The organism is Hydrogenophaga pseudoflava, assembly GCF_031020795.1.
GTDB lineage: Bacteria > Pseudomonadota > Gammaproteobacteria > Burkholderiales > Burkholderiaceae_C > Hydrogenophaga > Hydrogenophaga pseudoflava_A.
Genome location: NZ_JAVHJP010000002.1, coordinates 165,633 through 221,182, shown reverse-complemented (window position 1 = coordinate 221,182; position 55,550 = coordinate 165,633). Strand labels below are relative to the sequence as shown.

Below are 55,550 nucleotides of genomic sequence, written 5' to 3'. Positions count from 1 at the left end.
ACCTGCACGCCTACTTCGTCACCGGCGCCCGCGTCAGCTCTGGCGCCGACGCCAAGGTGCTGCCGATGAAGAAGGCCTGATCAAGGAGTCCCCATGGCCATCGGAACCCAGGACGACAGCGGCGAAATGATGGCGGAGATCAACATGATCCCGTTCATCGACGTCATGCTGGTGCTGCTCATCATCTTCATCATCACCGTGCCGGTCATCAAGCACGCGGTCAAGGTCGACCTGCCCCGCGCCAGCAACGAAAAGCTGGTCGACAAGCCCGAGAACGTGCGCCTGTCGGTCGATTCGTCGGGCGCCTACTACTGGAACGAGGCGCCCATCGCCGACACCGACCTGAGCACCCGCCTGTCGCAGATCGCGGCCATGGAGCCGCAGCCCGAGCTGCACATGCGCGGCGACAAGGACGTGCGCTATGAGCGCGTGGCGCTGGCCATGGCCAGCGCCCAGCGCGCAGGCGTGCGCAAGATCGGATTCATCACGGAGCCCGCACAGCCATGAACCGACCGACCACCGCCGCCCCCGCGACCACCAGCCCGGTCGCAGCCCCTGCACAGGCGCCGGCCGCGGGCGCTGCGCCCGTGCTCAGCAGCCAGTCGGTGCTGCAGGGCCGCTCGCAGGTGGCCATCGAACACAACGGCGCGGTCTACCGCCTGCAGACCACCCGCCAGGGCAAGCTCATCCTCACCAAGTGAGCAGCCCGGCCAGACCGCTTTTTTTCAATCGTGGGGCGACCCGGGGTATGAGCAATTCCCCGAGCGTCGTTTTTCGCCAGCCAGGGGGCCGAAGGCCCCGTTAGCCAGGCGTTTTTTCAGATCACAGACCGATCGCCGCGATGCCCGCCTTGGCGATCTGGGCGTCCTCGCTGGACTTCACACCGCTGACGCCCACCGCGCCGATGCACTGACCGTCCTTCATCACCGGCACACCGCCTTCGAGCAGTCCCTGCACCGCCGGAGCGCTCAGGAATGAAGTGCGCCCCTGGTTGATCACCTCCTCGTAGGCCTTGCTTTCCTTGCGACCGAGGGCGGCGGTGTGTGCCTTGGCCGGGGCGATGTGCGACGACAGGGCCGGCGCACCGTCCAGGCGCTGCAGCCAGAGCAGGTGGCCACCATCGTCGACGATGGCAATGGTGACGGCCCACTGGTTCTTGAGGGCTTCGGCTTCGGCGGCGGCGGCGATGGCCTTGACATCGGCGAGCTCGAGCACGGCTTTGGTTTTCATGGGAGCGGTCCTGCTGAAAGTGAATGAAAGGTGAACGATAACGCGTTCATTGCACAACCGGCGATCAAAACTGTTCTCACAGCGCAGTGGCTTGGCAGCACATTCCACATGCTGACCAGCACCGTCCTACAATCTGACGCACGCGGAACACCGCAAACCACCAGGAGAGACCATGACCGATTTCACCCAATATGAAGGCTCCGCTGGCGCCCTCAGCGCCGAGCGCAACAAGGTGCTGCGCAACACCTACTGGTTGCTGGCCCTGTGCTTGCTCCCGACCGTGCTGGGCGCCTGGATCGGCGTGAGCACCGGCATCACCCGCAACCTCGGCGGCATCGTCGGCATGGTGCTGTTCATCGGCGGCATGATGGCCTTCCAGTTCGCCATCTACCGTTTCCGCAACTCGGGTACGGGTGTGGCCATCCTGATGGCCTTCACCTTCTTCATGGGCCTGATGCTTTCCCGCCTGCTGGGCGTGGTGCTGGGCATGGGCAATGGCACCACGCTGGTGATGGCCGCCTTCGCCAGCACCGCCGGCGTCTTCTTCACCATGGCCACGCTGGCCACCGTGATCAAGCGTGACCTCAGCGGCCTGGGCCGCTGGCTGTTCGCCGGCATGATCGCCATCCTGATCGCTGCGGTGATCAACATCTTCATCGGCAGTTCGGCCATGATGCTGGCCCTGACCGCCCTGAGCACCCTGGTCTTTAGCCTGTACATGCTCTACGACGTGAAGAACATCGTCGACGGCGGCGAAACCAACTACATCGTGGCCGCCACCCAGCTGTTCATCGACATCTTCGCGGTGTTCCAGAACCTGCTGGCGCTGTTCGGCATCATGGGCGGCGACGACTGATCCGCCAGGCGGCACGGACGGCACCAGGGGACCTGCGGGTCCCCTTTTTCATGCGCTCGCGCGCTCAAGTTCCTCTCAGGCTGGCCGAAAACCCGGACAGACCCTGCTCAAGCACCATGCGATACATTGCCTTGCCCCTCTGCATCTGCTCCGCCCTGCTGGCCGGCTGCGACGCACTGGGCATCGAAAGTGCCTCCCAGCTGGCCGAGCGCAAGCAAGCCGAAGCCCACGCCATCGGCAGCGCCTGCCGGTATGCATTGCGCGGCATCGAGGACTGCTTCAAGACCAATCCCAAGGCTGGCAAGGCCGCGGTGTTCGCCGGATGGAAGGAAATGGACCAGTACATGCGCGACAACCAGATCGTCGGCATGCCCTCGGCCATCGAGTCGCCCACCGGCGAAGAGCTCGTCGAACACGAAGGCACCGCGCCTCAGGACGAACACGCTTCGGGTGACGCGAAGCCATCCACCGGGAAGAAGGCCACCGACCATGCCCCGGCCTCCAAGTCGTCCGGCGACGCAAGGACACACAAGTCCTGACGCCTCGGGCCCATCGAAGCCCTAGGAGCTCTAGGACAGATCGAACACCGCCATGCTCTCGACGTGCGCCGTGTGCGGAAACATGTTCACCACACCAGCCGCTGTGCAGCGGTAACCCGCCTGGTGCACCAGCAGGCCGGCATCGCGCGCCAGCGTGGCCGGATTGCAGCTCACATAGACGATGCGCCGCGGCGGTGTCCAGCCGCCGCGCAGTTCGGGCTGCTGATGCAGGTCGGCCAACGCCTTGGACAGCGCGAACGCGCCCTCGCGCGGCGGGTCGACCAGCCACTTGTCCGCCATCCCATCGGCCACCAGCATCTCGGGCGTCATCTCGAACAGGTTGCGCGCCACGAAGGTCGTGGGCGCGAGCGGTGAGGGGCGCCCCTGCTTATTGAACGCGAGGTTCTCGCGCGAGCGCGCCACCAGCGCCTCGCTACCCTCGATGCCCAGCACCTCACCGGCGCCCGTGGCAATCGGCAGGGTGAAGTTGCCCAGGCCGCAGAACCAGTCGATCACGCGCTCGCTCTTCTGCGCATCCAGCAGGCGCAGCGCGCGCGCCACCAGCACCCGGTTGATGTGCGGATTGACCTGCGTGAAGTCGGTCGGCTTGAAGGGCATCGTGATGCCGAACTCGGGCAGGCGGTAGCTCAGCTGCGCCCCCCCCTCCTCCAGCAGACGGACCGTGTCCGGCCCCTTGGGCTGCAGCCACCATTGCACACCGTGCTGCTGGCCGAAAGCGCGCAGCCGGGAGAGGTCGTCCTCGCTGAGCGGTTCGAGGTGTCGGAGCACCAGGGCGGTCACCTCGTCGCCACAGGCCAGTTCGATCTGCGGGCAGGTTTCGCGCGCGTCCATGCCGTAGATCAGCTCGCGCAGCGGCATGAGCAGGTTGCTCACATGGGGAGGCAGCACACGGCAGACCTGCATGTCGGCCACGTAGCGGCTCTTGCGCTCGTGGAAGCCGATCAGCACCACACCCTTCTTGTGCACGAAGCGCACCGACAGGCGCGCGCGGAAGCGGTAGCCCCAGGCCGGTCCCTCGATCGGGCGCAGCAGCATCTCGGCCTTGACCTTGGCCAGGTGCCAGAGGTTGTCCTCCAGCACACGCTGCTTGATCGCGACCTGCGAGCTGGCATGCAGGTGCTGCATCTTGCAGCCGCCGCAGGCGCCTTCGTGCAGTCCGAAGTGCGGGCAGCCGGGCGTGACGCGCTGGGGCGATTCGCGATGGATCTCGGTCAGCGTCGCAGCTTCCCAGTTGTTCTTCTTGCGGTAGACCTTGGCGCTGACGATCTCGAACGGCAGCGCGCCGTCGATGAAGACCACCTTTCCATCGGGTCGGTGGGCAATGCCCTGGGCCTCAATGTCCAGGGACTCAACGAACAGCTGACCCTCGGGCAGACCGGTAGAGGGTGACACGGGGGTGTGGAGATCTTGTTGTGTGGGGCTGTCTTGGCTCATGCCCCGATTGTCTCAGGCCCAGGCCGCCAGGTATTCCTGCCAGTGACTCTCGGTCGGCGCGAGATGGCCCAGCGTCTCTTTCACGAACGCGATTTCCTGCTCGTACTCGGCCTCGGTGAGGCCGCCGCGCATTTTCTGGAAGCGGCAGTACACCAGATAGGTGTTCATCACGTCGGTTTCGCAATAGCGGCGGATTTCTTCCAGACGGCCCTCCACGTACTGCGGATACACCTGCGAGCCGTCCATGCCCAGCTTGCCCGGGAAGCCGCACAGCTTGGCCAGCGCGTCCAGCGGCGCGTTGTTCTTCGGGCTGTACATCGCCAGCAGATCCATCAGGTCCAGATGGCGCATGTGGTAACGGCTGATGTAGTTGTTCCACTTGTACTCGCGGTCGTCCTCGCCCATGTCCCAGTACTTGCTGGCCTCGACGCCGTGGCGCAGCCCGCGGTAGTGCAGCACCGGCAGGTCAAAACCGCCGCCGTTCCAGCTCACCAGCTGCGGCTGGTGCTTCTCGATGCTGTTGAAGAAGGTCTGGATGACCCGGCCTTCGCTCTGGCCGTCGCGGTCGACAAAGGAGTGCACGCGCAGGCCCTCGGCATTGCGGAACACCACGCTGATCACCAGCACACGCTGCAGATGCAACGGAGCAAAATCGCTTTGTCCCTTTTCCTTGCGCTCGGCCAGCCAGGCCTCGTGGACCTCGGCGTCGGAGGCCCCGGCCGGCGAACCTCGCAGCGCGCGCAGCCCTTCGATATCCGGAATCGACTCGATGTCGAAAACGAGCACCGGCCAGGCCATACGCCGGCCCGTTCAGCGCTTGGGCAGATAGGCGACCGGATCGACGGGCTTGCCGTTGCGGCGCACCTCGAAGTGCAGCTTGACGCGATCAGTGTCGCTGCTGCCCATTTCGGCGATGCGTTGCCCCTGCTTGACCGTCTGGTCCTCGCGCACCAGCAGGGCCTGGTTGTGGGCGTAGGCCGTCAGGAAGGTGTTGTTGTGCTTGAGGATGATCAGGTTGCCGTAGCCACGCAGACCGGCGCCGGCATACACCACACGCCCATCGGCCGCAGCGAGCACCGGGTCGCCCGGGCGACCACCGATGGACACGCCCTTGTTCTTGCCCTCGTCGAAGGAAGCGACCACCGAGCCCTGGGCCGGCCATACAAACGCCACATCGTCGGCGCCAGCGGACACGGGTTCCGTGGCGGGCGCCGGTGTGGCGGCCGCTGGCGCCGTGGCGGCACCCGGTGCAGCCGTCGTGGCCGGGGGCCCATTCAGTGGACGAGCCACCACGCCAGGCGTGGCCACCGGGGCTGCCGTCACACCCGTCGCCGCTGCCGCGGGGCCGGAGACCGGCGGGGCCACCCGCAGCACCTGACCGACTTCGATCAGGTTCGGGTTGGTGAGGTTGTTCCAGGCCTGGACGTCGCGCGGCGCCTGACCTGCTTCCAGCGCAATGCGGTACAGCGTGTCGCCGGGGCGCACGGTGTAGTAACCCGGCTTGCCCGCGTTTTCCGCACCAGGCAAGGGCTTGCCTTCGGCCGGCCGTGCGGCCCCGGAACGGTCCTCCACCGGTGCGGGCTGGCTCAGTCGTCGCGTGGAGCATCCGGCCGTCAGCACCAGTCCCCCCATCAGGGTCCACAGTGCCACACCGCGCCATGAGATGCGCCGCATGCGCACTGGCTGTCTATCGAAATCCCGCTTGTTCATTCCTGTTTCCTGCCTGATGTCAGGCCCGTTTCCACCCGGGCACTGGATCTACAAAACGCTCGCCGGCCGCGTCCGGGCCGGGAGGTTTCACGAAACGCCTGATTTTAGGGGCACGAAGAGCACCGGCTCCAATACGGACCGTCTGAATCCATGGGCATGGCGCTCAATGACGATCAGGTGCTGCTGGCCCGAGTCGGTCACCACCGGGGCCACCAGACGCCCTCCCACCGCCAGCTGTTCGATCCAGGCCTGCGGCACATCGTTCCCGCCCGCGGCCGCCACGATGCCCGCATAGGGCGCGCCCTGCGGATAGCCGGGCATGCCGTCACCAAACAGAAGATGGACATTGGCCAGCCGGAAGGCCCTCAGGTTGTCGCGGGCCTTCTCGTGCAACGCCCTGAGGCGCTCAATGCTGTAGACCTCCTGCACCAGATGGCTCAGCACCGCTGCCTGATAGCCACAGCCGGTGCCTATGTCCAGCACCCGGCCGATGCGGCCCTCGCGACCCTGGCACAGCAACTCCAGCATGCGCGCCACCACGCTGGGCTTGGAGATGGTCTGCCCCAGACCGATCGGCAGACTGGTGTCTTCGTAGGCCTGATTGGCCAGCGCGCTGTCCACGAAACGGTGCCGCTCCACGGCCTGCATGGCCCCCAGCACCCCCGGGTGGGAAATGCCCTGGGCCTGCAGTTTGCGGACCATGGCCTGCCGCACCGCCACGGAATCCATGCCGACGCCGCGCGGGGCGGTGGTCGACGCCACCGGCGCCGCCGCGCTGCGCACCGCGCCCGCCGAGGTGGCGCCCGGCTTGCTGATCGGCGCAGCTGGCGCTGTGTCCAGCCGAACCGGAAATGCCGGCCGGGGCCGGTTGGCAGCGGGCGCTGTCGGAGCACTCCGGACCGGCAGCGAAGCGGGGCCAGACCGCTTCATGGCGCCCCGCTGCCCATGGCGGCGGCCGTCGGGGCCCAGTAAGCGAGGCGCTCGTGGTCGGTCAGGTCCACCTGCAGCGGCGTGATGCTGGCAAACCCCTGGGCGGTGGCGTGAAAGTCGGTACCCTCGGCGTCGTCCTTGGCCGGACCGGCGCTGCCGATCCAGTACATGGTTTCGCCGCGTGGATTGGTCTGCGCGATCACCTGTTCGGCGGCATGGCGGCGGCCCAGCCGGGCCACCTTGAAGCCTTTGATGTCTCCAGCCGGCCGGCACGGAATGTTGACGTTGAGCAACCAGGGCACGGGCTGCCGGGCGGCGTGGGCGTCCGGAAGGGTGGCCAACAGATGGCGCACCAGTTCCGCAGCCTTCTGCGCAGCGACGTCCAGATGCGCCCATCCGCGTTCGGTCTGCGAAAAGGCAATCGCAGGAATGCCGAACAGGTACCCCTCCATCGCGGCGCCAACGGTACCGGAGTAGATCGTGTCGTCCCCCATGTTGGCGCCGTTGTTGATGCCGGACACCACCAGGTCAGGCCGGTAGCCCAGCAGGCCTGTCAGCGCGATGTGCACACAGTCGGCGGGCGTACCGTTCACGTAGCGGAAGCCGTTCGGCGCACGGTGCACATACAGGGGCGAATGCAGCGTCAGGGCGTTGGACTTGGCGCTGTTGTTGTGCTCGGGCGCCACCACCTCCACGTCGGCCAGGCCCTTGAGCGCCTCGTACAGGGCCACGATGCCGGGCGCCTGGTAACCATCGTCATTGGAGATGAGAATTTTCATTGGCGGGATTTTAGGCGGCCGGCTCCAGGTCACACCCGGGACATGGGGCCGCACAAGTGACGCCCATCGCCGGCAGCCCTGCCTATCATGCGTCGACCCTGACAACACCGGAGACGACCAATGCAAGCCTGGCTATGCGAAAACCCCGTGGGCGTGGAAGCCCTCACCTGGAAAGAACTGCCCACACCCCAACCCGGAGCGGGCGAGGTGCTGATCGAAATCCAGGCGGCCAGCCTGAATTTCCCGGATCTGCTGATCGTGCAGAACAAGTACCAGATGAAGCCACCACTGCCTTTCGTACCCGGCTCGGAGTACGCGGGGGTGATTCGCGCGGTCGGTGACGGCGTGTCTCATCTGCAAGTGGGCCAGAACGTCGCCTGCCTGAGCGGCACGGGGGGCTTCGGGACCCACACGCTCGCGCCCGCCGCCTTGTGCATGCCGTTGCCACCCGGCTTTCCGCCGGTCGATGCCGCAGCCTTCATCATGATTTACGCCACCTCGCAGCACGCGCTGGTGGACCGTGCCCAGCTCCAGCCGGGCGAGACGGTGCTGGTGCTGGGTGCGGCCGGGGGCGTCGGCACGGCCGCGATCCAGTTGGCCAAGGCGGCCGGCGCGCGCGTGATCGCCGCCGCATCAAGCGAAGACAAATGCGCCCTGTGCAAGCAGCTGGGGGCCGACGAAACCATCAACTACAGCGTGCACACCCCGCAGACCACCCTGCGCGACGAAATCAAGCGACTGACCGGCGGCAAAGGCCCCGACGTCATCTATGACCCGGTCGGCGGCGATTTCGCCGAACCCGCGTTCCGCTCCATCGCCTGGCGCGGCCGCTATCTGGTGGTTGGTTTTGCCAGCGGCCCCATCCCGAGCCTGCCGCTGAACCTGTCGCTGCTCAAGGGCGCCAGCATCGTGGGTGTGTTCTGGGGCGACTTCGCCAAACGCGAGCCCAAGGCCAACGCCCAGATGATGCAGACCCTGGCCGCGATGTACCTCAAAGGCCAGATCAAACCGGTGATCGACCAGACACTGCCGATGAAGGACCTGCACAGAGCCTACGCCATCATGGGTTCGCGATCTGTCAAGGGCAAACTCGTGATGGTGAACTGACCAACCGACCCGCCAGGAGCCAGAAACGACAAAGCCCGGCGGTTGCCGGGCTTTGATCAGGATTTTTTGGGGTGGCTGATGGGACTCGAACCCACGACAACAGGAATCACAATCCTGGACTCTACCAACTGAGCTACAGCCACCGCAAGCCCGCCATTATAGCGTGAACCTTTATTGTTTGGGCTCGGATACGAGGATCTTGACCTTGAACCGTTGCTTGAGCAGTTCGTAATGCGCCTGGGCCTCGGCGGTATTCCACCACTGGGCGTATTGCTGGATTTCCTGGTTCTGGGCAGAGGGCGTGGCGCGCGGCAGCACTTTCTCCACCTTCACCACCGCATAGCCCTGCTCGCCCAGGTCCACACCGGCCCAGGCTGGCAACTGCTTGGGATCGGCGCTGAGCGCAGCCCTCAGCACCTGACCAGACACACCCTGCGGGTTGTCGCGAGAGACCACCACCGAGGCCGGCATGGCGCTGATGTCGCGCCCCGACTTGAGCGCCTCCAGCTTGCGGGCACCCTCTTCTTTCGCCAGCTGGGCCGAGCGCTGGGCGATCAGGCGGCCACGCACCGTCTCGCGCACCTCGGCCAGCGGCAGCGTGCGGGCCGGCGCGTGGTTCACCACCCGCGCCGCAGTCATCTGCCCGGAGGCTGTTTCGATCGCCTCGGTGTTCCGCTTGTTCTGCAGGGAGTCGGGCGCGAACAGCGCGGTCAGCAAACGCTCGTTGGCGAGCACGCCGGCGCCCTGCACCGGCTGCCGTGTCAAGCCCTTGGCGGTCTTGATCTGGAGCTTGAACTGGTCCGCGGCGGGCTTGAGGCTCTCCGCCTGCTCGTAAACCATGTTGCCGAAGCTGTCCGCGCTCTCGGCGAAACGTTTTTGCGCCTGCTGCTTCTTCAGGTCGGCCTCGATCTGCGGACGCATCTCTTCGAAGGTCTTCTGCTGTGGGGCCTTGATGTCGGTGAGCTGGATGATGTGGTAGCCGAACTCGGTTTCCACCAGGTCGGAGATCTCACCCTTCTTGAGCGAGAAGACCACGTCCTCGAACGGTTTGACCATCGCACCACGGCCGAAGAACTCCAGGTCACCACCCTTGGAAGCGGAACCTGTGTCCTCCGAGTTGGCCTTGGCCACCGCGGCAAAGGTCTCAGGCGCCTTGCGCACCTGCTCCAACAGGGCCTGCGCCTTGGCCTTGACCTTCTCTCGCTCTTCTGCGGGGGCGCCGGCCGCCGCATTCAGCAGGATGTGACTGGCGCGCCGCTCTTCGTCACCGGAGAGCTTGGCCACGTTCTCCTTGTAGTAGGCGCGCAGATCTTCCTCGTTGAGGGTCAGACCCTTGGCGATCTCGGCGGCATCCAGCACCAGGTACTCGACATCGATCTGTTCCGGCGCCTGGAACAGCGCCTGGTTGTCCTTGTAGAACTGCTCGATGTCGGCATCGGTGGGCGCCACTTTGGACGCGAAGTCCTTAGCCGCCAGCGCCAGCACCCGCACTTCGCGGCGCTCGAAGAATGCGTTGAGCGACACCTGGGCCACGGACGTAGGTGCGAACCCGGTGGACTGCACACTACCCAGCACCTGGCGCATGGACAGGTCGGAACGGATGCGGGCTTCGAAGCCCTCGGGCGTCAGGCCCTGGCGCGCCACCATTTGCGCGTAGCGCTCCACATCCAGCGAACCATCGGGTTTGCGCAGGGCTGCGATGCCGGGGTCTTCCTGCAGGGCGCGCGCCAGGCGCTGGTCGCTGGTGTAGAGGTGGTCCTTCTGAACGGCGGCGGCCAGCACGCGATCGCGCACCAGGCGCTCCAGCGTGGCATAGCGGGCGGCATCGCTGTCGAGCAGTTTGGCGTCGAGGTTGGGCATCTGCTCGCGCAGACGCTGCGCCTCGTTGCGGTGCGCCTCGTCCCATTCGCTCTTGCGGATGTCGTGCCCATCCACCGTCGCCACCACCTCGCCACGCTGATTGAAGCTGGTGAACCCCTGAACACCGAACAGCACGAAAGACGGAATGATCAGGATCAGCAGGAAGCCCATGAGGTACTTCTTGTGATTGCGGATGGAATCGAACATGCCTGGAATCCTGCTACTTCAAACAAACGCCGACACCTGAATGTCGACAACAAAAAAGGCGAACCCGAGTTCGCCTTCTTGATGGTGGTGGGTGCTGACGGGGTCGAACCGCCGACCTACGCCTTGTAAGGGCGCCGCTCTACCGACTGAGCTAAGCACCCCACCGGGTACCTCGGGTGCTCAGTTCAGAGCATCCTTGAGGGCCTTGCCCGGACGGAACTTCGGAACCTTGGCGGCCTTGATTTTAATCTCAGCGCCAGTGCGGGGATTGCGACCCTTGCGAGCAGGACGTTTGGTCACGGCGAAGGAACCGAACCCCACCAGGGAGACCGTGCCACCTTTTTTGAGGGTGGTGCGGATGGCGGTGATGGTGGAATCCAGTGCGCGGGTGGCCGCAGCCTTGGAGATGTCGGCGTGCTTGGCGATGTGCTCGACGAGTTCTGTTTTGTTCACAAATAGCCCCTCTATAAGAAATGAAAGTTCGTCTCATCAGGCGTGTGCGTGATGGTGAGGCACCGGACGCCACTGCCTGCGATTTCTGGTTGGGTCACGGATCGCATTGGTGCGGAAGAACCGCCGTACATGCGCCTCTTCATTAGACCCACGGGCCTGCTGCACTGTCAATACAGAGGCAATCGAAACCCCCAACGAACGCCAGAACCGCGAGATTCTATGCGGTTTCCAGGGCTGTCAGCGGCGCGCGCGTGACGAAGACCACGGGCTTGGACCCCGCTCAACGGGTCTGCACACGGGCAGCAATCGCCTTGCCAAGATCCGTGGTGCCGGCCTGTCCTCCGAGGTCGCGTGTGCGCGGGGCACCGCTGCCGGGCGCCAGGCACTCTTCGATGGAGCGCAGGATCGCATCGTGGGCATCGCGGTGCCCCAGGAAGTCCAGCATCATGGCGCCGCACCAGATCTGGCCGATCGGGTTGGCAATGCCCTGCCCCGCGATGTCGGGCGCCGACCCGTGCACCGGCTCGAACAGCGAGGGGTGCTGGCGCGTGGGGTTGAGGTTGGCGCTCGGTGCGATGCCGATGGTGCCGGTGCACGCGGGCCCGAGGTCGGAGAGGATGTCGCCGAACAGGTTGCTGCCCACCACCACATCGAAGAAATCCGGACGCTGCACGAAGTGCGCGGTCAGGATGTCGATGTGGAACTTGTCCACTTTCACATCCGGATACTCGCGCGCCATGGCTTCGACCCGCTCGTCCCAGTACGGCATGGTGATGGCGATGCCGTTGGACTTGGTCGCGCTGGTCAGGTGCTTCTTCGGTCGCGAGCGCGCCAGTTCAAACGCGTGGCGCAGCACGCGGTCCACACCATGACGCGACATCACGGTCTCCTGGACCACGATCTCGCGCTCGGTGCCGGCGTACATGCGGCCGCCGATGCTGCTGTACTCGCCCTCGGTGTTTTCACGCACGATCACCATGTCGATCTCACCCGGTTCGCGCGGGCTGCCGTCTCGCCGCACCACCGGCGCCCGCACCCCGGGCATCAGCCGCGCCGGGCGCACATTGACGTACTGGTCAAATTCGCGACGGAACATCAGCAGCGAGCCCCAGAGCGAGATGTGGTCCGGCACCTTCTCAGGCCAGCCGACGGCACCGAAATAGATGGCGTCGTGGCCGCCGATCTGGTCCTTCCAGTCGTCCGGCAGCATCTTGCCGTGGCGCTCGAAGTAGTCGCAGCTGGAAAAATCGAAGTGATCGAAATGTAGGCCGATGCCGAACTTCGTTGCGGCCGCCTCAAGGACGCGCAGGCCCTCGGGCATGACCTCGGTACCGATACCGTCTCCGGCGATGACAGCGATGCGATGAACAGGTGACATGGAGAACTCCAGTGGATGGACTATGGGTCAAAGCTTACGGTGTCTCCGGACAATAATTCGTCCATTCATTATTTCCATGAAGGAAAGAATTGGACCGTCCCGACCTGGAGCTGGTGCTCGCTGTCCGCCGCCACGGCAGCCTGGTCACCGCCGCCCGCGCACTCAAGCTGGCACCGTCGGTGGTGACCAAACGACTGGCTGCGCTGGAGACCCGGCTGGGCACCCGGCTGTTCCAGCGCACCACCCGTCGAGTGAGCCCGACCGCCGACGGCGACACCTTGTGTGAGCGAGCGCAGGAGCTGCTGCGCGCCTTTGAGTCGGCCGAGGCGGAGTTGCGCGAGCGCCAGGCCGAGCCATCGGGGCCGGTCCGGCTCGCGGCGACCTTCGGCTTTGGTCGCATCTGGCTGGGACCGGCGCTTGCCTCCTTCCAGGCGCTGTACCCCCGGGTGACCGTGCAGGTGCAGCTGACCGAACAGTTGCCCGACCTCGCGGTCGAGGGGCTGGACGGGGCGATCTGGCTGTGGAACGCGCCCGCCCAGCGCGCGGGCGAGTGGGTCTCGCGGCGGCTGGCCACCAACCAGCGCGTTCTGGTCGCGTCGCCGGCCTATCTGCGCCGCAAGGGCGATCCCGGTTCGCTGGACGAACTGGCCTCACACGACTGCCTGGCGGTGAGAGAAAACGGCGGCGGCGCCGAGCTTCGGTTCGACCACTGGCGATTGCAGCGGACCGGGATGCAATCCTGGACCCACACACCGGTGCGGGGTCCGCTGTCGAGCAACTCCGGCGAGCTGGTCCGCGACTGGTGCCTGGCGGGCCACGGCATCATGCTGCGCAGCCTGTGGGACGTGGCGCCGCTGCTGGAGCGCGGCGAGCTGGTGCGGGTGCTGGGCGAATGGAGCATGCCCGATGCGGACATTCACTGGATCGCTCCCTACCGGGCGCAGGTGCCGCGCCGCATCCGTTTGCTGGTGGACTTCCTGGCCGAGCGCTTCCGGGACGAGCCCTGGCGCCATGCAGTCACCCGCCCCGTCAGCGCGCTGGCCGCACCACCAGGCTCACGCCGAAAGCGGTGAGTGCGGTGCCCGCAATCGTCGTCGCCGTGATGGGCTCGGCGAACAGCACCCACGCGATCAGCGCGGTGCAGGGTGGCACCAGGTACATAAGGCTGGTCACCGACGCCGCCGCACCGCGCTGGATCAGCATGTACAGCAGCGAGCTGCCCCCCAGTGTCAGGCCCAGCACCGACCACGCCATGGCGCCCGCGAGTTCCGCGTTCCAGCGCATCGCCTCGCTCTCCAGCAGTGCCAGCGGCAGCGTCACCACCAGGGCCGCCGCCAGCTGCACGGTGTTGGCGGTGCGCACATCGCAGGGCTGGACAAAGCGCTTCTGGTAGAGCGTGCCCGCGGTGATCGCGAACAGCGCCATCACCGCGTAGGCGAGGTTCAGCCAGTTGGCCGAGTCGCCCGGACCACCGGCGCCGAACTTGCGCGAGACCACCAGCACCAGCCCGGCAAACCCCAGCAGCAGCCCCAGCCACTGGCGCCTGGACACGTGGTGCCCACCCACGCTGGTGAGCCAGATGGCGGTGAGCACCGGCTGGATGCCCACGATCAGCGAGGACAGGCCCGAGCCCATGCCGGCCTTGACCGCGGCCCAGACGCCGCCCAGGTAACCCGCGTGCATGAGCACGCCGGTGACAGCCAGATGAAAGGCCTGCCGGCGGTCGGACGGCCACCTCACTCCCGCCAGCACGATCCAGGGCAGGAAACAGAGGATCGACAGCGCGTAGCGAACCGCCAGGAAGGACATCGGTGGCGCGTGCGGCATGCCGTAGCGGGCGACGATGAAGCCGGTGCTCCAGATCAGCACGAACACCCAGGGCATGGCCCTGAGCCATGCGTTGTGGCCGGCGCTCATCAGTGCGAACGGGCGCGGATCTCGGGCAGCGCCTTCTGCAGGTAGTACACCATGGACCACACGGTCAGCACCGCGGAAATCCAGATCAGCCAGGTGCCCCAGACGCGGGTGTCGATCACTCCGAACAGCGTGCCGTGGAACAGCAGGAACGGGATCGCGATCATTTGCACCGTGGTCTTGACCTTGCCGATCATGTGCACCGCCACGCTCTTGGTGGCTCCGATGATGGCCATCCACTCGCGCAGCGACGAGATGGCGATTTCGCGGCCGATGATGATCAGGGCCACGAACACGTCCGCCCGCTCCAGGTGCACCAGCACCAGCAGGCAGGCGCAGACCAGGAACTTGTCGGCCACCGGATCGAGGAAGGCGCCGAAGGCCGAGGTCTGGTTCAGCCTGCGGGCCAGATAGCCGTCGGCCCAGTCGGTGGCGGCGAACACGATGAACATCACCGTCGCGATGAGGTTCTGCTGCGCCGGACTCACGCCTTCCAGATAAAACACACCGATGATCAGGGGAATGGCGACGATGCGCGCCCAGGTCAGCAGGGTGGGAAGGTTGAAGAACATGGCCGAGATTATGGGGGCGGTTTTGTACACTGGCCGTCCATGTCGCCCCCTCCCCCTGTACCCCCGGTGCCTCGGAGCGTGGGCACCTTCACCTTGCGGTTCACGCTCGTCGCGGCGTTCACCGGCATCACGCTGCTGGTGAGCCTGGTCATCGGCGCCGCCACGGCGACGCTGGTGGGCGACTTCGTGCGGGACGAGTTCCGCCTGCGCATGGCCGATCTGGCGGCCGTCGCCGCCACGCAGATCGACGTCCAGGCCCATCAACGTTTGCAGGCCCCGAGGGACCAGGACACCCCGGACTACCGGGCGATGCGCGACCACCTGCGCGAGATCAGGGACCGCGGCACCCACATCCGCTTCATCTACACCACCCGCCAGCGGCCGGATGGCCAGGTGGTCTTCGTCGTGGACGCCGAAGAAAAGCCCGAGGACTTCAGTGCGCTGGGCGACGTGTACGCCGACGTGAGTCCTGAACTCCGGGCCGCCCTGGCAGCCCCGAGGGGGGCGACCAAGTCCTTTGTGACGCAGCGCTTCTACACCGACGCCTGGGGCACCTGGATGTCGGCCTATGCGCCGCTGTACCTGCCCGACGGGCGCCTGGAGGCGGTGCTCGGACTGGACATGTCGGCAGACCGCATCCTTCAGCAGGAGCGGCGCTACCAGTACGCACTCTGGGGCGCCTGCGCCCTGCTTGCGCTGCTGCTGATGCCGGTGGCCTACTGGATGGCACACCGCATCCGCCGCCCCCTGTCGCGGCTGGAGTCCGACATGCGCAAGGTGCGCCAGTTCGATCTGGAGAGTACCCCGCCCATCCGCTCACGGGTGATCGAAATCAACCGCATGGTGGAGCAGCTCGAGAGCATGCGCTCGGGCCTGCGTTCGTTCCAGAGGTATGTGCCGGCGGAGCTGGTGCGCCGGCTGATCGCACGGGGGGTCGACGCCGAGTTGGGCGGCACGCAGCAGGAGATGACCTTCTTCATGTCCGATGTCGAAGGCTTCACCACCCTCAGCGAGCGCCTGCCGCCGGACGAACTGGTGCACCACCTGGGCGACTACCTGACCGCCGTGTCCGGCAGTCTGCTGCGCGAAGGCGCGACCGTCGACCAGTACATCGGCGACGCGGTGCTCGCCTTCTGGAACGCGCCCGAACCCGTGGCCGACCATCCGCAGCGCGCCTGTGATGCGGCCCTGGCGGTGCAGGAGGCCGTGGCCCGGCTCAACCTGGGCTGGGAGAGGCAAGGCGGTCGTGTGGCCTTCAGGACGCGCATCGGCATCAACACCGGCGACGCCATCGTGGGCAACATCGGCTCCAGCGACCGCATGAGCTACACCGTGATCGGCGACCAGGTGAACCTGGTCAGCCGACTGGAAGCGACCAACAAGTTCTATGGCACCTCGATCCTGCTGTCCGAGCACACGCAGCAGCGGGTGCACGCCCAGTTCGTGACCCGGCTGGTGGACCAGCTGGTGGCCTACGGCAGGAGCCGCCCGATCAGGGTGTACGAGCTGCTGGGTCGCCGGGGGGCGGTGGCGCCGGATCGGCTGGCCGTGGTCACCGACTACGAGGCGGCGTTTGCCCATTACCAGCGGCGCGATTTCGGCGCGGCGATGGCGCTGCTGGAGTGCCACCCGGAAGACCCGCCGTCGCGTGTGCTGCTGGCCCGCTGCCGCCGCTACGCCGAGCAGCCGCCCCTCGCGGAGTGGGACGGCAGCTTTCTGTTCACCAGCAAATGAGCCGGTCCGGTGCTCAGTGCAGCGCCCGGTAGATCGCGTCGGCCAGTTCGGCCGAAATGCCATCGACGGTGCTCAGGTCCTCCACACTGGCGGCGGCGACGCCGCGCACTCCGCCAAAGCGCTGCAGCAGACGCGCCCGCTTCTTGGGACCGACGCCCGGGATGTCTTCCAGCCTGCTGCCCCCGGTGCGCACCTTGGCGCGCTGCGCCCGCATGCCGGTGATCGCGAAACGGTGTGCCTCGTCGCGGATCTGTGCCACCAGCATCAGTGCGGCCGAGTCGTGGCCCAGATAGACCTTCTCGCGCCCGTCGGCAAACACCAGCTCCTCCAGACCAACCTTGCGGCCCTCGCCCTTCTCGACCCCGACGATCAGCGAGAGATCCAGACCCAGTTGCTGGAACACCTCGCGCGCCATGCTGACCTGGCCCTTGCCGCCGTCGACCAGCACCAGGTCGGGCATGCGCGGGCCCTTGGGCGCCTCGCCCGCCACCTCGGCCGCGGGCTCCGGCGTGTCCGCCGCATTCGCCGGAACCTCCACCGCACCGGCCTGCGCCTCCGGCGCCATGCCCTGCTCGGCCCGCAGCGCCTCGGCGATCTTGCCGTAGCGCCGCAGCAGCACCTGGCGCATGGCCGCGAAATCGTCGCCGGGCGTGATGCCCTCGATGTTGTAGCGGCGGTACTGGCTGTTCTGCATCTTGTGCGCCTCGAACACCACGCAGGAGGCCTGGGTCGATTCGCCCGCGGTATGGGAGATGTCGAAACACTCGATGCGCAACTCGTCGAGGTTGTCGTCGGGCAGCCCCAGCGCCTCGGCCAGTGCGCGCGTGCGCGCCTGCTGCGAGCCTTCTTCGGCCAGCAGGCGCGCCAGCGCAATCTCGGCGTTCTTCTGGGCCATGTCCAGCCAGGCCCGGCGGTGTTCGCGCGGCTGGTGCACCGCGTGCACCCTGGCCCCGTTCTGCTCGGTCAGGGCCTCCATCAGCGTGCGGCTCACGGGATGGCTCGTGACCAGGGTGTGCGGCAGCGCCGCCCCGAGGTAATGCTGGGCGATGAAGGCCTCCAGCACCCGCACATGCACCCGCTCCATCGGGTCGGCGGCGGACGGTGAATCGGCTTCGGACTCAAGCGCCTCGTCGATCTGGTTCGCGTCCTCCACGTGGGCCGGGAAATATGGCCGGTCGCCCAGGTGCCGGCCGCCGCGCACCATGGCCAGGTTCACGCAGGCCCGCCCGCCCAGCACCTTCACCGCCAGCACGTCGACGTCCTTGTCCGAGAGGTTGTCCATCGCCTGCTGCTGCAGCACGCGCGAGAGCGCACCCATCTGGTTGCGGATCTCGGCCGCCTGCTCGAACTCCAGCTTCTCGGCATGGGCCATCATGCGCGCCTGCAGCGCGTCGAGCACCTCCTGGGTCTCGCCGCGCAGGAAGCGCTCGGCGTCGGCAACGTCCCGCCCGTAGGCCTCGGTGTCGATCAGGTCTGCGCAAGGGCCGGTGCAGCGCTTGATCTGGTAGAGCAGGCAGGGACGCGTGCGGTTGGCGAACACCGTGTCCTCGCAGGTGCGCAGGCGGAACACCTTCTGCAGCAGCGTGATGGTCTCCTTCACCGCCCAGGCGCTGGGGTACGGGCCGTAGTAGCTGTGCCGCCGGTCGACCACGCCGCGGTAGTAGGCCATGCGCGGGAACGCGAGCATGGGCAGGGGTTTGGTGCCGGCGGTCCGGAAGGTCTCGCGCGTGCCGGTGATCTTGAGATAGGGGTAGCTCTTGTCGTCCCGGAACAGGATGTTGAACTTGGGATTCAGCGTCTTGATCAGGTTGTTTTCCAGCAGCAGCGCCTCGGCTTCGGTGCGCACCACCGTGGTCTCCATGCGCACGATGCGGCTGACCATGTGGCCGATGCGGGTGCCGTCGTGGTTCTTCTGGAAGTAGCTGCTGACGCGCTTCTTCAGATTGCGCGCCTTGCCCACGTAAAGCAACTGATCCTGGGCATCGAAATACCGGTACACCCCCGGCAGGCCAGGCAGGGCCGCCACTTCGGCCAGCAGTTGTTCGGAATGCGGTGTGTCGGGTGCGGGGCTGGACATGGAGCGTATTGTGAATCCGCGGCCATGGACAATCGGCACATGCAATGGGACATCTTCTGCCGGGTCATCGACAACCTGGGCGACATCGGCGTGTGCTGGCGGCTGTGCGCCGGTCTGGCGGCGCGCCACCAACACGTGCGCCTGTGGATCGATGTGCCCGACGACCTGGACTGGATGGTGCCCGGCGCCCGGCAGGGCCAGGTGCCCGGGGTCGAAGTGATCCACTGGACAAAACCGCTGCCGGCCTCCCCCGCCGTCGCCGCCGCCGACGTGTGGATCGAGGCGTTCGGTTGTGATCCGGCGCAGGAATGCCTGGATGAGCTGGCCGTCCGTGTGCGACAGGGCGCTGCGGCGCCGGTCTGGCTGAACCTGGAATACATGAGCGCCGAGAGCTATGTCGAGCGCTGCCACCGCCTGCCCTCGCCCCTCATGACCGGGCCACTGCAGGGCCTGACCAAGTGGTTCTTCTACCCGGGTTTCACGCCGCGCACCGGCGGCCTGCTGCGCGAATCGGACCTGGCCGCACGACAGGCGGCGTTCGACGCGCCCGCCTGGCTGGTGTCGCACGGGCTGCCGGCCGGCCGGCAGCCGCGCGCCAGCCTGTTCTGCTACGAGCCGCCTGCGCTGCGCGCCGTGCTGCAGGAGGCGGGCGCGCGGGAGCCCAGCGACTGGCTGGTCACCGCCGGCCGCGCAGCCGACGCCGTCGCGGCCGAGCGCAGCCGGGGTCTGGACACCGGACAGGCCCGGCTGCACGCCGTGCCCCGCCTCACCCAGCACGACTACGACCACCTGCTCTGGTCCTGCGACCTGAATTTCGTGCGCGGCGAAGACTCCGTGGTGCGCGCGCTGTGGGCGGGCAAGCCCTTTGTCTGGCACATCTACCCGCAGCACGACAACGCCCACCACGCCAAGCTCGAGGCCTTCCTGGACTGGCTGGAGGCGCCCGCTTCGCTGCGCGATTTTCACCGGGCCTGGAACGGTCTCACGGCCCCGGCCACGGTCTGGCCGGGCTGGGACGTGGTGAGCGGCTGGCAGGCCTGCGCCCTGGCCGCGCGCCAGCGCCTGCTGGCCCAGCCGGACCTGATCAGCCAGTTGCTCGGCTTCGTTGCCGAAAAGCGTTAAAATTCAAGGCTTTGCTAGAAGCGTCGCCGCGAAGGAAACTGCGGCCCAACCTGTTGGAACCCTTATGAAAATCGCCCAAGAAATCCGCGCCGGCAACGTGATCATGCACGGCAAGGACCCCATGATCGTCCTGCGCACCGAGTACGCCCGCGGCGGCCGCGGCGCCGCCACCGTCCGCATGAAGCTCAAGGGCCTGCTGGGCAACATCGGCACCGAAGTCGTCTTCAAGGCCGACGACAAGATGGACCAGATCATCCTGGACAAGAAGGAGTGCACCTACTCCTACTTCGCCGACCCGATGTACGTCTGCATGGACACCGAGTACAACCAGTACGAAGTGGAAGCCGAGAACATGGGCGACGCCCTGAACTACCTGGAAGACGGCATGGCCGTTGAAGTGGTGTTCTACGAAGGCAAGGCCATCTCCGTCGAACTGCCCACCAGCATCGTGCGCGAGATCACCTGGACCGAACCCGCCGTCAAGGGCGACACGTCCGGCAAGGTGCTCAAGCCCGCCAAGATCGCCACCGGCTTCGAAATCGCCGTGCCGCTGTTCGTGGAACAGGGCGACAAGATCGAAATCGACACCCGCACCGGCGAATACCGCAAGCGCGTGTAAGCGCCCACGGCTCTCTCCGACACAATCAAGGCTCCTTCGGGAGCCTTTTGTTTTTCCCACGCATGGACCTCCTCTCCCGCATCGCCGACGTCATCATCCCGGTCTTCCTGATCGTGGCGATCGGCTACGGCTACGCGCGCCGCCGGCCGCCCGACCTGTCCACCTTCAACCGCATCGCACTGGACGTGCTCGCGCCGGTGCTGGTGTACTCGGCGCTGGCGGCCAAGGAATTCCGCCTGGCCGACCATGTGCCGCTGCTGATCGGCGGCGCGGTCCTGATCCTGGGCAGCGGCCTGCTGGCCTGGCCGCTGGCGCGGCTGTCCGGTGCCCAGCCGCGCACCCTGGTGCCGGTGGTGATGTTCAACAACTGCGGCAACATGGGCCTGCCGCTGGCCCTGCTGGCCTTCGGCCCGGCGCACTTCGGCGCGGCGGTCGCGCTGTTCTCGGTGAGCAACCTGTTCCACTTCTCGCTCGGCGCGCGCATCACCAGCGCCTCGGCCCGCACCCGCGACCTGCTGACCAGCCCGCTGATGGTCGCCACCGTGCTCGGTTTTGCCAGCGCCCTCTTCGACCTGCGTCCGCCCGACGTGCTGCTGGGAGGCCTGAAGCTGCTGGGCGACGCGATGCTGCCCATGATGCTGTTCGCCCTGGGCGTGCGGCTGACCTCGCTCACCCGCGCCGGCCTGGCGCTGGGCCTGCTGGGCGCCCTGGCCCGCCCCTTGCTGGGCCTGGCCATCGGCATCCCTCTTGCCTGGACCCTGGGGCTGGAAGGTGCGGCGCGCGGACAGCTGCTGCTCTTCGCCGCCCTGCCCCCGGCCGTGATGCAGTTCATGCTGGCCGAACGCTACCACCAGGAGCCCGACAAGGTCGCTGCCATGATCATGCTCGGCAACGCTCTGGCAGTGGTCTTCGTGCCACTGGCGCTGGCCATCGGGCTCTGAACCGTTTCTTCCATCACCGAGGACCCTCCATGGAAAACACCCAACACCTGAGCGAACAGCGCATCGCCGACGCCTGGGCCGACCTGCAGGCCCATTCCAACAGCGGCAACGCCCTGCAGGCGGACGCGTACCGGCTGGCCTTTGCCGACCCCGAGTTCCTGCTGCGGCGCGAAACCCGCGGCATCCGTTTCCAGCTGGAAATGCTCAAGCCCGACCTCGCGCAGCAGCAACTGGGCATCGAGAACACCATCGTGGTGTTCGGCAGCGCGCGCTTTCGCGAGCCCGAGGAGGCCCGGGCCAACCTGGAGCTGGCCATCCAGGGGGGTGATGCCGAGAGCATCCGCAAGGCCGAGGCGCTGCTGCGCAACGCCCACTACTACGACAAGGCCCGGGAGTTCGCGCGCATCGTGGCGCGCTACAGCCGCGGCTGCGCTCGGCTCGACCAGCTGTTCATCTGCACCGGCGGTGGCCCGGGCATCATGGAAGCGGCCAACCGCGGGGCGCACGACGAGGGTGCGCTCAATGTGGGCCTGAACATCTCGCTGCCGCACGAGCAGTCGGGCAACCGCTTCATCTCACCCGAGCTGAGTTTCAAGTTCCACTACTTCGCTTTGCGCAAGATGCACTTCATGATGCGCGCCAAGGCGCTGGTGGCCTTCCCCGGCGGCTTCGGCACGCTGGACGAGCTGTTCGAGGTGATCACCCTGGTGCAGTGCAAGAAGGCCAAGCCGGTGCCCATCGTGCTGTTCGGCAGCGACTACTGGAAGCGCCTGCTGAACCTGGAGGTCCTCGTGGAGGAAGGCACGATCTCGCCCGAGGACCTGAACCTGTTCAAGCTGGTCGATGATCCGCAGTCGGCCTGGGACCACATCGTCAGGTTTTACGATTTGAAGATCTGAAGAAAAAGCCCCCCCTGCGCCGCTGCGCGGCTTCCCCCCAGGGGGACCCCACCTGCGGCCCGGCAGAGCCGGTTCCGCGGTGGGTGCTGGATCGGGCACTTCGCGCCGGATGCCTGATCAATAGCCCCCGCCCAGAGCCTTATACAGCGCGACCTGGTTCTGCTGCTGAGCCAGCCGGGTCTGCGCCAGCGCCTGCTGGGTGGTGAACAGCGAGCGCTGGGCGTCCAGCACGTCGAGGTAGCTCGCCACGCCGTTGCGATAGCGCAGTTCGGCCAACCGGAAACGGTCGGCCTCGGCCCCGGCCTGGGCCTCCTGCGCGGCCAGCTGCTCGCCCAGCGTGGCGCGGCCCGCAAGCGCGTCGGCGACTTCGCGGAAGGCCACCTGGATCGCCTTCTCGTACTGGGCAACGGCGATGTCGCGCGCGGCCTTGGCCGAGTCCAGGTTCGCCTGGTTGCGCCCCATGTCGAAGATCGGCAGCAGCGCCTGTGGCGCCAGCGAGAAGCCCCAGGACCCGTCCTTGAACAGGCCCGAGAGCTCGTTGCTGACCGTGCCGACGCTGGCCGTCAGCGAGATGCGCGGGAAGAAGGCCGCACGGGCGGCGCCGATGTTGGCGTTGGCAGCGACCATCTGCTGTTCGGCCTGCCGGATGTCGGCGCGGCGGGTCAGCAGCTCCGAGGGCAGGCCTTCGGGCACCGGCTGGAACGGCGCCACGCCGCCGGCGCCAGGCAGCAGATTGACCGGCACCTCCTGTCCCACCAGCAGGGTCAGGGCGTTCAGGTCCTGCGCGATGGTGCGGCGCTGCTGCGCCAGCGTGGCACGCGCTGCCGCGGTCAGGGACTCCGCCTGACGCAGGTCCAGCGCCGACGCGGCGCCGTTGTCAAAGCGCAGCTTGGTCAGCCGCAGCGAGTCGTCGCGGGTGGCCAGCGTGCGCTGGGTCAGCGCCAGCAGGGCCTCGTCGGTCTGCAGGCTCAGCCAGCTGCTGGCCACCGAGGCAACCAGGCTGGTCTGCACCGCGCGCCGCGCTTCCTCGCTGGCGAGGAACTGCGCCAGCGCGGCGTCCTTCAGGCTGGCCACGCGGCCGAAGAAGTCCAGCTCCCAGCTGGCCATGGCCAGGCCCGCCGTGTAGGTGCTGCTGATGTCGCCGCTGGCGGTGGGCTGGCGGTTGCCGGCCACCGTGGCGTTGACCGTCGGCACCTGGTCGGCGCGGCGCACCTGGTACTGCGCACGCACCTGCTCGATGTTCAGCGTCGCCACGCGCAGGTCTCGGTTGTTCTTCAGGGCCAGCGCCACCAGCTCGCGCAGGCGGGCGTCGGTGATGAAGCTCTCCCAGGCCTGCACCGGGCCGCTGGCGGTGACGGAGGCCGGTTGACCCGGGAAGGTGGCCGGGACGGGGGCCGCGGGGCGCTCCAGCGTGGGCGTCATCGAGCAGCCGGCGATCAGGGCCGCCGCCGCCAGCGCGCCCATGGAAAAGAAACGGGTGTCAGACATGGTGTACCCCATGGTGTTGGGCCTCGGCCTCGTGCAGGCGCTGCTGGCGCTCGCTGTCCTTGAAGAATGTGCGCACCAGCACGAAAAAGATTGGAACGAAGACCACCGCCAGCACGGTGCCGGTCAGCATGCCGCCGATCACGCCGGTGCCGATGGCGCGCTGGCTGGCCGAGCCGGCACCGCTGGCCAGGAACAGCGGCAGCACGCCCAGGGTGAAGGCCATGGAGGTCATCACGATCGGGCGGAAGCGCATGTGCGCCGCCGCCAGCGCGGCCTGGATCACGTTGTGGCCCTGGGCCTGCATGTCCTTGGCGAACTCGATGATCAGGATCGCGTTCTTGGCCGACAGGCCGATGATGGTGATCAGCCCCACCTGGAAGTAGACATCGTTGGCGTAGCCGCGCAGCAGCGTCGCCAGCAGCACGCCGAGCACGCCCAGCGGCACCACCAGGATCACGGCCATCGGGATCGACCAGCTTTCGTACAGCGCGGCCAGGCAGAGGAACACGGCCAGGATGGCGAAGGCGTAGAGGATCATGGCCTGCGAGCCGGCGAGCTTTTCCTCGCGCGACTGGCCGGTCCATTCGAAACCGAAGCCCTGCGGCAATTTCGCCGCCAGCGCCTCCATCTCGGCCATGGCCTGGCCGGTGCTCACGCCCGGCGCGGCGCTGCCGCTGATGCGCATCGCGGGGTAGCCGTTGTAGCGCACAGTCTGCATCGGGCCGGTGATCCACCGGGTGCTGGCAAAGGCCGACAGCGGCACCGCCTGCCCCTTGTTGTTGAGCACGTTGATGCGCAGCAGGTCTTCGGGCTGCATGCGGGCCGTGGCATCGGCCTGCACCACCACGCGCTGCAGGCGCCCGGCGTTGGGGAAGTCGTTGACATAGCTGGAGCCCAGCGCGGTGCCGATGGCGGCGCTGACGCTGTCAAAGCCCACTCCCAGCGCGTTGGCGCGGTCGCGGTCGATGTCGATCTGCAGCTGAGGCGCGTCTTCCAGACCGTCCGGACGCACCTGGGTCAGCAGCTTGCTCTGCGAGGCCATGCCCAGCATCTGGTTGCGCGCAGCGACCAGCGCATCGCGTCCCAGGCCGGCGCGGTCCTGCAGGCGGAAGCTGAAGCCCGACGACGCGCCCAGCTCCGGAATGGGCGGCGGGCTCAGCGGGAAGACGAAGGCGTCCCGGATGCCCGAGAGCGCACCGAAGGCCCGGCCGGCGATGGACTGCGCGTCGCTGCCCGGCGCCGTGCGCTCGGCCCAGTCCTTGAGCGTCACGAAGGCGAGCGCCGCGTTCTGGCCCTGGCCCGAGAAGCTGAAGCCCAGCACGCCGACCATGCTCTGCACCTCCGGCTGCTGCAGCATGAAACCCTCGACCTGCTTCATCACTTCCAGCGTGCGCTCCTGTGTGGCGCCTGGCGGCAGCTGCACATTGACGAGCAGGTTGCCCTGGTCCTCACCGGGCAGGAAGGAGCTGGGCAGGCGCTGGTAGATCACCGCCACCGCGGCCACGATGGCCACGTAGATCAGCATGGTGCGACCCGCGCGCGGCAGCAGGCGCGACACACCGGCTTCGTAGCGCTTGGCGGTGCGCGAGAACGTGCGGTTGAACCAGCCGAAGAAGCCCTTCTTCTCGTGGTGGTGCCCGGCCTCCACCGGCTTGAGCAGCGTGGCGCACAGCGCCGGCGTGAGCGACAGCGCCATGAAGGCGGAGAAGGCGATGGACACGCCCATCACCGCCGCGAACTGGCGGTAGATGTTGCCCACCGAGCCACTGAAGAAGGCCAGCGGCACGAACACCGAGATCAGCACCACGGTCACGCCGATGATGGCGCCCGAGATCTGGCCCATGGCCTTGCGCGTGGCTTCCAGCGGCGGCAGCCCCTCCTCGCTCATGATGCGCTCGACGTTCTCCACCACCACGATGGCGTCGTCCACCACGATGCCGATCACCAGCACCATGCCGAACATGGTGAGTACGTTGATCGAGAAGCCCATGGTCAGCAGCGCGGCGAAGGTGCCCAGCAGCGCCACCGGCACCACCACGGTGGGAATCAACGTGTAGCGCCAGTTCTGCAGGAACACCAGCATCACCAGGAACACCAGGGCCACAGCTTCCAGCAGGGTCTTGGCCACTTCCTGAATGGAGATCTTCACGAACTTGGAGCTGTCGTAAGGAATCGTCCAGCTCATGCCCTTGGGGAAGAACTTCTCCAGCTCGGCCATGCGGGCACGCACGGCCTCCGCGGTCGCCAGCGCGTTGCCGCTGGGCGCCAGCTGCACACCGATGCCGGTGGAGGGCTTGCCGTTCAGGCGCGCCGAGGTGGCGTAGGCCTGGGCACCGAGCTCGATGCGGGCCACGTCCTTCAGGCGCACGGTGGAGCCGTCGCTGCTGGCGCGCAGCACGATGTTGCCAAATTGCTCGACGCTGGCGAGCTGGCCGTTGACCACCACGGTGGCCGCGATGCTCTGGCCCGCCACGTTGGGCAGCGCACCGATTTCACCGGCCGAGACCTGGGCGTTCTGGGCACGGATGGCGTTGGTGACGTCGGCTGCGCTGAGGTTGAAGCCCAGCAGCTTGGACGGGTCGATCCAGATGCGCATCGCGCGTTCGGTGCCGAACAGCTGGGCCTGGCCCACGCCCGGCAGGCGCTGGATTTCAGGCACCACGCTGCGCGAGGCGTAGTCGCCCAGGGCCACCGGGTCCAGAGCGGGGTCGTCGCTGGTGAGGATCGCGAACAGCAGGAAGTTGTTGCGCGACTTGTCGACGCGCACACCCTGTTGCGTCACGGCCGCCGGCAGGCGCGGCGTGGCGCGCGACAGGCGGTTCTGCACGTCCACCTGCGCCAGGTCGGCGTTGGTGCCGGGCTCGAAGCTCAGCGTGATGCTGCCGGTGCCGTTGGCCTGGGCCACGGCTTCCATGTAGATCAGGCCAGGCGAGCCGTTCATCTCCTGTTCAATGACCGAGAGCACGCTGTCTTCCAGCGTCTTGGCCGACGCACCCGGGTAGGTGGCGTTGATGACGATGGACGGCGGCGCCACCGGCGGGTATTGCGCGATGGGCAGCTGGGTGATGGACACCGCGCCCGCCACCATGATGAAGAGCGCGATCACCCACGCGAAGATGGGGCGCTCGATGAAGAATTTCGCCATGTCGGGCGCTCCTTACTTGGCGGGTTCCGCAGCGGGCTTTTCTTGAGTCGCCGGCTGGCTGCCCGGCGGCGCCCAGGGCACGGCCTTGACCGGCGTGCCCGGGGGCATCATCTGCAGCTTCTGGAAACCGTCGACCATCACCTGCTCGCCGGCCTTCAGGCCGTCGAGCACGACCCAGCGGCCGCCCTGCTGGCCGCCCACCTTGACCGGGCGCTGCTCGACCTTGCCGTCCGCGCCGACCACCGACACCGTGTCGCCTTGCGCGGTGCGCGTCACCGCCTGCTGTGGCAGGGTGATGGCGTCGCCCGCCACCGCCTGCTCCAGCCGCACGCGCACATACAGGCCCGGCAGCAACAGGCCGCCGGGATTGGGCACCTCGGCGCGCAGCGTCACCTGACCGGTGGCCGCGTCGACGGTCAGGTCGGAGAACAGCAGCTTGCCCGGCTTGGCGTACTCGCTGCCGTCGTCCAGCACGACCGCAACCGCCGCGGCACCCTGGCCCGCGCCCTTGAGCTGGCCCGCCTCCATGGCGCGCTTGAGCCGCATGGCCTCGGTGGCCGACTGGGTGAAGTTGACGTACAGCGGATCGACCTGCTGGATCACCGCCAGCGCGGTGGCCTCGCCCTGCCCCACCAGAGCGCCCTCGGTCACCAGCGCGCGGCCGATGCGGCCGGAGATGGGTGCCGTCACGCTGGCGTAGTTCAGGTTGATGCCCGCGGTCTGCACCGCGGCCTTGGCGGCGGCCACATCGGCCTCGGCGGCCTTTTGCGCTGCGACGGCGTTGGTGTACTCCTGCTGGCTGATCGCGTTCTCCGCCACCAGTGGCTTGTAGCGTTCGGCCACCGCGGTGGCGCTGGCCAGGTTCGCCTGGGCACGGGCCAGGCTGGCCTGCGCGCTCTGCAGCGTGGCCTGGTACGGCGCGGCGTCGATGCGGAACAGCGCCTGACCGGCCTTCACATCGCTGCCTTCCTTGAACAGGCGCTGCTGCAGGATGCCGGCCGCACGGGCCCGCACCTGCGCCACGCGCGAGGCCTCCAGCCGGCCAGGCAGCTCGGTCTGCAGGCCGACATCACCGGGCTGCACGGTCACCACGCCCACCTCCGGCGCGGGCATGCCCCCGCCCGGTGCGCCGCCACCGGCGGGCGGCGCGTCGGCCTTGCCGCAGGCGACCAGCGCAGCCACCAGCGGCAGCAGCAGGAAGGTCTGGCGCAGGCGCGCGCCGGAAGATGTGCGCGCCGCAGGCGGCGTGAGAGAAACAGGGGATGAAGCGGGCATGAAGAACCTCATGAGCGGCGGATGAAGACGGAACCGGAACGGACACGCCATGCTGCGCAAAGCGCAAGCCAGCGTTGCCGGAGGGGTCGCAGTATACATACAGACACGAATGTATGTATATTCGCGGGGTTATTTCATCAAACCGACACGCCACCATGGTCCGACGCACCAAGGCCGACGCCGAAGCCACCCGCACCGCCCTGCTGGATGCGGCCGAACAGCTGTTCCAGGCCAACGGGGTCTCGCGCACCTCGCTGCAGGACATTGCCAGCGCGGCCGGCACCACGCGCGGCGCCATCTACTGGCACTTCCAGGACAAGGCCGACCTGTTCAACGCCATGATGGACCGGGTGACGCTGCCCCTGGAGCAATCAACCTATGCCGCGCAGGCGGTGGAGGCACCGCTGCAACAGATCCGGGCATCGGTCCTGATCGCCCTGCACAAGACCGCCACCGATGAACAGGCCCGCCGCGTCTTTGAAATCGCCACGCAGCAGGTCGAGTACAACGGGGAAATGCTCGCGGTGCGCGAACGCAAGCTGCGCTGGCGCGACGAATACCTGGGCTACCTGACGCATGAATTCGAGACCGCCGCGGCCGAAGCCCGCATCACTCTCCCTGTCGGCGCGCGGACCGCGGCACTGGGCCTCAAGGCCATCCTCACCGGCCTGCTGGACAACTGGCTGCTGGACACCCGTGACTTCGACCTGGTCGAAGTCGGCACCCAGGTGATGGACCGCTACCTCACGGGGCTGGGCTTTGCCCCGGCTTCGACGCCCGCTCCGGCACCAGCCCCTCGGGCTGCGGCGCGCGCGAAGGCAGCGACAGGTGCAACGCGGCCTGCGCCAGCAGGTTCGCCGATACCGGCGCGCTCACGAAAACGAACAGCGTGATCAGCAACTCGGCCACACCCGGGCTCCCCTGCCCCCACCCCAGCACCAGCGAGGCCAGCAGCACGCCCCCCACGCCCAGCGTGGACGACTTGGTCGGTGCGTGCAGCCGCATGTAGAAATCGGGCAGGCGCACCATGCCGATGGCGCCCACCAGCAGGAAGAAGGCGCCGACCACGATCAGGATCGCGGCCGCCCATTCGATGACCGGGTTCAGTTCCATCGTCTCACTCCACCACGTCACCACGGCTGAGATAGCGCGCCAGCGCCACCGTGCCGGCAAAACCCAGCAGCGCCACGATCAGCGCGGCCTCGAAGAGCAGCGGCGTCCGCCAGCGCAGCCCCAGCAGCACCACCAGAGCCACCAGGCCGAGGTAGAGCGTGTCCAGCGCCAGCACGCGGTCGACCACGGTGGGGCCGCGCAACAACCGCCAGCCGCACAGCAGCACGGTCAGGGTCACGGCGCCGATGCCGATGCTCAGCGCGATCTGCAGGATGCTCATGCCGCGCCCTCCCCCTCCAGGCCAAAGACCGCCATCAGCGGCGCTTCGTAGCGGGCCTTCATGTCGGCCACCATGCCGGCCGCGTCGTCGCAGTTGAGCGCGTGCACCCAGATGCAGCGCGCCGCCTCGTCCACCACGGCCGAGACGGTGCCCGGCGTCATGGTGATGATGCTGGCGAACAGCGCGTTCACGCGGTGGTGGTCGCAGGCCAGCGGCACCCTCAGCCAGGCGGGCTGCGGGCGGCTCATGGGACCGAGCACCAGTCGGGCCACCGTGATGTTGGACACCACGATGTCCCAGGTCACGACGAAAGTCAGGCGGACCGCAGCGCTCCAGCGGATCGGGCTGCCCGCGGGCAGCAGGCCGCTCATCAGCCGCGCCACCACCAGGCCCAGCAGCGCCGCCGAGAGCAGGTGCGCCGGCTCCAGGCTGCGCGAGAGCGCCAGCCAGCAGGCCGCGAGCAGAAGGGACAGCACCGGGTGGGCAAACCAGCCGCGGCGGCGATCGAGGGTGTCGGACTTCACGGTTGCTTCTCCTGCGAGGGGGTGGCGCGCTGGCCGTCGTAGGGCCGCATGCTGGGCTGCGCGGTCGAGCCCAGCACCGCGCGCACATAGTCGGCCGGGGCTGCGAGCTGCGCCGCCGCGGCATCGGTGTAACGCTTGACGGGCGAGGCCAGCGCGGCCAGCCCCAGCGTCAGTGCCATGAAGGCCCAGACCGGCGCCAGCATCCAGCGGCTGGATCCCGAGCCCTGCGCACCGGCAACCGGCTGGACATGCCAGAACAGGATGACGCCCGCGCGGGCCAGCCCCACCAGGGTCAGGAAGCCGACCACCAGCACCACGCTCCAGACCCAGACCTGCGCCGCCAGCCCACTGCTGGCCCCCAGCACCATGAGCTTGCCCAGAAACCCCGGCAGCGGCGGCAGCCCGGCGGCCGATGCAGCGCCGAACAGCATCATCACGCCCAGCAGCACCGGCTCGCGCATGGCGTGGGCGGGCTGCAGCCGATCGCGCATCTCCCCACGCTGGGCGGCCATCAGCTCCACCAGCAGGAACAGGCCCGCGATGACGATGGTGCTGTGCAGCGTGTAGTACAGCGCCGCCGACAACGCCGCGGGGGTGAACAGCCCGACACCGGCCAGGATGGTGCCGACGGACGACACCGTGAGGTAGGCCACGAGGCGCGCCAGACTGTGAGCCGCCAGCGCGCCCAGCACGCCGAGCATGCTGGTGGCCAGCGCCAGCGGCAGCAGCCAGTCGGCCACCGTGAGCGCGGCGCCCGCCGCCTCGGCCCCGAAGAGCTGCCAGTGCACGCGGACGATGCTGTAGACCCCCACTTTGGTCATGATGGCGAACAGTGCCGCCACCGGCGCACTGGCGGCCGCGTAGGCGCCGGGCAGCCAGAAGTACAGCGGCAGCATGGCCGCCTTCAGCCCGAACACCACCAGCAGCACGAAGGCCGCGGACCGGGCGAACAGCAGGGTGTCGCCCTGCAGCAGGGCCAGGCGCTGGCCCACGTCCGCCATGTTCAGCGTGCCGGTGGCCGCATAGACCAGCGACAGGCCGATGAGGAACAGGCCCGAGGCCACCAGGTTGAGCACCACATAGTGCACGCCCATGCGGAAGCGCTCGCGGCCCTGTCCATGCACCAGCAGCACGTAGGACGCGATCAGCAGCACCTCGAAGAACACGAACAGGTTGAACAGGTCGCCGGTGAGGAACGCCCCCGCCAGGCCCATGAGCTGGAACTGGAAGATGGCGTGGAAGTAGCGGCCCCGTCCGTCCCAGCCGGCCGCCGCGTACCAGAGCACCGGCAGCGCGACCAGGTAGGTCAGCAGCACCATCAGGGCCGAGAGCCGGTCCACCACCATGACGATGCCGAACGGCGCCGGCCATTCCCCCAGGCGGTAGACCAGCAGCTCGCCCGCGGTCGCGTGCAGCACCATGCCGATGGCGGTGACAAGCCCCATCAGCGCCGAAACCAGGCTGATGAAACGGCGCCAGGCCAGCGGCGCATCGTCGTGCGCGCCGCCCTGCGCGGCCATGCCGCCGGCATCGCCGATCAGCAGCAGGACCACCGCCGTCAGCAGCGGCAGCACCACCGACAGCACCGGCGCGTGCTGCAGCCAGAAATCGAAGAGCGGCCCGGCGGCGCTCATGCACGCGGCCTTCCGGGCTCTTGGCCGTCGACGTGGTCACTGCCGCTCTCGTGCCGGCTGCGCAGCGCCAGCTCCACCACGAAGCCCGTGGTCGCGAAGCCGATGACGATGGCCGTGAGCACCAGCGCCTGCGGCAGCGGATCGGCCACCGGCCCTTCGCCCACCAGCACCGGCGCGGCGTTGGTCCAGAGGCGGCCCATCAGGAAGATGAAGACATTGACGGCGTAGCCGAACAGCGACAGCCCCAGCACGACGGGGAAGCTGCGCCCGCGCAGCATGAGGTAAAGGCCGGTGGCGGTGACCGCGCCCACCCCGGTGGCCAGAAGAAATTCCATGCTCATGATTGACTCCGGTTCGCCACGGCCACTGCGGGCAGTTCGCGGGACGCATGCCCCAGCACCGAGATGGTCAGCAGCGTGCCGCCCACGACCACGAGGTACACCCCCAGGTCGAACAGCGCCGCCGTCGCCAGCGGCAGCTCACCGAGCAGCGGCACGGGAGGGTGCCCGTGGGCGCTGGTCAGAAAGGGGCGGCCCAGCGCGAAGGCGCCCACGCCGGTCAGCCCGGCGATGCCCAGGCCGGAGCCGATCCAGCGCACGAAGCGGCGCCCGCCGCCCGCGTGCAGGAACTGCTCGGCGCGCGCCTGCCCCAGCGACATGAACTGCAGCACCAGCGCCACCGCGGTGATCAGGCCGGCGATGAAGCCGCCCCCGGGCAGGTTGTGACCGCGCAGGAAGATGTAGAGGCTGAACACCAGGGCCAGCGGCAGCACCACCGAGGCGGCCACGCGCAGCAGCAGCGGCTGCTGCGCAAAGGTCCAGGCGCGGCCTTCGGTGTCCATGCCGGGGCGACGCGTGCGCATGCCGTCCATCAACGCCAGCACGCCGATGGCCGCGATGCCCAGCACCGTGATCTCGCCCAGGGTGTCGTAGCCCCGGAAATCCACCAGGATCACGTTGACCACGTTGGTACCGCCGCCCTTGGGCAGCGACTGCTGCAGGAAGTACCACGAGATGGATTCGTGGTCGCGCGTGAGCAACAGCCAGGTGAGGGCCGACATGGCGGCGCCGCCGGCCAGCGCCAGCAGCGCATGCAGGCCCTTGCGCAACGCGGGCGTTTCTTTCGGACTGGTCTGCGGCAGCAGGGCCAGGCCCATGAGAAGCAGCACGGTGGAGACGATGTCCACCGAGAGCTGGGTCAGCGCCAGGTCGGGCGCAGAGAAGCCGAGGAAGGTGAGCGAAGCCGCCACACCGACCACACCCACCAGCACCACCGCCACAAAGCGTTGGTGGTGCAGGCGCACCAGTGCCCCGCAGGTGACCAGCAGCAGCGCCCACATGGCCCATGCCAGCGGCGTGGCCGGCATCTGGATCCGCTCGCCGGTGCCGATGCCGCCCTCCAGGAACGGCCGCGCGCCCAGCACGAGCGCCGCCAGCAGCAGCCAGCCCACATAGCGCTGCAACGAACCGGTTTCCAGCCGCACCGTGAGGCGGCCCGAAAGGCCAAACACGCGGTCGATCAGCCATTCGAAGATGGCGCGCCCGGTGGCGGCCCCGAACCAGTCTTCCGAGCTGATGCGGTGCAGCCGCCGGCCCTTGGCGAGCCACAGGTACAGGCCGATGCCCAACCCCAGCGCGATCGCGCTCATCAGCAGCGGCAGGTTGAAGCCGTGCCAGATCGCCAGGTGGTATTCCGGCAGCGTCCCTCCCACCAGCGCGGTGGCGGCCACGTGCACCAGCGGGCCGAAGGTGATGGCCGGCAGCAGGCCGACCCCGATGCACAGCGTCACCAGCAGCATGGCCGGCAGCTTCATGCCCAGCGGCGGCTCGTGGGGATGATCGTTCGGCACATCGCCGAGTTCGCCGTTGAAGCAGGTGTCGTGCACGAAGCGCAGCGAATAGGCCACGCTGAACACGCCGGCCAGCGTCACCAGCACGGGCACCAGCCAGGCGTAGGCATCACCCGTCAGAGCGCTGCCGCCAACGACAGCCTCGGTGAAGAACATCTCCTTGGACAGGAAGCCGTTGGTCAGCGGCACACCGGCCATGGACGCGGCCGCCACCATGGACAGCGTGGCCGTCCAGGGCATGAACTTCCACAGCCCGCCCAGCTGGCGCATGTCGCGCGAACGGGTCTCGTGGTCGACGATGCCTGCGATCATGAACAGCGAGGCCTTGAAGGCCGCGTGGTTGAGCACGTGGAACACCGCCGCCACCGCGGCCAGCGGCGAACCCAGGCCGATGAGGAACACCACCAGGCCCAGGTGGCTGACGGTGGAGTACGCCAGCAGGCCCTTGAGGTCGTGTTTGAAGATGGCAATGAAGGCCGCAAACAGCACCGTGGCCAGGCCGGCCGCACTGACGATGATCTCGAAATGCCCGGTGCCGGCCAGCACCGGGTACAGGCGCATCAGCAGGAACACGCCGGCCTTGACCATGGTGGCCGAGTGCAGGTAGGCCGAGACCGGCGTGGGCGCGGCCATGGCGTCGGGCAGCCAGAAATGGAACGGGAACTGCGCGCTCTTGGTGAAGGCGCCCAGCAGGATCAGCAGCAGCGCGGGCACGAAGCGCGCATCGGCCTGGATGGCCGCCACGTTCGCCGCCATGGCGCTGATCTCGTAGGTGCCCGCAATCTGCCCCAGCAGCACGAAGCCGCCCAGCATCGCCAGCCCCCCGCCGCCGGTCACGGCCAGCGCCTGCCGCGCCCCGGCGCGCGCATCGGCGCGGTGGCTCCAGAAACCGATCAGCAGAAAGGACGAGACGCTGGTCAGCTCCCAGAACACCACCAGCAGCAGCAGGTTGTCCGACAGCACCACACCCAGCATGGCGGCCATGAACAACATCATGAAGCTGTAGAACTTGCCAGCCGAGTCCTCGGGCGCAAGGTAGTAAGCCGCGTACTGCACGATCAGCAGGCCGATGAACAGGATCAGTCCGGCGAACATCAGCGACAGGCCGTCGAGCCGGAAGCTCAGCGCCAGGCCGATCTCGGGCACCCAGGGCCAGGCGTTCATCACCGCCTGGCCGTCGAACACCGCTGGTGCCTGGGCCAGCAGCAGCGCCAGCGACGCGGCGGTGACCAGGCCCGCGGCGACGGCGGTGAGGGGGCGGGACCTTGAACCGAGCCAGGCGGTGGCCACGGTCCCGAGCAGCAGAGGCAACAAGACGATCAGCAAGAGCACGGTGCGTCCTTCGGGTGTGCGGGCATTCTAGGGAGCACCATCCGACCCGTGAATTCCGCGGGGCTTGCCGGCACTCAATCGAGCCGCTGTGTCGACGGCGCCGACCGGCGCATGCGCCAGGCTAGGCGCGAGCCGGCGCCCACGGCGAAGCCGACTGTCCAGAACACGCCGCTCACGCCCACCAGCACCCCCGCCGACCCGAACAGCAGCGGCATCACCACGCTGGAGCCGTTGATGGCCATGGAACGCAAGCCCAGCGCCTCGCCGTGCCGGTGTTTGGGCGTGATCTGGTGCAGGGTGCTCATCACCATGGGCTGTACAGAACCGAGGGCCAGGCCCAGCAGCACCGAGAGCAGCCCCATCAGCCAGGCCGTGTGCACCAGCGGGTAGAACGCGAACAGCAGCGCGGTGCTGACCATGGCAGCGCCGATCACCGTGCCTTCGTGCAGCCGCGAAGCCAGCCAGGGCATGACCAGCCGGATCGCCGTGGCCGCGAGGGCGAAGGCCCCGAGGATGGAACCGATCACCGTGGCCGACAGCCCCCGCTCATGGCCCAGCACCGGCACGAGGAAGGTGTGCACGTCCCAGCACGAGGCCAGCAGCCAGTTCATCAGCATGAGGTCGCGAAACGGCTTGTCGCGCAGCAGGTCCCAGGACGACTGGCGCCGCGGCGCTTCGTCGGTGACGGCTGCGGGATGGTCGGGGACGCGCCGCACCCACCACCAGGCCAGCGAAGGCAGCAGGGCCATCAGCAGATAGGCGGCCCTGAAGCCGCTGGCGTCGATGAGCAGGCCCGCCAGAAACGGCCCGAGGAAGTTGGAGATGGAAGGTCCCACCGCGACCCAGCTGAACACCTGGCGCAGCTCGGTCGCGTCGCTGGCCATGTGCCCCACGTGCCGCTGGAGCGCGATCATGGCCAGGCAGACCGCGGCGCCGCTGGTGATCGCCGTCAGGCACAACACACCGAACTGGGGCCAGGCGACCGAACTGAGGCCCCCGGCCGTCGCCACCACGCTGGCCAGCACAAACGGGCGCTGCAGGCCATGGTGCTCGGCATAGCGCCCCGCCGGCAGGGCCAGGACCACCTGGGCCAGCGCGAACAGCGCCAGCAGCACACCGACCGCAGCGGCGCTGTGGCCCTCGCGCAGCGCCATCAGCGGCGCGGCCATGCGAAAACCGGTCATGCATGCGTGCACGCAGATCTGCGCGCCGATCAGGCGGACCAGGGCGGTGCGGGTGCCGGGCCTCAAGCCGGATCGCCGTCGGCGCTGTCCAGCGGCAGCAGCGACTGCGCGCGGTCCTGCGGCAGGGCCTCGACGGTCTTGAGCGCGCGGCCCATGGCGCGGCTGCGCACCTCGGCCGCGTCCAGGGTGTTGAGCACGGTCTGGGTCTGGTTCTTGACCTTGGCCAGTACATCACCGAACTTGCCGAACTCGGTCTTGACCGCGCCCAGCACCTGCCAGACCTCGCTGCTGCGCTTCTCCAGTGCCAGCGTGCGAAAGCCCATCTGCAGCGAGTTGAGCATGGCCATCAGCGTGGTCGGCCCGGCCAGCGTGACGCGGTGATCCCGCTGCAGCGCCTCCATGAGGCCCGGGCGGCGCAGCACCTCGGCGTACAGGCCCTCAGTGGGCAGGAACAGGATGGCGAAGTCGGTGGTGTGCGGAGGCTCCAGGTACTTCTCGGCCATCGACCTCGCTTCGAGGCGGATGCGCTGTTCCAGACCGCGCGCGGCGACTTCAGCCCCTTCCGCGTCCGCGCGCTGCTGCGCGTCCAGCAGGCGCTCGTAGTCCTCGTTGGGGAACTTCGCGTCGATGGGCAGCCAGCACGGCGCACCATCGTCGCCCCGCCCCGGCAGGCGAATTGCGAAGTCCACCATGTTGCGGCTGCCCGGGCGCGTGGCCACCTGGGTCGCGTACTGGTCGGGCGCAAACACCTGCTCCAGCAACGCGCCCAGCTGCGCCTCACCGAACATGCCACGCGTCTTCACATTGCTCAGCAGGTGCTTGAGGTCGCCCACGCCCTGCGCCAGGTTCTGCATCTCGCCCAGGCCCTTGTGCACCTGCTCCAGCCGCTCGGCCACCTGCTTGAAGCTTTCGCCCAGGCGCTGCTCCAGCGTGGCGTGCAGCTTCTCGTCCACCGTGGCGCGCATCTCGTCGAGCTTGGCGGCGTTGCTGGTCTGCAGCTGGGCCAGCTGCGTCTCCAGCGTGGCGCGCACCTCGGCCAGGCGGCGGGCGTTGGCCTCGCTCAGGTCCTGCAGCTGGCGCGTGAGCGTGTCGCCCAGCGTGCCGCGCAGCTGCACCAGCTGCTGCGCGAAGGCGTCGATCTGCGCGTTCTGGGTGCGGGTGGTCTCGGCGCCCTGGCGCACCAGCGTGTCCTGGAAGGTGGCCAGGGTCTGCTGGATCTCCAGCCGGCCGGTGCGCGCGCTGTCACCGACCTCCCGGCGCAACTCGCCCTCGACGCGCTCGATGCGCAGTTCGGTGGCCGCGCCCTGCTGCTGCAGCAGGGCCAGCAACTGCTGGCGGTGCACCGCCTCCTCGTCGTTCGCAGGCGGCCGGCGCAACAGCAGCCACAACAGGCACAGTGCGTTGAGCACGCCCAGGGCCAACAGGATCCAGATCAGCAGTCCATCGGTCATCCGCGCATCGTACCGTTCCTCAGGCGAAGAACAGCCAGGTCATCAGCGCGAACAGCGGCACCAGGATGCCCACCGACCACGCCATGTAGCCGAAGAAGCTGGGCATCTTCACACCACGGTCCTCGGCGATCGCCTTGACCATCAGGTTGGGCGCGTTGCCGATGTAGCTGTTGGCGCCCATGAACACCGCACCGGCCGAAATCGCCACCAGCGTCGGCGCCAGCGTGGTCATCAGCACCTGCGCGTCGCCACCGGCGGTGTTGAAGAACACCAGGTAGGTCGGCGCGTTGTCGAGGAAGGAGCTCAGGATGCCGGTCGCCCAGAAGTACATCGCCGGGTTCGGCGAGCCGTCGGGGTTGGTCACCGCCCGCACGATGGCGCCGAAAGGCCCGTCCACACCCGCCTTGAGCATGGCGATCACCGGGATGATGGTCAGGAAGATGCCGGCGAACAGCTTGGCCACCTCCTGCATCGGCCCCCAGCTGAACTGGTTGTCGGCGTGCACGCTGCCGGGCGTGAGTTGGAGCGAGGCCACGGTGATCGCGATCAGGCCGAGGTCGCGCACGATGCCGGGCAGGCCGACCTCGGTGCCGGCAATGTTGAAGACCACCTCGGACTTCCACAGGCCGCTCATCAGCACCAGACCGACCACTCCGGCCAGCAGCAGGAAATTGACACCGCCGTCAAAACCGAAGCGGCGATCATCCGGGGTCGGGTCGGCGGGACGGAACTCCTCCCGCTTGTGGTAGTACCACCAATCCAGCGCGTAGAACAGCACGAGCAGGGTACCGACCAGGAACAGCGTTTCCGGAAAGATGTGCGTCAGGGTCCAGCTGAACTCCACGCCCTTGAGAAAGCCCAGGAACAACGGGGGGTCGCCCAGCGGCGTGAGCGAGCCGCCGGCGTTGGAGACGATGAAGATGAAGAACACCACCACATGCACCACATGCTTGCGGTTGTCGTTGGCACGGATCAGCGGGCGGATCAGCAGCATCGAGGCTCCGGTGGTGCCCATGAAGCTGGCCAGCACCGCGCCGATGGCAAGGATGCCGGTGTTCAGCCCGGGGCGGCCTTGCAGGTTGCCCTTGATGTAGATGCCGCCGGCCACGGTGAACAGGGCTGTGAGCAGGATGATGAAGGGGATGTACTCCGCCAGCAGCGCGTGCACCACGCCCGCGCCCGCCACGCCCGGGCCGAACGCCACCGCGAACGGCACCAGGAAGGCCAGCGCCCAGGCCGCCGACACCTTGCCGAAGTGGTGATGCCAGAAGATGGGGGCGACCAGCGGAATGATCGCGATCGACAGCAGGATGCCGGCAAACGGCACGCCCCACAGCACCGACAACTGGGCGCCATCCAGATCGGCGGCCCAGGCGAGCGACGGCAACAATGTGAAGGCAGCGGCTGCCCAACGGGCGCTTCTTGATGTCATGGTGTTTGTCTCCTCGGAAAGCGCGATTATTTCCTGCATGGCCGACGAGGCGGCTGAAGGCCGGCTGACACCCCGTCGATAGAATGCGCCGATTCCCTGAACCCCTCCGGAGTCCCGAATGAGCGTCTACGACAAGCTGAACCAGTTGGCCATCACCCTGCCCCCTGTCGCCATCCCCGCCGCCGCCTACGTGCCGTTCGTGCAGTCCGGCAACCTGGTCTTCCTCAGCGGCCACATTGCCAAAAAGGACGGCAAGCCCTGGGTGGGTCAGCTCGGCCTGACGATGACCACCGAAGAAGGCAAGGCGGCCGCGCGCGCCATCGCCATCGACCTCATGGGCACCCTGGCCGCCGCCTGCCTGGCGGCGGGCAAGACCCTGGACGACGTCAAGCGCATCGTCAAGGTCATGAGCCTGGTCAACAGCACCGGCAGCTTCACCGAACAGCACCTCGTCACCAACGGTTGCAGCGAGCTGCTGGGCGAGGTGTTCGGTCCGCAGGTGGGCGCCCACGCCCGCAGCGCCTTTGGCGTCGCACAGATTCCTCTGGGCGCCTGTGTGGAAATCGAGCTGATCGCCGAACTGGCTTAAAAGACTCGAAGCCCGTGCCGCCAGCCCGGCGGTTCACGCCACCGGCGCCCGGACGGGCCTAGGCCTTGTCCAGCACCAGGAGCCAGTGCCCGTACCAGAGCGTGTTGAAGCGGTCGCGCCGGCTCACGCGCATGCCGCTGCGCACAGCCCATGCTTCCACCTGCCCGGCATCCACATGCTCGACCCACTGGCGCGCCATGACGAGGTCGTGCATCTGGTTGGCGGCGGCGCGCCAGCGGGGCCGCACCACCATGTCCTTGACGATCAGCCGCCCACCCGCCGGGACCACATCACACAACGAGGCCACAAAGGCCGCCTTGTGCTGGTCCGGGACATGGTGAAGCACGTCGACGACCGTCACCACCTCGTGCCCCAGTTCCGGGATTCCCTGCTCGATGCTGCGGTGTTCGAATCCGACGACCTGGGAGAGGCGGTGCTCGTTGGCCACCTGGTTGGCCACAGCCACAGCCGGACCGGCCACATCGAAACCATGCCCCTGGCGAATCCGCCCGAGGCTGGCCAGCAGGTTCAGGAGCAGTCCGTTTCCGCAGCCGACATCCAGCACCGCGGACTGATGCGGCACTTCGTGGATCACTTCGTGCAGCGGACAGATGTGTGAGCGGTACTCCTGCATCAGACGCACCTTGGCACTGGGTACGCCCGCGTAAAGGGGAGCGGCCAGCCGCTGGATGGCCGAAGGGGTCAGGGTGTTCGGGATGGACATGGGTGTGAGGCTGGCCAAGGGTCACTGAAGAGACTGGCGAGGGGCGGGAGCGGCCCCCGGTCGCCAGGCGGCCAGTTGTGCCAGGCCCAGCCCGGCCAGCATGGCCCACTGGCCGGCAAATGCCAGGTGGTACCGCTCCTGGGACACCACCACCATGTGGATGGCAGTGAAATACAGAATGCTCAGCGTGACCGGCGAAAACAGGGTCGCGAGGAAGCCGACCCTGCGCAGCGACGACCACAGGCCCACGGCCACGAGCAGACAGATCAGCGCCCATGTGGCCTGCGTGAGGCGCTTGAGCCTCTGCTCCCAGGTCTCGCCGAACACCTGCCGGATACCCGGTGAATTCCAGCCCACGCCCACCGATTCGTTGGCGTACAGGATCACCAGCTTCTTGACCGCCCGTGCCGCGAAAGCCACCGGGTCCTGGAGGATGTAGGCCCTGGCCTCCTGCCCGAGCACTTTCGCCCGTTCGTTTTCAGACAGGTGGCTGTATTTCTTGGGTGTCGACATGTAGCGCCCGTCGGTGCCCGGCGTGTTGCCCATCCAGAGCGTGATGCCGCCGTTGCTGGAGATCAGCATCGGCTCGTCGTACAGCTGGTGGTTGCGCCATGTCCACGGGGCGACCACCACGGCCATGGCGATGCCGGCCAGAACCACGCACCGGATCTGCTCCAGCCATGCGGTCCGCCCCGCGCGGTGCATCAGCACCAGCCCGCCGGCATACACCAGTGGCAGCAGCAGCGCCTGCGGACGGACGAGCGCGGCGAAGCCCAGCACCAGACCCGCCAGCAGCGCCCTGGCGGTGAGCCCGAGCCTGGGGAAAGTCCACAGGTCCAGCGCCAACAGGGTCAGAAACAGGAAGGGCAGTTCGCTCGCCAGGATGGTCGGGTACATGACAAGCGTGGGCCAGACGGCCAGGACCAACGCGCTCAGCACGGCCACTGTCTGCCCCCAGAAGCGGGCTGCCAGTCGCGCCGTCACCACGACGATGCCCAGGGACAGCGCAATGTTCATCGCAACGATGGGCTCGTAACGAATGCCGAACAGCGCAAACATCGACGCGTGCAGGAACGTGGTGCCCGGCGGCCAGAACGACGTGGGGTGGTCGGGCTCCCAGCCGAAGGTGCCGTGCTGCACCAGGGTGCGGGCAAACGCGTCGTAAGCCTCGCCGTCGGAGGAAGGAATGACCGGCACCCACCAGGCCCAGATCAGGCGCAGCGACAGCGCCAGGGCGATCACGAACCACAGGGACCGCGTCCATCGCAACTCTTCGGGCCCGGCATCGGTTGGTCGGTTGTTCATGCGTCGGTGAAACAAAGAAAGGTTCGGATGAGGCGGTGGCACGGCCTCACAGCTGCAGCAGGGTGGCGCCCATCAGGATCACCGCCACCACAGCACCCGTGGCCCAGGTCTCAGGGTCCGTGGCGGCGAAGAAGATGGGATCTTCGTCCATGTACCCCCGGGCCGTGACCACCCACAGGCGGGTGACCCAAAGCAGCATCAGGGGCGCGATCAGCCACAGGACTTGCGGTGAGCGGTACAGCTGCGAGACCTCGGTGCTGTGGATGTACAGGGCCAGCACCAGCACCGACAGATAGCCACTGGCGGCGCCCAGGCTCTGCAGCACCACGACGTCTTCCGTCGCGTACTCCCTGCCCCGCAGCTTGCCCTGGGTCACGCCGGTGGCGATCTCCTTCTTCCGGACCTCGACCAGCTCGGCGACCCGCTTGACCAGGGCCAGGGAGAGAAAAATGAACATCGAAAACGCGAGCAGCCAGAACGACAGGCTGATGCCGGTCGCCAGGGCGCCCGCGATGATCCGGAGGGTGTACAGGCCCGCGAGCACGATCACGTCCAGGCTGGCGACCCGCTTGAGCCACAGCGAATACAGCAGGGTGGTCACCAGGTAGGTGCCCAGGGCCAGCTGGAAACCCACCGGCAGCCACCACGCCAGTCCCAGACCGGAAGCCAGCAGCACCACGATGGCCGCCAGACCGGCGCGGACGTCCAGGGTTCCGGCGGCGAAGGGGCGCGCCTTTTTTTTGTGATGGTGCCGGTCGGCCTCCAGGTCGAGCAGATCGTTGATGAGGTAGGTCGCCGAGGCACACGCGCCGAAACATAGAAACGCCAGCACCGCGGCACCGAGCGCCTGCGCGTTCAGCACCTCATGGGCGGTGATGATGGGCACCAGCAGAAGCAGGTTCTTGAGCCACTGCTGCAGACGGATGGCCTTCAGCCAGGTTTTCCATTGGCCGGTTGCATTGGGAATGTCCCGGTGAGGAATGCCGAGTCCGGCCACCTGGCGCACAACCGACCGGGGCGCATTCACGGTGACCGCCCCCCCCGATCTTTGCCAGACGGGAAGGTCCACTCGCCCGTTGGCGACGTACTCGAAGCGGCCGGAACCGTACCGCTCCTCCAGTACCGCGGCCTTGTTCGCTCCGATCAGGTTGACGGTCTCCGAGGTCGCCAGCACCACATCGAACCGGCACAGGTGTTCCGCCACCTGCCGCGCCAGTGCCTCGTGACTGCCCGTCACCAGCACCACCGGCCGGCCCTGCCGCCTGGCGCGGTCCACCAGGTCGAGCACGTCGGGGTGGTAGGGCAGCACCGTCACGTCGAGCTGTCCCGCCTGGATCAGCCGGTGCTTCAGGTAGCTTCTGCCCCGCAGCAACCAGAAGGGCAGGAAGAAGATCAGCAAGGGCTGGCGCTTCAGCGCGGCCAGCAGCGACTCGAACGTCAGATCCGTGCGAATCAGCGTTCCATCCAGGTCGACACACAGGGGTTGCGCGACCGACGTACCTGCCGGATTGAGCGTCATGGCGGGAGTATATTCGGCGATTCTTGATTCTTTTTTGTTATCCCACAGCGGGATGACCCCTCCGTGAACCGTTCAACGCTGCTGCTCATCGTGGCCAATGTGGTCATGACCTCCCTGGCGCAAATCGTCCTCAAAACGGGCATGAGCGCGCCTGAAGTGGCGCGCGCCCTGGCCGACGGACTTCGCCTGCCGGCTCTGGTGACGGTGCTGTTCCATCCATGGGTGGTTGTGGGCCTGGGCCTGTATGCCGGTGCCGCCCTGGTCTGGCTCCTGGTCCTGTCCCGGGTCGAGGTCAGCCTGGCATATCCGTTTGTCGGGCTGGGGTTCGTGGTCACGATGGTGCTGGCCTGGGCTTTCCTCGGTGAGGCCGTCACCCTGACGCGTCTGGCGGGCACTTTGCTGATCGCCGCAGGCATCGTGGTGCTCGCAAGGACCTGAGCGCCTCCGCAGCCGCCATGCAAAAGAGGCTCACAAGGAGCCTCTTTCTTTGGGATCGCGGCGCAGAGCCGTTCCGACCGGCGCCGATCAGACCTTGGCGGCCTTCTTGGCGAGTTCGGACGCCTGCTTGGACGCGGCGGCGAAGTTGGCCTGTGCCTGGGTGGTGGCCTTCTTGATCGCGGCCTGGGTCTGCTCCACGGCCTTCTGCCCGTTGCTCAGGGCGCTCTGGAGAGCGGCCACGGCGGCTTCGGAACCGGCCGGCGCGTTCTTGACCAACTGGTCCACCGAGGCGCCGACGGCCTTCTGGGCTTCGGCAAGGTGGGCCTCGAACTGCTTGACGAACTCGGCGCTGCCTTCGTTGGCGATGCTCTGCACATGCTGGAAGTAGGCGGCCGACTTCTCTGCGAAGGGCTGGAAGAAGCCGGTCTGCACGGTCATGAACTCCTGCGGGGTCTTGACGGCCAGCACCGCCTGGGCATAGCCGAAGGACTCTCCCAGCGCGGCCTTGGAAGCGGCCAGGTTGAGTTCAACCAGCTTCTCCACACCCGCAAAGGCTTTGGTGGTGGCGCCTTCGAGGGCTTCAAGATTGGCTTTGCTGGCGGCGGCGAACTGTTCTGCGGGGTTGCTCATGATGGTGTCCTTGAAGAAAAGGTTGAGGGAGCCGCCCCGTGCAAACACCCGGCAGACCGGTTTATGTTGCAGTGCAGCATGGACGTGATTCTAGGGTCAAATCAGGGCTTGGCAAGCTTTTTTGCTGCGATGCAGCAAATCTAGAGATCCGTCCCCAAATCGGGCCGCCGGTGCCCCGGAGCCGCCCGGACCGCTGAGGTCCTCAGAACCAAGTCGTGACCGCATCCACCACCTGGTACCCCTCGTCCACCACCGGCAACCAGCGCCATTTGTCGAAGGTGGTGCAGGGGTGCGAGATGCCGCTGGCCACGGTCTCACCCAGCCGCGGCCGCTCGGCCAGGGGGGCGGCGGCGTCGTAGCGCAGGTAGGCGTGCTGATCGTTGAGCGCATCGATGCGCCAGTGGGCCGGCACCGCCAGCGGTGCGCCGCCGTGGCCGTCCGAGCGCCACAGCGGCTGCGGCAGGTCCAGGTCGTAGGCCACGTCTCGCTTGCCCATGGACAGCAGCGCCAGGCCCGGCTCGGGCTGGCTCTGCACGCAGGCCAGCACCTCCAGCGCGGGCTTGAGCGTTTCCTTCAGGTTCAGGCGCTCGCCCACGCAGCACAGGTAGCGGGTGTAGCGCTGGTGGTCGTGCGTGAGGTAGCAGCCCGAACGCAGCACGCCGCGCACCGGACGGCCCAGGTCGGGCAGCAGGCGCTCGGCCACCAGGTCGAAGATGGCCGAGCCGCCCGCCGTGAGGACGATTTCTTCGTGCGCGAACCAGCCCCGGGCGATGGCCTTGCGCGCCGTGGCCTCGACACGGTCCATCAGCCCCTGCACGGTGGCGCGGTCCCTGGCGTGGTCGCAATAGGCCGTCGTGCCTTCGTAACACTCGATGCCCGCGAGTTGCAGCACCGGGCTGGCGGCAATGCGCGCCGCGGTCCGCCGCGCCTCTTCGGCAGTGCGGGTGCCGGTGCGCTGGCCGGCGATGCCCAGTTCCAGCAGCACCTCGAAGTGGCCGCAGAACGCGCGGTCGGCGGCCCAGGCTTCGATGGCGTCCACCTGCCCCACCGAATCGACCAGGAACATCGAGCGCAACCCCGGGCATTCGGTGTGCAGGCCGGCGAGCGCGTCCAGCTCGGCGCGCTGCACCACCTGGTTGGCGATCAGCAGCACCGGCACACCGTGGCGCGCGCCGATGGCCGCCTGGAACACGGTGGCGAAGCTGATGCCCCAGGCCCCGGCGTCCAGCTGCAACTGCCACAGCTCGGGCGACATGCTGGTCTTGCCATGCGGCGCCAGAAACAGGCCGCGCTGGGCACAGAAGTCGCGCATCCAGTGCAGGTTGTGCATCAGCTCGCGCCGACGGACGACGGCCAGCGGCAGCGCCAGGTCGCCGCGCAGCAGCTGCCAGCCCTGGGCCCGGATCTGCTCGCGGGTGAGTGGTGCGCCACCGGTGGGGAAGCCTTTGAGGTGGTGGCCGAAGACGGCGCCGGGAGTTGTCATGGGCGGTTCAGGGTTCAGTCGAGTGGCCACTGCAGGGCTTTGGGCAGGTTCTTCGGAGGCTGATCGGGCTCGACCACGGGCGCCGGGCCGACCTTGCTCTCGACGCGCCGCCACCACGGGTCGGCGCGCTCCACTTGCGCCGGCTCGACGGCCTGGCCCAGCTGGGGCATCAGCAGCGGCGCCCCGTGCTTGTCGGCCAGCGCGTGCAGCACCTCGGCCGGCTGGTCCCAGGCGTGCATCGCCAGGCTGAACGTGCCCCAGTGCACCGGAAGGAACACGCCGCCGCCCAGCAGCGCATGGGCCTTCATGGCGTTCTCGGGCCCGAGGTGGATGTCGCCCCAGGCGGGGTGGAAGGCGCCGATCTCCAGCATCACCAGGTCGAACGGACCCAGGCGCTGGCGGATCTCGGCGTAGGCGTCGGTCAGGCCGGTGTCGCCGCTGAAAAACACACTGTGCTTCTCTGACCGGACCACCAAGGAAGACCAGAGCGTGGCGTTGCGGTCCTTCAGCCCTCTGCCCGAGAAGTGCTGCGAGGGCGCGGCGGTGACAGTCACTTCGCTGCCCGGCAGGCGGTGTTCTTCCCACCAGTCGAGTTCGGTGATGCGTTCGGCCGGCACGCCCCAGGCCTGCAGGTGCGCGCCCACGCCGAGCGAGGTCACAAAAGGCACGCCGCGCTTGTTGAGTTCGCGCACCGTGGGGTAGTCGAGGTGGTCGTAGTGGTCGTGAGAAACCAGGGCAGCGTCCACCTCCGGCAGCTCCTTGACTGTGAGCGGCACGGGCTGGAAGCGCCTGGGGCCGACCAGGGTAGACGGCGACGCGCGCGGCCCCCAGACCGGGTCGGTCAGCAGGCGCTTCCCGCCGATCTCGATCAGCACCGTGGAGTGGCCCAGCCAGGTGGCGCGCAGGCCGCTTTGCGAAGGCCGCCGCCAGCCCTCGCGCGGGTCGCTGGCGGGCAGCGGCGCCGTGGGCACGCGACGCTCGCCGCCGCAGAGAAAGTCGCGAAGGCTGGGGAACGCCGCGTTCGGGTCGCGCAGCCCTGGCGCCACCGGGTAGACGTTGTGGAAGCCCTGTCCACGCCACTGTGCCGAGGCCTGCATGCGTTCCAGCCGCTCGCCTTCGGCCCGTTTGCCCATCGACTTCATGGCCATCCTTTCAAAGAGACGCCATTCTGGCGACAGAACAGCGTCCCTCGCCGCCCAAGGGAATGGCGGCCTCAGGACTTCTTTTTGCGCTCCGCCGCGCGCCGCACCTGCCGGCTTTGCTGGGCCAGGTCGCGCTCGGCCCGCTTCGCACGCTCGGCCTCGCGCCTGGCCTTCAGACGCTTGCCCAGCGTGCGCGCCACAAAGAAGGTGAGCGCGAAGCTCGCCAGCATCAGGAACAGGCCCACACCGTCCGTGCTCATCATTCCACCCGGCTGATGCGTTGCGGCTTGAAGCCCAGGTCGGCCGCCTTGCCCTTGCGGCCGCGCGCGGCCCGGGCGTTGTTGAGGCTGCGGATCTCCAGCGTCTCGTCGCGCTCCTTGCCACCGCGGCCGATGCCTTCGATCTTCACGCTGCGCGTGTAGGCGCAGGCGCCGGCCAGCGTGTCCTTGTCTTCCAGGTCGATCAGCATCAGGCCGCGACCGCCCTTCTCCATCAGCTTCAATTCACCGATCTCGAACGTCAGGATGCGGCCGCCGGTGGACGCACAGGCCACGTGGGTGGCCGGCGCCAGCGGCTGGCCACCGGACGCGTGGACCACGTGCGAAGGCGCGCAGATGGTTTCGCCCTCGCCCACGATGATGAAGGCCTTGCCCGCCTTCTGGCGCGAGACCAGGTTCTCGACGGTGGCCAGGAAACCGTAGCCGCCGGTGCCGCTGAGCAGCAGCGTGGCATTGGCCGGGCCGGCGAAGTAGTGCAGCGGCTGCGTGCCGGACTCCAGCTCGATCAGAGTCGTGATGGGCTGGCCGTCGCCCCGCGCACCCGGCAGGCTGGCCACCGGCACGCTGTAGACGCGGCCATTGCTGCCAAACACGATCAGCGTGTCCACGGTGCGGCACTCGAAGGTGCCGTACAGGCCGTCGCCCGCCTTGAAGGCGAAGCTGGCGGCCTCGTGACCGTGGCCGGTGCGTGCGCGCACCCAGCCCTTGCTGGAAATCACCACCGTGACCGGCTCGTCCACCACCTTGATCTCGGCCACGGCCTTCTTCTCTGCCTGGATCAGCGTGCGGCGTGGGTCGGCGAAGGTCTTGGCGTCCGCCTCGATCTCCTTGACCATCAGGCGCTTGAGGCTCGCCGGGTTGGCCAGGATGTCTTCGAGCTTGCCCTGCTCCTCGCGCAGCTCCTTGAGCTCCTGCTCGATCTTGATCGCTTCGAGCTTGGCCAGCTGACGCAGGCGGATTTCCAGGATGTCTTCGGCCTGGCGGTCGGTCAGGCGGAAGCGCTCGATCAGCGCGGCCTTGGGCTCGTCGCTGTGGCGGATGATGCGGATCACCTCGTCGATGTTCAGCAGCACCAGCTGCCGGCCTTCGAGGATGTGGATGCGGTCCAGCACCTTCTGCAGCTTGTGCTGGCTGCGGCGGGTGATGGTGGTCTGGCGGAAGGCGATCCACTCTTCCAGCATCTGCCGCAGGCTCTTCTGCGTGGGCCGACCGTCCAGCCCGATCATGGTCAGGTTGATCGGCGCCGAGGTCTCCAGGCTGGTGTGCGCCAGCAACGCCGTGATCAGTTCCTGCTGCTCGATGCGACTGCTCTTGGGCTCGAACACCAGGCGCACCGGCGCGTCCTTGCTGGACTCGTCGCGCACGCCGTCGAGCACCATCAGCAGGCTGGCCTTGAGCTGGGTCTGCTCCTGCGTCAGCGCCTTCTTGCCGGCCTTGACCTTGGGGTTGGTGATCTCCTCGATCTCTTCGAGCACCTTCTGGCTGCTCACGCCCGGCGGCAGTTCGTTGACCACCAGCTGCCACTGGCCACGCGCCAGGTCTTCGATCTTCCAGCGCGCACGCACCTTGAGGCTGCCACGGCCGCTGCGGTAGGAGTCGGCGATGTCGCCCGCCGGGCTGATGATCTGGCCGCCGCCGGGGTAGTCCGGGCCGGGCAGGATGCTCAGCAGCTCTTCGTCGCTCAGCTTGGGGTTCTTGACCAGGGCCACGCAGGCGTCGGCCACCTCGCGCAGGTTGTGGCTGGGGATTTCGGTGGCCAGGCCCACGGCAATGCCGCTGGCGCCGTTGAGCAGGTTGAAGGGCAGGCGCGCGGGCAACTGCTTCGGCTCCTCAAACGAGCCGTCGTAGGTGGGGATGAAGTCCACCGTGCCCTGGTCGATCTCGTCGAGCAGCAGGCCGCTGATCTTGGCCAGCCGCGCCTCGGTGTAGCGCATCGCCGCGGCACCGTCGCCATCGCGGCTGCCGAAGTTACCCTGGCCGTCGATCAGCGGGTAGCGCTGGGAAAAGTCCTGTGCCATGCGTACCAGGGCGTCATACGCCGCGCTGTCGCCGTGCGGGTGGTATTTGCCGAGCACGTCGCCCACCACGCGGGCGCTCTTGACCGGCTTGGCCGCCGTGTTGCCCGAAAAGCCCAGGCCCATGCGGTCCATGGCGTAGAGGATGCGCCGCTGCACCGGCTTCTGGCCGTCGGACACGTCCGGCAAGGCGCGGCCCTTCACGACCGAGAGTGCGTATTCGAGGTACGCGCGTTGCGCGTAGGCGGCCAGGTTGTCGTCGCCGGGTTCGGCCACAGGTTCGGGAGTGATCAGGTCTTGGGTCATGGGGTCACAAAACGGGGAAAACGGGTGCCATCACGGCATGCCTGCACCGGCGTCGTCAGCCGCGTCCGGGAGGGCGCGGTGGCAGGGGTGCGGCGGCAGGTATCGCCTCGGCCCGCGCCTCGCTGACAGTGCGCGGCGGTTTCAGGCTGAGGTGCAGGTCGGTGACCTTGCGCACGTAGTCGATGGTCTCGGGGTAGTTGGGGATGCGGCGGCCGGCCTTGAGCACGGCGCCCTCGCCCGCGTTGTACGCGGCCACCGCCAGCCGCACATCGCCGTTGAAATAGTTGATCAGCCAAGCCAGGTAGCGCGCGCCGGTCTGGATGTTGGTGCGCGGGTCGGTCAGGCGCTCGCTCACGCTTTGCCGGCCAGTGGCGCGCACACCGAAGCGCTCGGCCGTGTCGGGAATCACCTGCATCAGGCCGACCGCGCCCTTGGGGCTCACGGCCCCGGAATCGAAGCCCGACTCGGTGGCGATCACCGCCTGCAGCAGCTCGAACTCCAGCCCGTGCTGGCTCGCCGCTTCGCGGATCAGATGGCGCACCGCCTTGAACCGGGTGGACAGCTCCATGCGGGTGACGGCCGACGCCGGGGCGAGCAAGGGCCGGCTGCCGCTGCCCGGCCGGGCGATTGGTCCACCCGCGCCGGAGCCCCGATAGAGCAGCTCGTAGCGGGCATGGATCGGGCGGTCGGCGTAATGCGTCACACCGCTCTTGTCGCGGTAGGCCCAGATTTCGGCGTGCGAGGGCGCCGCCAGCGCCACCGCCAGCAGCACACCGCCGAACGCCCGGGCCCGGCGGGACATCACACATCCACCTCCACGGAGTCACCGTGGAGTTCCATGAGTTCGCGGCGTGCAGCCGCTTCGCCCTTGCCCATCAGGCGCGTGATCAGGGCCTCGGTGGCGCCGAAGTCCATGGCCCCCAGCGTCACCTGCAGCAGGCGGCGCGTGTCGGGGTTGAGCGTGGTGTCCCACAATTGCTCCGCGTTCATTTCGCCCAGGCCCTTGAAGCGGCTGATCTGGCACTTCTCGCGGTTCACGCCGTCCTTCTCGGCCTTGTCCAGGATGGCGTGCAACTCGCCCTCGTCCAGCGCGTACTGTTTGGCGGCAGGTTTCTTGCCACGCGCCGGCACATCGACGCGGAACAGCGGCGGCCGTGCCACGTACACATGGCCGGCTTCGATGAGTTTGGGGAAGTGGCGGAAGAACAGCGTGAGCAGCAGCACCTGGATGTGCGAGCCGTCGACGTCGGCGTCCGACAGGATGCAGACCTTGCCGTAGCGCAGACCGGACAGGTCGGGCGTGTCCAGCGGGCCGTGCGGGTCGACGCCGATGGCGACCGAGATGTCGTGGATTTCGGTGTTGGCGAACAGGCGATCGCGCTCGACCTCCCAGGTGTTGAGCACCTTGCCACGCAGCGGCAGCACGGCCTGGCACTCCTTGTCGCGGCCCATCTTGGCGCTGCCACCGGCCGAGTCGCCTTCGACCAGGAACAGCTCGTTGTGGGCAATGTCGCGGCTCTCGCAGTCGGTCAGCTTACCCGGCAGCACGGCCACGCCCGAGCCCTTGCGCTTCTCCACTTTCTGCCCGGCCTTCTGGCGGCTCTGAGCCGCCTTGATGGCGAGTTCGGCCAGCTTCTTGCCGTAGTCCACGTGCTGGTTGAGCCAGAGCTCCAGTGCCGGGCGCACGAAACCGCCGACCAGGCGCACCGCGTCGCGCGAATTCAGGCGCTCCTTCACCTGGCCTTGGAACTGAGGATCCAGCACCTTGGCGGAGAGCACGTAGCTGGCACGGGCGAACACGTCTTCGGGCAGCAGCTTCACGCCCTTGGGCAGCAGCGCGTGCATCTCGATAAAGGCTTTCACCGCCTGGAACAGGCCGTCGCGCAGGCCGCTGTCGTGCGTGCCACCGGCGCTCGTGGGAATCAGGTTGACGTAGCTCTCGCGCACCGGTGCGCCGTCTTCTGTGAACGCCACGGCCCAGGCCGCGCCTTCCCCGTCGGCAAAGCTGTCGTCCTTGGCGTCGGCGTAGCCCTCGCCCTCGAACAGCGGGATCACCGGGTCGGTGGTCAGGGTCTGCTGCAGGTAGTCGCGCAGGCCGCCCTTGTACTGCCAGGTCTGGGTATCCTTGGTCTTTTCGTTCACCAGCGTGACCTGCACGCCCGGCATCAGCACGGCCTTGCTGCGCAGCAGGTGCGTCAGCTCGCCCAGCGGCAGCGCGGGCGAATCAAAGTATTTGGCGTCGGGCCAGGCACGCACCGTGGTGCCCTGCTTGCGGTCACCCTCGCCCTTGGGCGCCACCACCAGCGCTTCGATCACGTCACCCGCGCCAAAGGCCAGCCTGGCCACCTGGCCGTCGCGGAAGCAGGTCACCTCCAGCCGTGTCGACAGCGCGTTGGTCACACTCACGCCCACGCCGTGCAGGCCGCCCGAGAAGCTGTAGGCGCCGCCCTTGCCTTTGTCGAACTTGCCGCCCGCGTGCAGTCGGGTGAACACCAGCTCGACCACCGGCGCCTTTTCTTCGGGGTGCAGGCCGAACGGAATGCCCCGGCCGTCGTCTTCCACACTCACGGAACCGTCGGTGTGCAGCGTGACCTTGATCTTCTTGCCAAACCCCGCCAGCGCCTCGTCGGCCGCGTTGTCCAGCACCTCCTGGATGATGTGCAGCGGGTTGTCGGTGCGGGTGTACATGCCCGGCCGCTGCTTGACCGGCTCCAGTCCCTTGAGGACGCGGATGGAGCCTTCGGAATACTCGTTCGATTGGGTTGCCATCGGGAAATTGTAAGGTGCAGCCCATCAAAAGACTGTATACAAACACAGATTTCCGCCACCGCCTGTCCAGCAATGCCTGGCGCTCATCAATCGGCGCGAGAAATTTCACCACCGCGCGTCCACCCCGCGACGCCTCCGGGATTGCCGGATTCGCTACAGTCCCGGGATGTCCTCAAGCCCCTCCACCTTCGTGCCCCCTGCGCGCCTGTCCACCGCGCAGGTGCTGATCTGCGGCGCCGCCATTGTCACCCTCTCCATGGGCGTGCGCCATGGATTCGGCCTCTGGCTGCAGCCGATCACCCAGGAAATGGGCTGGACCCGTGAGGACTTCTCTTTTGCGCTGGCGATCCAGAACCTGGCCTGGGGCCTGTTCGGCATCTTCGCCGGCATGGCGGCCGACCGTTTCGGCGCGTTCCGGGTGCTGCTGGGTGGCGCTCTGCTGTATGCGCTCGGCCTGGCCGGCATGGCACTCTCGCCCACGCCCTTTGTCTTCATGCTGACCGCCGGCCTGCTGATCGGCGCGGCCCAGGCGGGCACCACCTACGCCGTGGTGTACGGCGTGATCGGCCGCCAGATTCCGGCCGAGCGCCGCTCCTGGGCCATGGGTGTGGCCGCAGCGGCCGGCTCCTTCGGCCAGTTCCTGATGGTGCCGGTCGAGGGCTGGCTGATCTCGGGTTTCGGCTGGCAGCAGGCGCTGCTCATCCTCGGGGCGGCGGTGCTGCTGATCATGCCGCTGGCGCTGTTCCTGCGCGAGCCGGGTTTTGCGGGGGGCACTGCACCACGGCGTGAACAGACCATCGGCCAGGCCCTGCGCGAGGCCTTCGGCTACCGCAGCTTCCAGCTGCTGATGGCGGGCTACTTCGTGTGTGGCTTCCAGGTGGTGTTCATCGGCGTGCACATGCCCAGCTACCTCAAGGACCACGGCCTCTCACCGCAGGTGGCCAGCTATGCACTGGCCATCATCGGCCTGTTCAACGTGATCGGCACCTACGCCGCCGGCGCGCTGGGTCAGCGCCTGGCCAAGCGCCACATCCTGGCCTTCATCTACTTCGCGCGCTCGGTAGTCATCGTGATCTTCCTCTGGGCGCCTCTCACGCCCATGAGCGTCTACGTCTTCTCTGCAGTGATGGGCGTGCTCTGGCTTTCGACGGTGCCACCGACCAACGCCGTGCTGGCCCAGATCTTCGGCGTGGCCCACATGTCCATGCTGGGCGGCTTCGTGTTCTTCAGCCACCAGATCGGCAGCTTCATGGGCGTCTGGCTGGGCGGCGTGCTCTACGACCGGACCGGCAGCTACGACATCGTGTGGTACATCGCCATCGCCCTGGGCGTGTTCGCGGCCCTGGTGAACCTGCCGGTGCGCGAGTCCGCCATCGAGCGCGGCCCGCGGCGTGTGGGGGCGGCCGCGTGAAGCCGCTGGCCGTGCGGGCACTCGCCTGGGCCTCGGTGGCTCTGGTGCTGCTGGGCACGCTGACGCTCTACCGCCGACCGGACTTCCTGGTGAACCTGGCCGACCAGCTCTGGAGTTGTTTCTGATGCACGGCACGGAATCCGTTTCCGCCTGGGTGCAGCGCTGGTCGCACCTTGTGCCGGCCGGCGGCCGTGTGCTGGACGTGGCCTGCGGGGCCGGCCGCCATCTGCGCTGGTTCGCCGGCCTCGGCCATCCGGTGACGGGCGTCGACCGCGACCCCGCGGCCATTGCCGCCGCGGCCGGCACCGGCCACGTGATCCAGGCGGACATCGAAAACGGCCCCTGGCCTTTCGAAGGGCAACGCTTTGACGCCGTGGTGGTGACCAACTACCTCTGGCGCGCGCTGCTGCCCGTGATCGTGGACAGCGTCGCCGCAGGCGGCGTGCTGATCTACGAGACGTTTGCAACCGGTAACGAATCGGTCGGCAAACCGACGCGGCCCGACTTCCTGCTGCGGCCGGGGGAGTTGCTGCAGGCCTGCGCCGGTCTGCATGTGGTCGCCTATGAAAACGGCTTCTGCGACCACCCTGAGCGCTTCGTGCAGCGCATCGCCGCCCTGCGAAAACGCCCGGCAGACGAGACCGTCCCAGCGCGGCACCGCCTCCCTGACTGAGCACCCGCGCTGGGTAGAATGCACGATTCGCGCGCGCGCCGCCGGATCGATTTCCTCCTCCTGTCCGGCGCACAGGCCGGCGCCCCTGATTTGAGCCCGAGAACATGAAGACCATCACCGGCAGCATCGTTGCCCTCGTCACGCCCTTCCACCCTGACGGCAGCGTCGACTACCCCACCCTGCGCAAGCTGATCGACTGGCACATCGCCGAAGGCACCGACTGCATCGGTGTGGTCGGCACCACGGGCGAATCGCCCACGGTCAGCGTCGAGGAACACTGCGAAATCATCCGGGTCTCCGTCGAGCAGGCTGCCCGGCGCGTCCCCATCATGGCCGGCTGCGGCGCCAACTCGACCGCCGAAGCCATCGAACTGGCCAAGTTCGCCCGCGGCGTGGGAGCCGACTGCCAGCTGCAGGTCGTTCCCTACTACAACAAGCCGACCCAGGAAGGCCAGTACCAGCACTTCAAGGCAATTGCCGAAGCCACCGGCGACCTGCCCATCATCCTGTACAACGTGCCCGGCCGCACCGTCGCCGACATGAGCGTCGACACGGCGCTGCGCCTGGCCGCCGTACCAGGCATCGTCGGTATCAAGGAAGCCACCGGCAACATCGAGCGCGCCCAGTGGCTGATCCGCGAAGCACCGGAGGGCTTTGCCATCTATTCGGGCGACGACCCCACCGCGGTGGCGCTCATGCTGTGTGGCGGCCAGGGCAATGTCAGCGTGACGGCCAACATTGCGCCCCGGCTGATGCACGAGCTGTGCGCTTCGGCCATCGCCGGTGACGCGCGCAAGGCCATGGAGATCCAGCGCCGCCTGATGCCCGTGCACAAGAACCTCTTTGTCGAAGCCAACCCGATCCCGCTGAAGTGGGCCATGGAACGCATGGGTCTGTGTGGTGGCACCATGCGCCTGCCTCTGACCCCCATGAGCGCTCCGCTGGAACCGGTGGTCGAGGCGGCGCTCAAAGAGAGTGGCCTGATCTGACCACGCCCCCCAAGGTCCCCAAGACGTCATCCAAGCTGCCCATGTCCATCACCTCCCGCACACTGTCCTCGGGCACCCGCCCCACCCTGTCGCTCCGCTGGGGCGCCGTGGCCCTGGCGGCCTTCCTCGCCACGGGCTGCTCCGTGCTGGAGGAAGACAAGATCGACTACCGCAGCGCCCGCCAGGTCAA

The 55,550-nt window shown here is 67.7% G+C and carries 53 protein-coding genes, 2 tRNA genes and 1 pseudogene (2 of these 56 cut by a window edge); 20 read left to right on the top strand and 36 right to left on the bottom strand.

Features of this window, described 5'->3' with window-relative positions; all coding sequences use genetic code 11:
- The 3 genes in view from RCO38_RS06760 to hemP are tightly spaced (at most 13 nt apart) and all read left to right on the top strand, a layout consistent with a single transcriptional unit that may run on beyond the window.
- Positions 1-80, top strand: partial view of a MotA/TolQ/ExbB proton channel family protein gene (locus RCO38_RS06760; RefSeq protein WP_308327549.1) — the 3' portion only. The gene continues 655 nt to the left of window position 1, outside the view; 80 of the gene's 735 nt are visible here — the last part of the coding sequence; its start codon lies beyond the left edge, outside the window; the stop codon is at positions 78-80.
- 13 nt (positions 81-93) lie between these two features.
- Positions 94-507: an ExbD/TolR family protein gene (locus RCO38_RS06755; protein WP_308327548.1), complete on the top strand. Its 414-nt coding sequence runs from the start codon at positions 94-96 to the stop codon at positions 505-507.
- Positions 504-701 (top strand): hemin uptake protein HemP, encoded by a 198-nt coding sequence (gene hemP, locus RCO38_RS06750; RefSeq protein WP_308327547.1) that lies wholly within the window; start codon positions 504-506, stop codon positions 699-701. Before RCO38_RS06755 ends, hemP begins: the two co-directional genes overlap by 4 nt.
- 121 nt (positions 702-822) lie before the next feature.
- Here the strand turns inward: hemP and RCO38_RS06745 are convergent, their stop codons facing one another.
- Entirely contained in the window at positions 823-1,230 is a 408-nt protein-coding gene (locus tag RCO38_RS06745) for a GlcG/HbpS family heme-binding protein (protein WP_308327546.1), read from the bottom strand.
- A 172-nt stretch (positions 1,231-1,402) separates the two neighbouring features.
- Between RCO38_RS06745 and RCO38_RS06740 the strand changes: the two genes are divergently transcribed.
- Both RCO38_RS06740 and RCO38_RS06735 read left to right on the top strand, forming a co-directional pair.
- On the top strand, positions 1,403-2,086 hold the full coding sequence (locus tag RCO38_RS06740; protein WP_308327545.1) for a Bax inhibitor-1 family protein: 684 nt from the start codon (positions 1,403-1,405) through the stop codon (positions 2,084-2,086).
- A gap of 116 nt (positions 2,087-2,202) precedes the next feature.
- Positions 2,203-2,625, top strand: a complete 423-nt coding sequence (locus RCO38_RS06735) for a hypothetical protein (RefSeq protein WP_308327544.1) — start codon at positions 2,203-2,205, stop codon at positions 2,623-2,625.
- Positions 2,626-2,655: 30 nt separating this feature from the next.
- Here RCO38_RS06735 and rlmD read toward each other — a convergent pair whose 3' ends face one another.
- The 5 genes from rlmD to surE all read right to left on the bottom strand — a co-directional run bounded on the left by rlmD (position 2,656) and on the right by surE (position 7,499).
- Complete coding sequence (rlmD, locus tag RCO38_RS06730; RefSeq protein ID WP_308327543.1) at positions 2,656-4,080, bottom strand: 23S rRNA (uracil(1939)-C(5))-methyltransferase RlmD; 1,425 nt, start codon at positions 4,078-4,080, stop codon at positions 2,656-2,658.
- Positions 4,081-4,092: 12 nt separating this feature from the next.
- The gene (locus tag RCO38_RS06725) at positions 4,093-4,878 is read right to left on the bottom strand and encodes a 3'-5' exonuclease (RefSeq protein ID WP_308327542.1); all 786 of its coding nucleotides are present in this window, start codon (positions 4,876-4,878) and stop codon (positions 4,093-4,095) included.
- A 12-nt stretch (positions 4,879-4,890) separates the two neighbouring features.
- Positions 4,891-5,790 carry a peptidoglycan DD-metalloendopeptidase family protein gene (locus RCO38_RS06720; protein WP_374694519.1) on the bottom strand — a complete coding sequence of 300 codons (900 nt, stop codon included), beginning with the start codon at positions 5,788-5,790 and terminating at the stop codon, positions 4,891-4,893.
- 87 nt (positions 5,791-5,877) lie between these two features.
- Entirely contained in the window at positions 5,878-6,720 is an 843-nt protein-coding gene (locus RCO38_RS06715; protein WP_308327541.1) for a protein-L-isoaspartate(D-aspartate) O-methyltransferase, read from the bottom strand.
- A complete protein-coding gene (gene surE, locus RCO38_RS06710; RefSeq protein ID WP_308327540.1) occupies positions 6,717-7,499 on the bottom strand; it encodes a 5'/3'-nucleotidase SurE in 783 nt (260 codons plus the stop codon). The genes RCO38_RS06715 and surE overlap by 4 nt, the downstream gene beginning before the upstream one ends.
- 120 nt (positions 7,500-7,619) lie before the next feature.
- Here surE and RCO38_RS06705 point away from each other — a divergent pair, with 120 nt between their 5' ends.
- On the top strand, positions 7,620-8,606 hold the full coding sequence (locus RCO38_RS06705) for an NADPH:quinone oxidoreductase family protein (protein WP_308327539.1): 987 nt from the start codon (positions 7,620-7,622) through the stop codon (positions 8,604-8,606).
- Positions 8,607-8,673: 67 nt separating this feature from the next.
- Here the strand turns inward: RCO38_RS06705 and RCO38_RS06700 are convergent.
- From RCO38_RS06700 to RCO38_RS06680, 5 genes are all read right to left on the bottom strand, one after another.
- A tRNA-His gene (locus RCO38_RS06700) sits at positions 8,674-8,749 on the bottom strand.
- Positions 8,750-8,777: 28 nt separating this feature from the next.
- Positions 8,778-10,673, bottom strand: a complete 1,896-nt coding sequence (locus RCO38_RS06695) for a SurA N-terminal domain-containing protein (protein WP_308327538.1) — start codon at positions 10,671-10,673, stop codon at positions 8,778-8,780.
- Between the two features lie 85 nt (positions 10,674-10,758).
- A tRNA-Val gene (locus RCO38_RS06690) sits at positions 10,759-10,834 on the bottom strand.
- Positions 10,835-10,853: 19 nt separating this feature from the next.
- Positions 10,854-11,126, bottom strand: a complete 273-nt coding sequence (locus RCO38_RS06685; RefSeq protein ID WP_066158910.1) for an HU family DNA-binding protein — start codon at positions 11,124-11,126, stop codon at positions 10,854-10,856.
- Positions 11,127-11,406: 280 nt separating this feature from the next.
- On the bottom strand, positions 11,407-12,504 hold the full coding sequence (locus RCO38_RS06680; RefSeq protein WP_308327537.1) for a tartrate dehydrogenase: 1,098 nt from the start codon (positions 12,502-12,504) through the stop codon (positions 11,407-11,409).
- Between the two features lie 89 nt (positions 12,505-12,593).
- Here RCO38_RS06680 and RCO38_RS06675 point away from each other — a divergent pair, with 89 nt between their 5' ends.
- Positions 12,594-13,577 (top strand): LysR family transcriptional regulator, encoded by a 984-nt coding sequence (locus tag RCO38_RS06675; RefSeq protein WP_308327536.1) that lies wholly within the window; start codon positions 12,594-12,596, stop codon positions 13,575-13,577.
- Here the strand turns inward: RCO38_RS06675 and RCO38_RS06670 are convergent.
- Entirely contained in the window at positions 13,534-14,421 is an 888-nt protein-coding gene (locus RCO38_RS06670; RefSeq protein WP_308327535.1) for a DMT family transporter, read from the bottom strand. The genes RCO38_RS06675 and RCO38_RS06670 overlap by 44 nt on opposite strands.
- On the bottom strand, positions 14,421-14,990 hold the full coding sequence (pgsA, locus tag RCO38_RS06665; RefSeq protein ID WP_308327534.1) for a CDP-diacylglycerol--glycerol-3-phosphate 3-phosphatidyltransferase: 570 nt from the start codon (positions 14,988-14,990) through the stop codon (positions 14,421-14,423). The genes RCO38_RS06670 and pgsA overlap by 1 nt, the downstream gene beginning before the upstream one ends.
- Before the next feature lie 39 nt (positions 14,991-15,029).
- Here pgsA and RCO38_RS06660 point away from each other — a divergent pair, with 39 nt between their 5' ends.
- Positions 15,030-16,724 carry an adenylate/guanylate cyclase domain-containing protein gene (locus RCO38_RS06660; protein WP_308327533.1) on the top strand — a complete coding sequence of 565 codons (1,695 nt, stop codon included), beginning with the start codon at positions 15,030-15,032 and terminating at the stop codon, positions 16,722-16,724.
- Positions 16,725-16,737: 13 nt separating this feature from the next.
- Here RCO38_RS06660 and uvrC read toward each other — a convergent pair whose 3' ends face one another.
- A complete protein-coding gene (gene uvrC / locus RCO38_RS06655; protein WP_308327532.1) occupies positions 16,738-18,801 on the bottom strand; it encodes an excinuclease ABC subunit UvrC in 2,064 nt (687 codons plus the stop codon).
- A gap of 39 nt (positions 18,802-18,840) precedes the next feature.
- Between uvrC and earP the strand changes: the two genes are divergently transcribed.
- The 4 genes from earP (at position 18,841) to RCO38_RS06635 (ending at position 22,382) form a co-directional block, all read left to right on the top strand.
- The gene (gene earP / locus RCO38_RS06650; RefSeq protein ID WP_308327531.1) at positions 18,841-19,923 is read left to right on the top strand and encodes an elongation factor P maturation arginine rhamnosyltransferase EarP; all 1,083 of its coding nucleotides are present in this window, start codon (positions 18,841-18,843) and stop codon (positions 19,921-19,923) included.
- A gap of 64 nt (positions 19,924-19,987) precedes the next feature.
- Positions 19,988-20,542 carry an elongation factor P gene (gene efp, locus RCO38_RS06645; RefSeq protein ID WP_079366071.1) on the top strand — a complete coding sequence of 185 codons (555 nt, stop codon included), beginning with the start codon at positions 19,988-19,990 and terminating at the stop codon, positions 20,540-20,542.
- A gap of 62 nt (positions 20,543-20,604) precedes the next feature.
- Positions 20,605-21,483 carry an AEC family transporter gene (locus RCO38_RS06640; protein WP_308327530.1) on the top strand — a complete coding sequence of 293 codons (879 nt, stop codon included), beginning with the start codon at positions 20,605-20,607 and terminating at the stop codon, positions 21,481-21,483.
- A gap of 29 nt (positions 21,484-21,512) precedes the next feature.
- Positions 21,513-22,382, top strand: coding sequence for an LOG family protein (locus RCO38_RS06635; protein WP_308327529.1), 870 nt, complete (start codon positions 21,513-21,515; stop codon positions 22,380-22,382).
- 117 nt (positions 22,383-22,499) lie between these two features.
- On the opposite strand, the gene RCO38_RS06630 is transcribed toward RCO38_RS06635, so the two are convergent.
- From RCO38_RS06630 to RCO38_RS06620, 3 genes are read right to left on the bottom strand one after another with little or no spacing between them, the layout of a single operon-like run.
- Positions 22,500-23,870: an efflux transporter outer membrane subunit gene (locus tag RCO38_RS06630; protein WP_308327528.1), complete on the bottom strand. Its 1,371-nt coding sequence runs from the start codon at positions 23,868-23,870 to the stop codon at positions 22,500-22,502.
- Positions 23,863-27,015: an efflux RND transporter permease subunit gene (locus tag RCO38_RS06625; protein WP_308327527.1), complete on the bottom strand. Its 3,153-nt coding sequence runs from the start codon at positions 27,013-27,015 to the stop codon at positions 23,863-23,865. Before RCO38_RS06625 ends, RCO38_RS06630 begins: the two co-directional genes overlap by 8 nt.
- A 12-nt stretch (positions 27,016-27,027) precedes the next feature.
- Positions 27,028-28,290: an efflux RND transporter periplasmic adaptor subunit gene (locus RCO38_RS06620; RefSeq protein ID WP_308327526.1), complete on the bottom strand. Its 1,263-nt coding sequence runs from the start codon at positions 28,288-28,290 to the stop codon at positions 27,028-27,030.
- Positions 28,291-28,403: 113 nt separating this feature from the next.
- Between RCO38_RS06620 and RCO38_RS06615 the strand changes: the two are divergent.
- Positions 28,404-28,982: pseudogene (locus RCO38_RS06615) on the top strand (TetR family transcriptional regulator); the annotation flags it as partial.
- 52 nt (positions 28,983-29,034) lie between these two features.
- Here the strand turns inward: RCO38_RS06615 and RCO38_RS06610 are convergent.
- From RCO38_RS06610 to RCO38_RS06570, 9 genes are all read right to left on the bottom strand, one after another.
- Positions 29,035-29,403, bottom strand: coding sequence for a Na+/H+ antiporter subunit G (locus tag RCO38_RS06610; RefSeq protein WP_374694518.1), 369 nt, complete (start codon positions 29,401-29,403; stop codon positions 29,035-29,037).
- Positions 29,404-29,407: 4 nt separating this feature from the next.
- Positions 29,408-29,683 carry a K+/H+ antiporter subunit F gene (locus RCO38_RS06605; RefSeq protein ID WP_308327524.1) on the bottom strand — a complete coding sequence of 92 codons (276 nt, stop codon included), beginning with the start codon at positions 29,681-29,683 and terminating at the stop codon, positions 29,408-29,410.
- A complete protein-coding gene (locus RCO38_RS06600) occupies positions 29,680-30,207 on the bottom strand; it encodes a Na+/H+ antiporter subunit E (protein ID WP_308327523.1) in 528 nt (175 codons plus the stop codon). Before RCO38_RS06600 ends, RCO38_RS06605 begins: the two co-directional genes overlap by 4 nt.
- Entirely contained in the window at positions 30,204-31,841 is a 1,638-nt protein-coding gene (locus RCO38_RS06595) for a monovalent cation/H+ antiporter subunit D (RefSeq protein WP_308327522.1), read from the bottom strand. The genes RCO38_RS06600 and RCO38_RS06595 overlap by 4 nt, the downstream gene beginning before the upstream one ends.
- A complete protein-coding gene (locus RCO38_RS06590; protein ID WP_308327521.1) occupies positions 31,838-32,182 on the bottom strand; it encodes a Na+/H+ antiporter subunit C in 345 nt (114 codons plus the stop codon). Before RCO38_RS06590 ends, RCO38_RS06595 begins: the two co-directional genes overlap by 4 nt.
- Complete coding sequence (locus RCO38_RS06585) at positions 32,179-35,022, bottom strand: monovalent cation/H+ antiporter subunit A (RefSeq protein ID WP_308327520.1); 2,844 nt, start codon at positions 35,020-35,022, stop codon at positions 32,179-32,181. The genes RCO38_RS06590 and RCO38_RS06585 overlap by 4 nt, the downstream gene beginning before the upstream one ends.
- 74 nt (positions 35,023-35,096) lie before the next feature.
- A complete protein-coding gene (locus tag RCO38_RS06580; RefSeq protein WP_308327519.1) occupies positions 35,097-36,272 on the bottom strand; it encodes an MFS transporter in 1,176 nt (391 codons plus the stop codon).
- The gene (locus tag RCO38_RS06575; RefSeq protein ID WP_308327518.1) at positions 36,269-37,657 is read right to left on the bottom strand and encodes a DNA recombination protein RmuC; all 1,389 of its coding nucleotides are present in this window, start codon (positions 37,655-37,657) and stop codon (positions 36,269-36,271) included. Before RCO38_RS06575 ends, RCO38_RS06580 begins: the two co-directional genes overlap by 4 nt.
- Positions 37,658-37,676: 19 nt before the next feature.
- Positions 37,677-39,089, bottom strand: coding sequence for a sodium:proton antiporter (locus tag RCO38_RS06570; protein WP_308327517.1), 1,413 nt, complete (start codon positions 39,087-39,089; stop codon positions 37,677-37,679).
- A 118-nt stretch (positions 39,090-39,207) separates the two neighbouring features.
- On the opposite strand from RCO38_RS06570, the gene RCO38_RS06565 reads away from it, so the two are divergent.
- Positions 39,208-39,678, top strand: a complete 471-nt coding sequence (locus RCO38_RS06565) for a RidA family protein (RefSeq protein ID WP_308327516.1) — start codon at positions 39,208-39,210, stop codon at positions 39,676-39,678.
- A 58-nt stretch (positions 39,679-39,736) separates the two neighbouring features.
- Here RCO38_RS06565 and RCO38_RS06560 read toward each other — a convergent pair whose 3' ends face one another.
- The 3 genes from RCO38_RS06560 to RCO38_RS06550 are packed head-to-tail and all read right to left on the bottom strand — an operon-like array spanning position 39,737 to position 43,226.
- Positions 39,737-40,402 (bottom strand): class I SAM-dependent methyltransferase, encoded by a 666-nt coding sequence (locus tag RCO38_RS06560; RefSeq protein ID WP_308327515.1) that lies wholly within the window; start codon positions 40,400-40,402, stop codon positions 39,737-39,739.
- 21 nt (positions 40,403-40,423) lie between these two features.
- The gene (locus RCO38_RS06555; RefSeq protein WP_308327514.1) at positions 40,424-41,707 is read right to left on the bottom strand and encodes an ArnT family glycosyltransferase; all 1,284 of its coding nucleotides are present in this window, start codon (positions 41,705-41,707) and stop codon (positions 40,424-40,426) included.
- A gap of 46 nt (positions 41,708-41,753) precedes the next feature.
- Complete coding sequence (locus RCO38_RS06550; RefSeq protein ID WP_308327513.1) at positions 41,754-43,226, bottom strand: UbiA family prenyltransferase; 1,473 nt, start codon at positions 43,224-43,226, stop codon at positions 41,754-41,756.
- Positions 43,227-43,289: 63 nt separating this feature from the next.
- Between RCO38_RS06550 and RCO38_RS06545 the strand changes: the two genes are divergently transcribed.
- On the top strand, positions 43,290-43,664 hold the full coding sequence (locus RCO38_RS06545; protein ID WP_308327512.1) for an EamA family transporter: 375 nt from the start codon (positions 43,290-43,292) through the stop codon (positions 43,662-43,664).
- Between the two features lie 87 nt (positions 43,665-43,751).
- Here the strand turns inward: RCO38_RS06545 and RCO38_RS06540 are convergent, their stop codons facing one another.
- From RCO38_RS06540 to RCO38_RS06510, 7 genes are all read right to left on the bottom strand, one after another.
- Positions 43,752-44,294, bottom strand: coding sequence for a phasin family protein (locus RCO38_RS06540; RefSeq protein ID WP_308327511.1), 543 nt, complete (start codon positions 44,292-44,294; stop codon positions 43,752-43,754).
- A gap of 202 nt (positions 44,295-44,496) precedes the next feature.
- Complete coding sequence (locus RCO38_RS06535; protein WP_308327510.1) at positions 44,497-45,777, bottom strand: alanine racemase; 1,281 nt, start codon at positions 45,775-45,777, stop codon at positions 44,497-44,499.
- Positions 45,778-45,791: 14 nt separating this feature from the next.
- Entirely contained in the window at positions 45,792-46,919 is a 1,128-nt protein-coding gene (locus tag RCO38_RS06530; protein ID WP_308327509.1) for an MBL fold metallo-hydrolase, read from the bottom strand.
- A gap of 71 nt (positions 46,920-46,990) precedes the next feature.
- Positions 46,991-47,179 carry a hypothetical protein gene (locus RCO38_RS06525; protein ID WP_308327508.1) on the bottom strand — a complete coding sequence of 63 codons (189 nt, stop codon included), beginning with the start codon at positions 47,177-47,179 and terminating at the stop codon, positions 46,991-46,993.
- Positions 47,179-49,518: a DNA topoisomerase IV subunit A gene (gene parC, locus RCO38_RS06520; RefSeq protein WP_308327507.1), complete on the bottom strand. Its 2,340-nt coding sequence runs from the start codon at positions 49,516-49,518 to the stop codon at positions 47,179-47,181. Before parC ends, RCO38_RS06525 begins: the two co-directional genes overlap by 1 nt.
- A 55-nt stretch (positions 49,519-49,573) precedes the next feature.
- Positions 49,574-50,320 (bottom strand): lytic transglycosylase domain-containing protein, encoded by a 747-nt coding sequence (locus tag RCO38_RS06515; protein WP_308327506.1) that lies wholly within the window; start codon positions 50,318-50,320, stop codon positions 49,574-49,576.
- The gene (locus RCO38_RS06510; RefSeq protein ID WP_308327505.1) at positions 50,320-52,287 is read right to left on the bottom strand and encodes a DNA topoisomerase IV subunit B; all 1,968 of its coding nucleotides are present in this window, start codon (positions 52,285-52,287) and stop codon (positions 50,320-50,322) included. The genes RCO38_RS06515 and RCO38_RS06510 overlap by 1 nt, the downstream gene beginning before the upstream one ends.
- Positions 52,288-52,453: 166 nt before the next feature.
- On the opposite strand from RCO38_RS06510, the gene RCO38_RS06505 reads away from it, so the two are divergent.
- From RCO38_RS06505 to bamC, 5 genes are all read left to right on the top strand, one after another.
- Positions 52,454-53,698 (top strand): MFS transporter, encoded by a 1,245-nt coding sequence (locus tag RCO38_RS06505; RefSeq protein WP_308327504.1) that lies wholly within the window; start codon positions 52,454-52,456, stop codon positions 53,696-53,698.
- Positions 53,695-53,823: a hypothetical protein gene (locus tag RCO38_RS06500; RefSeq protein WP_308327503.1), complete on the top strand. Its 129-nt coding sequence runs from the start codon at positions 53,695-53,697 to the stop codon at positions 53,821-53,823. Before RCO38_RS06505 ends, RCO38_RS06500 begins: the two co-directional genes overlap by 4 nt.
- Positions 53,823-54,371, top strand: coding sequence for a class I SAM-dependent methyltransferase (locus RCO38_RS06495; RefSeq protein WP_308327502.1), 549 nt, complete (start codon positions 53,823-53,825; stop codon positions 54,369-54,371). The genes RCO38_RS06500 and RCO38_RS06495 overlap by 1 nt, the downstream gene beginning before the upstream one ends.
- Positions 54,372-54,475: 104 nt before the next feature.
- On the top strand, positions 54,476-55,360 hold the full coding sequence (gene dapA, locus RCO38_RS06490; protein WP_308327501.1) for a 4-hydroxy-tetrahydrodipicolinate synthase: 885 nt from the start codon (positions 54,476-54,478) through the stop codon (positions 55,358-55,360).
- A 41-nt stretch (positions 55,361-55,401) separates the two neighbouring features.
- Positions 55,402-55,550 carry the start of an outer membrane protein assembly factor BamC gene (gene bamC, locus RCO38_RS06485; protein ID WP_308327500.1) on the top strand. 982 nt of this gene lie beyond the right edge of the window, so 149 of the gene's 1,131 nt are visible here — the first part of the coding sequence; its start codon is at positions 55,402-55,404; its stop codon lies off the right edge, out of view.

Excerpts from the sequence above, each read along its gene's own strand:
- RCO38_RS06505 (WP_308327504.1), top strand. The coding sequence starts at position 52,454 with ATGTCCTCAAGCCCCTCCACCTTCGTGCCCCCTGCGCGCCTGTCCACC.
- RCO38_RS06740 (WP_308327545.1), top strand. The coding sequence starts at position 1,403 with ATGACCGATTTCACCCAATATGAAGGCTCCGCTGGCGCCCTCAGCGCC.
- RCO38_RS06560 (WP_308327515.1), bottom strand. The coding sequence starts at position 40,402 with ATGTCCATCCCGAACACCCTGACCCCTTCGGCCATCCAGCGGCTGGCC.
- earP (WP_308327531.1), top strand. The coding sequence starts at position 18,841 with ATGCAATGGGACATCTTCTGCCGGGTCATCGACAACCTGGGCGACATC.
- RCO38_RS06755 (WP_308327548.1), top strand. The coding sequence starts at position 94 with ATGGCCATCGGAACCCAGGACGACAGCGGCGAAATGATGGCGGAGATC.
- RCO38_RS06555 (WP_308327514.1), bottom strand. The coding sequence starts at position 41,707 with ATGAACAACCGACCAACCGATGCCGGGCCCGAAGAGTTGCGATGGACG.
- efp (WP_079366071.1), top strand. The coding sequence starts at position 19,988 with ATGAAAATCGCCCAAGAAATCCGCGCCGGCAACGTGATCATGCACGGC.
- RCO38_RS06725 (WP_308327542.1), bottom strand. The coding sequence starts at position 4,878 with ATGGCCTGGCCGGTGCTCGTTTTCGACATCGAGTCGATTCCGGATATC.
- RCO38_RS06705 (WP_308327539.1), top strand. The coding sequence starts at position 7,620 with ATGCAAGCCTGGCTATGCGAAAACCCCGTGGGCGTGGAAGCCCTCACC.
- RCO38_RS06625 (WP_308327527.1), bottom strand. The coding sequence starts at position 27,015 with ATGGCGAAATTCTTCATCGAGCGCCCCATCTTCGCGTGGGTGATCGCG.
- hemP (WP_308327547.1), top strand. The coding sequence starts at position 504 with ATGAACCGACCGACCACCGCCGCCCCCGCGACCACCAGCCCGGTCGCA.
- RCO38_RS06680 (WP_308327537.1), bottom strand. The coding sequence starts at position 12,504 with ATGTCACCTGTTCATCGCATCGCTGTCATCGCCGGAGACGGTATCGGT.
- RCO38_RS06635 (WP_308327529.1), top strand. The coding sequence starts at position 21,513 with ATGGAAAACACCCAACACCTGAGCGAACAGCGCATCGCCGACGCCTGG.
- RCO38_RS06695 (WP_308327538.1), bottom strand. The coding sequence starts at position 10,673 with ATGTTCGATTCCATCCGCAATCACAAGAAGTACCTCATGGGCTTCCTG.
- RCO38_RS06570 (WP_308327517.1), bottom strand. The coding sequence starts at position 39,089 with ATGACATCAAGAAGCGCCCGTTGGGCAGCCGCTGCCTTCACATTGTTG.
- RCO38_RS06660 (WP_308327533.1), top strand. The coding sequence starts at position 15,030 with ATGTCGCCCCCTCCCCCTGTACCCCCGGTGCCTCGGAGCGTGGGCACC.
- RCO38_RS06525 (WP_308327508.1), bottom strand. The coding sequence starts at position 47,179 with ATGAGCACGGACGGTGTGGGCCTGTTCCTGATGCTGGCGAGCTTCGCG.
- RCO38_RS06590 (WP_308327521.1), bottom strand. The coding sequence starts at position 32,182 with ATGAGCATGGAATTTCTTCTGGCCACCGGGGTGGGCGCGGTCACCGCC.
- parC (WP_308327507.1), bottom strand. The coding sequence starts at position 49,518 with ATGACCCAAGACCTGATCACTCCCGAACCTGTGGCCGAACCCGGCGAC.
- RCO38_RS06745 (WP_308327546.1), bottom strand. The coding sequence starts at position 1,230 with ATGAAAACCAAAGCCGTGCTCGAGCTCGCCGATGTCAAGGCCATCGCC.
- RCO38_RS06510 (WP_308327505.1), bottom strand. The coding sequence starts at position 52,287 with ATGGCAACCCAATCGAACGAGTATTCCGAAGGCTCCATCCGCGTCCTC.
- RCO38_RS06620 (WP_308327526.1), bottom strand. The coding sequence starts at position 28,290 with ATGCCCGCTTCATCCCCTGTTTCTCTCACGCCGCCTGCGGCGCGCACA.
- RCO38_RS06565 (WP_308327516.1), top strand. The coding sequence starts at position 39,208 with ATGAGCGTCTACGACAAGCTGAACCAGTTGGCCATCACCCTGCCCCCT.
- RCO38_RS06630 (WP_308327528.1), bottom strand. The coding sequence starts at position 23,870 with ATGTCTGACACCCGTTTCTTTTCCATGGGCGCGCTGGCGGCGGCGGCC.
- RCO38_RS06715 (WP_308327541.1), bottom strand. The coding sequence starts at position 6,720 with ATGAAGCGGTCTGGCCCCGCTTCGCTGCCGGTCCGGAGTGCTCCGACA.
- RCO38_RS06605 (WP_308327524.1), bottom strand. The coding sequence starts at position 29,683 with ATGAGCATCCTGCAGATCGCGCTGAGCATCGGCATCGGCGCCGTGACC.
- RCO38_RS06610 (WP_374694518.1), bottom strand. The coding sequence starts at position 29,403 with ATGGAACTGAACCCGGTCATCGAATGGGCGGCCGCGATCCTGATCGTG.
- RCO38_RS06550 (WP_308327513.1), bottom strand. The coding sequence starts at position 43,226 with ATGACGCTCAATCCGGCAGGTACGTCGGTCGCGCAACCCCTGTGTGTC.
- RCO38_RS06720 (WP_374694519.1), bottom strand. The coding sequence starts at position 5,790 with ATGAACAAGCGGGATTTCGATAGACAGCCAGTGCGCATGCGGCGCATC.
- RCO38_RS06540 (WP_308327511.1), bottom strand. The coding sequence starts at position 44,294 with ATGAGCAACCCCGCAGAACAGTTCGCCGCCGCCAGCAAAGCCAATCTT.
- RCO38_RS06575 (WP_308327518.1), bottom strand. The coding sequence starts at position 37,657 with ATGACCGATGGACTGCTGATCTGGATCCTGTTGGCCCTGGGCGTGCTC.
- uvrC (WP_308327532.1), bottom strand. The coding sequence starts at position 18,801 with ATGTCCAGCCCCGCACCCGACACACCGCATTCCGAACAACTGCTGGCC.
- RCO38_RS06640 (WP_308327530.1), top strand. The coding sequence starts at position 20,605 with ATGGACCTCCTCTCCCGCATCGCCGACGTCATCATCCCGGTCTTCCTG.
- surE (WP_308327540.1), bottom strand. The coding sequence starts at position 7,499 with ATGAAAATTCTCATCTCCAATGACGATGGTTACCAGGCGCCCGGCATC.
- RCO38_RS06495 (WP_308327502.1), top strand. The coding sequence starts at position 53,823 with ATGCACGGCACGGAATCCGTTTCCGCCTGGGTGCAGCGCTGGTCGCAC.
- rlmD (WP_308327543.1), bottom strand. The coding sequence starts at position 4,080 with ATGAGCCAAGACAGCCCCACACAACAAGATCTCCACACCCCCGTGTCA.
- RCO38_RS06735 (WP_308327544.1), top strand. The coding sequence starts at position 2,203 with ATGCGATACATTGCCTTGCCCCTCTGCATCTGCTCCGCCCTGCTGGCC.
- RCO38_RS06515 (WP_308327506.1), bottom strand. The coding sequence starts at position 50,320 with ATGTCCCGCCGGGCCCGGGCGTTCGGCGGTGTGCTGCTGGCGGTGGCG.
- RCO38_RS06670 (WP_308327535.1), bottom strand. The coding sequence starts at position 14,421 with ATGAGCGCCGGCCACAACGCATGGCTCAGGGCCATGCCCTGGGTGTTC.
- RCO38_RS06595 (WP_308327522.1), bottom strand. The coding sequence starts at position 31,841 with ATGAGCGCCGCCGGGCCGCTCTTCGATTTCTGGCTGCAGCACGCGCCG.
- dapA (WP_308327501.1), top strand. The coding sequence starts at position 54,476 with ATGAAGACCATCACCGGCAGCATCGTTGCCCTCGTCACGCCCTTCCAC.
- pgsA (WP_308327534.1), bottom strand. The coding sequence starts at position 14,990 with ATGTTCTTCAACCTTCCCACCCTGCTGACCTGGGCGCGCATCGTCGCC.
- RCO38_RS06530 (WP_308327509.1), bottom strand. The coding sequence starts at position 46,919 with ATGAAGTCGATGGGCAAACGGGCCGAAGGCGAGCGGCTGGAACGCATG.
- RCO38_RS06535 (WP_308327510.1), bottom strand. The coding sequence starts at position 45,777 with ATGACAACTCCCGGCGCCGTCTTCGGCCACCACCTCAAAGGCTTCCCC.